This window comes from Roseibium sp. LAB1 (genome assembly GCF_054658235.1).
Genome location: NZ_BAAGIB010000002.1, coordinates 288,358 through 344,159, shown reverse-complemented (window position 1 = coordinate 344,159; position 55,802 = coordinate 288,358). Strand labels below are relative to the sequence as shown.

The 55,802-nt window shown below is 59.1% G+C and carries 56 protein-coding genes and 1 pseudogene (2 of these 57 only partly in view); 34 read left to right on the top strand and 23 right to left on the bottom strand.

From position 1 onward, the window contains the following. From ACYQ54_RS11590 to ACYQ54_RS11560, 7 genes are all read left to right on the top strand, one after another. Positions 1–259, top strand: the final stretch of a protein-coding gene (locus tag ACYQ54_RS11590; RefSeq protein ID WP_460082318.1) for an NUDIX domain-containing protein. It extends 326 nt beyond the left edge of the window; the window shows 259 of its 585 coding nt (coding positions 327–585); its start codon lies beyond the left edge, outside the window; the stop codon is at positions 257–259. A 115-nt stretch (positions 260–374) separates the two neighbouring features. After that, positions 375–2,252, top strand: a complete 1,878-nt coding sequence (locus tag ACYQ54_RS11585) for an adenylate/guanylate cyclase domain-containing protein (protein ID WP_460082316.1) — start codon at positions 375–377, stop codon at positions 2,250–2,252. 301 nt (positions 2,253–2,553) lie between these two features. Next, complete coding sequence (locus ACYQ54_RS11580) at positions 2,554–4,440, top strand: ABC transporter ATP-binding protein (protein ID WP_460082313.1); 1,887 nt, start codon at positions 2,554–2,556, stop codon at positions 4,438–4,440. Beyond that, positions 4,437–6,323 (top strand): ABC transporter substrate-binding protein, encoded by a 1,887-nt coding sequence (locus tag ACYQ54_RS11575; protein ID WP_460082311.1) that lies wholly within the window; start codon positions 4,437–4,439, stop codon positions 6,321–6,323. Before ACYQ54_RS11580 ends, ACYQ54_RS11575 begins: the two co-directional genes overlap by 4 nt. Positions 6,324–6,633: 310 nt before the next feature. Then, positions 6,634–7,659, top strand: coding sequence for an ABC transporter permease (locus ACYQ54_RS11570; protein WP_460082309.1), 1,026 nt, complete (start codon positions 6,634–6,636; stop codon positions 7,657–7,659). Continuing rightward, a complete protein-coding gene (locus ACYQ54_RS11565) occupies positions 7,656–8,834 on the top strand; it encodes an ABC transporter permease (RefSeq protein ID WP_460082306.1) in 1,179 nt (392 codons plus the stop codon). The genes ACYQ54_RS11570 and ACYQ54_RS11565 overlap by 4 nt, the downstream gene beginning before the upstream one ends. Before the next feature lie 62 nt (positions 8,835–8,896). Beyond that, positions 8,897–9,490 (top strand): class I SAM-dependent methyltransferase, encoded by a 594-nt coding sequence (locus ACYQ54_RS11560; RefSeq protein ID WP_460082303.1) that lies wholly within the window; start codon positions 8,897–8,899, stop codon positions 9,488–9,490. 174 nt (positions 9,491–9,664) lie between these two features. Here the strand turns inward: ACYQ54_RS11560 and ACYQ54_RS11555 are convergent, their stop codons facing one another. Next, entirely contained in the window at positions 9,665–9,952 is a 288-nt protein-coding gene (locus ACYQ54_RS11555) for a DUF1330 domain-containing protein (RefSeq protein WP_460082301.1), read from the bottom strand. 101 nt (positions 9,953–10,053) lie between these two features. Between ACYQ54_RS11555 and ACYQ54_RS11550 the strand changes: the two genes are divergently transcribed. Further along, a complete protein-coding gene (locus ACYQ54_RS11550) occupies positions 10,054–10,944 on the top strand; it encodes a LysR family transcriptional regulator (protein ID WP_460082300.1) in 891 nt (296 codons plus the stop codon). 15 nt (positions 10,945–10,959) lie between these two features. Here ACYQ54_RS11550 and ACYQ54_RS11545 read toward each other — a convergent pair whose 3' ends face one another. The 4 genes from ACYQ54_RS11545 to nthA are packed head-to-tail and all read right to left on the bottom strand — an operon-like array spanning position 10,960 to position 13,073. Continuing rightward, positions 10,960–11,412, bottom strand: a complete 453-nt coding sequence (locus tag ACYQ54_RS11545; protein WP_460082298.1) for a methyltransferase family protein — start codon at positions 11,410–11,412, stop codon at positions 10,960–10,962. Between the two features lie 8 nt (positions 11,413–11,420). Further along, positions 11,421–11,789: a nitrile hydratase accessory protein gene (locus ACYQ54_RS11540; RefSeq protein ID WP_460082296.1), complete on the bottom strand. Its 369-nt coding sequence runs from the start codon at positions 11,787–11,789 to the stop codon at positions 11,421–11,423. Further along, the gene (nthB, locus tag ACYQ54_RS11535) at positions 11,773–12,435 is read right to left on the bottom strand and encodes a nitrile hydratase subunit beta (protein ID WP_460082293.1); all 663 of its coding nucleotides are present in this window, start codon (positions 12,433–12,435) and stop codon (positions 11,773–11,775) included. Before nthB ends, ACYQ54_RS11540 begins: the two co-directional genes overlap by 17 nt. After that, positions 12,432–13,073 (bottom strand): nitrile hydratase subunit alpha, encoded by a 642-nt coding sequence (nthA, locus tag ACYQ54_RS11530; protein WP_460082291.1) that lies wholly within the window; start codon positions 13,071–13,073, stop codon positions 12,432–12,434. Before nthA ends, nthB begins: the two co-directional genes overlap by 4 nt. A gap of 245 nt (positions 13,074–13,318) precedes the next feature. Between nthA and ACYQ54_RS11525 the strand changes: the two genes are divergently transcribed. The 3 genes from ACYQ54_RS11525 to ACYQ54_RS11515 all read left to right on the top strand — a co-directional run bounded on the left by ACYQ54_RS11525 (position 13,319) and on the right by ACYQ54_RS11515 (position 15,765). After that, positions 13,319–13,861 carry a VOC family protein gene (locus tag ACYQ54_RS11525; protein WP_460082289.1) on the top strand — a complete coding sequence of 181 codons (543 nt, stop codon included), beginning with the start codon at positions 13,319–13,321 and terminating at the stop codon, positions 13,859–13,861. A 74-nt stretch (positions 13,862–13,935) separates the two neighbouring features. After that, entirely contained in the window at positions 13,936–15,546 is a 1,611-nt protein-coding gene (locus ACYQ54_RS11520) for an FAD-dependent oxidoreductase (protein WP_460082286.1), read from the top strand. 3 nt (positions 15,547–15,549) lie between these two features. After that, on the top strand, positions 15,550–15,765 hold the full coding sequence (locus ACYQ54_RS11515; RefSeq protein WP_460082283.1) for a DUF2783 domain-containing protein: 216 nt from the start codon (positions 15,550–15,552) through the stop codon (positions 15,763–15,765). Between the two features lie 194 nt (positions 15,766–15,959). Here the strand turns inward: ACYQ54_RS11515 and ACYQ54_RS11510 are convergent, their stop codons facing one another. Then, positions 15,960–16,508 (bottom strand): GNAT family N-acetyltransferase, encoded by a 549-nt coding sequence (locus ACYQ54_RS11510; protein WP_460082280.1) that lies wholly within the window; start codon positions 16,506–16,508, stop codon positions 15,960–15,962. A 290-nt stretch (positions 16,509–16,798) separates the two neighbouring features. Here ACYQ54_RS11510 and ACYQ54_RS11505 point away from each other — a divergent pair, with 290 nt between their 5' ends. Further along, positions 16,799–17,317, top strand: coding sequence for a peptide-methionine (S)-S-oxide reductase (locus tag ACYQ54_RS11505; RefSeq protein ID WP_460082277.1), 519 nt, complete (start codon positions 16,799–16,801; stop codon positions 17,315–17,317). Positions 17,318–17,350: 33 nt separating this feature from the next. Here the strand turns inward: ACYQ54_RS11505 and ACYQ54_RS11500 are convergent, their stop codons facing one another. From ACYQ54_RS11500 to ACYQ54_RS11475, 6 genes are read right to left on the bottom strand one after another with little or no spacing between them, the layout of a single operon-like run. Continuing rightward, on the bottom strand, positions 17,351–17,656 hold the full coding sequence (locus tag ACYQ54_RS11500) for a DUF3088 domain-containing protein (protein WP_460082274.1): 306 nt from the start codon (positions 17,654–17,656) through the stop codon (positions 17,351–17,353). Positions 17,657–17,694: 38 nt separating this feature from the next. Further along, a complete protein-coding gene (locus tag ACYQ54_RS11495; protein ID WP_460082272.1) occupies positions 17,695–18,477 on the bottom strand; it encodes a polysaccharide deacetylase family protein in 783 nt (260 codons plus the stop codon). Beyond that, positions 18,474–19,628 carry a glycosyltransferase family protein gene (locus tag ACYQ54_RS11490; RefSeq protein WP_460082270.1) on the bottom strand — a complete coding sequence of 385 codons (1,155 nt, stop codon included), beginning with the start codon at positions 19,626–19,628 and terminating at the stop codon, positions 18,474–18,476. Before ACYQ54_RS11490 ends, ACYQ54_RS11495 begins: the two co-directional genes overlap by 4 nt. After that, positions 19,625–20,752, bottom strand: coding sequence for a glycosyltransferase family 4 protein (locus ACYQ54_RS11485; RefSeq protein WP_460082268.1), 1,128 nt, complete (start codon positions 20,750–20,752; stop codon positions 19,625–19,627). Before ACYQ54_RS11485 ends, ACYQ54_RS11490 begins: the two co-directional genes overlap by 4 nt. Before the next feature lie 19 nt (positions 20,753–20,771). After that, the gene (locus ACYQ54_RS11480) at positions 20,772–21,992 is read right to left on the bottom strand and encodes a glycosyltransferase family 4 protein (protein WP_460082265.1); all 1,221 of its coding nucleotides are present in this window, start codon (positions 21,990–21,992) and stop codon (positions 20,772–20,774) included. 39 nt (positions 21,993–22,031) lie between these two features. Further along, positions 22,032–23,246, bottom strand: coding sequence for a glycosyltransferase family protein (locus ACYQ54_RS11475; RefSeq protein ID WP_460082262.1), 1,215 nt, complete (start codon positions 23,244–23,246; stop codon positions 22,032–22,034). A 231-nt stretch (positions 23,247–23,477) separates the two neighbouring features. Here ACYQ54_RS11475 and ACYQ54_RS11470 point away from each other — a divergent pair, with 231 nt between their 5' ends. From ACYQ54_RS11470 to ACYQ54_RS11435, 8 genes are all read left to right on the top strand, one after another. After that, positions 23,478–26,060, top strand: coding sequence for an ABC transporter transmembrane domain-containing protein (locus ACYQ54_RS11470; protein WP_460082259.1), 2,583 nt, complete (start codon positions 23,478–23,480; stop codon positions 26,058–26,060). A gap of 99 nt (positions 26,061–26,159) precedes the next feature. Further along, a complete protein-coding gene (locus tag ACYQ54_RS11465) occupies positions 26,160–26,618 on the top strand; it encodes a cyclic nucleotide-binding domain-containing protein (RefSeq protein WP_460082256.1) in 459 nt (152 codons plus the stop codon). Between the two features lie 10 nt (positions 26,619–26,628). Continuing rightward, the gene (locus tag ACYQ54_RS11460; RefSeq protein WP_460082254.1) at positions 26,629–27,453 is read left to right on the top strand and encodes an MBL fold metallo-hydrolase; all 825 of its coding nucleotides are present in this window, start codon (positions 26,629–26,631) and stop codon (positions 27,451–27,453) included. A 502-nt stretch (positions 27,454–27,955) separates the two neighbouring features. Further along, complete coding sequence (locus ACYQ54_RS11455; protein ID WP_460082252.1) at positions 27,956–29,107, top strand: helix-turn-helix transcriptional regulator; 1,152 nt, start codon at positions 27,956–27,958, stop codon at positions 29,105–29,107. A gap of 104 nt (positions 29,108–29,211) precedes the next feature. Beyond that, on the top strand, positions 29,212–30,567 hold the full coding sequence (locus tag ACYQ54_RS11450; protein ID WP_460082250.1) for an adenylate/guanylate cyclase domain-containing protein: 1,356 nt from the start codon (positions 29,212–29,214) through the stop codon (positions 30,565–30,567). 138 nt (positions 30,568–30,705) lie between these two features. Then, a complete protein-coding gene (locus ACYQ54_RS11445) occupies positions 30,706–31,500 on the top strand; it encodes an SDR family NAD(P)-dependent oxidoreductase (RefSeq protein WP_460082248.1) in 795 nt (264 codons plus the stop codon). Between the two features lie 191 nt (positions 31,501–31,691). Further along, the gene (locus ACYQ54_RS11440) at positions 31,692–32,198 is read left to right on the top strand and encodes a hypothetical protein (RefSeq protein WP_460082247.1); all 507 of its coding nucleotides are present in this window, start codon (positions 31,692–31,694) and stop codon (positions 32,196–32,198) included. Beyond that, positions 32,191–33,432 (top strand): HlyD family secretion protein, encoded by a 1,242-nt coding sequence (locus tag ACYQ54_RS11435; protein WP_460082246.1) that lies wholly within the window; start codon positions 32,191–32,193, stop codon positions 33,430–33,432. Before ACYQ54_RS11440 ends, ACYQ54_RS11435 begins: the two co-directional genes overlap by 8 nt. A gap of 50 nt (positions 33,433–33,482) precedes the next feature. Here the strand turns inward: ACYQ54_RS11435 and ACYQ54_RS11430 are convergent, their stop codons facing one another. Further along, positions 33,483–33,872, bottom strand: coding sequence for a VOC family protein (locus ACYQ54_RS11430; RefSeq protein WP_460082243.1), 390 nt, complete (start codon positions 33,870–33,872; stop codon positions 33,483–33,485). A 100-nt stretch (positions 33,873–33,972) separates the two neighbouring features. Here ACYQ54_RS11430 and soxR point away from each other — a divergent pair, with 100 nt between their 5' ends. After that, the gene (gene soxR, locus ACYQ54_RS11425; RefSeq protein ID WP_460084763.1) at positions 33,973–34,437 is read left to right on the top strand and encodes a redox-sensitive transcriptional activator SoxR; all 465 of its coding nucleotides are present in this window, start codon (positions 33,973–33,975) and stop codon (positions 34,435–34,437) included. Positions 34,438–34,496: 59 nt separating this feature from the next. Here soxR and ACYQ54_RS11420 read toward each other — a convergent pair whose 3' ends face one another. After that, positions 34,497–34,754 (bottom strand): YjhX family toxin, encoded by a 258-nt coding sequence (locus tag ACYQ54_RS11420; protein ID WP_460082241.1) that lies wholly within the window; start codon positions 34,752–34,754, stop codon positions 34,497–34,499. Positions 34,755–35,588: 834 nt separating this feature from the next. Between ACYQ54_RS11420 and ACYQ54_RS11415 the strand changes: the two genes are divergently transcribed. Next, positions 35,589–35,891 carry a phosphatidylglycerophosphatase gene (locus ACYQ54_RS11415; protein ID WP_460082239.1) on the top strand — a complete coding sequence of 101 codons (303 nt, stop codon included), beginning with the start codon at positions 35,589–35,591 and terminating at the stop codon, positions 35,889–35,891. Between the two features lie 18 nt (positions 35,892–35,909). On the opposite strand, the gene ACYQ54_RS11410 is transcribed toward ACYQ54_RS11415, so the two are convergent. Then, positions 35,910–36,152, bottom strand: coding sequence for a DUF6455 family protein (locus ACYQ54_RS11410; RefSeq protein WP_460084761.1), 243 nt, complete (start codon positions 36,150–36,152; stop codon positions 35,910–35,912). A gap of 980 nt (positions 36,153–37,132) precedes the next feature. Continuing rightward, positions 37,133–37,777, bottom strand: a complete 645-nt coding sequence (locus ACYQ54_RS11405; protein ID WP_460082236.1) for a hypothetical protein — start codon at positions 37,775–37,777, stop codon at positions 37,133–37,135. Positions 37,778–37,842: 65 nt separating this feature from the next. Here ACYQ54_RS11405 and fliK point away from each other — a divergent pair, with 65 nt between their 5' ends. From fliK to ACYQ54_RS11385, 4 genes are all read left to right on the top strand, one after another. Further along, the gene (gene fliK / locus ACYQ54_RS11400) at positions 37,843–38,931 is read left to right on the top strand and encodes a flagellar hook-length control protein FliK (protein ID WP_460082232.1); all 1,089 of its coding nucleotides are present in this window, start codon (positions 37,843–37,845) and stop codon (positions 38,929–38,931) included. A gap of 13 nt (positions 38,932–38,944) precedes the next feature. Further along, positions 38,945–39,229 carry an EscU/YscU/HrcU family type III secretion system export apparatus switch protein gene (locus ACYQ54_RS11395; protein ID WP_460082230.1) on the top strand — a complete coding sequence of 95 codons (285 nt, stop codon included), beginning with the start codon at positions 38,945–38,947 and terminating at the stop codon, positions 39,227–39,229. A gap of 275 nt (positions 39,230–39,504) precedes the next feature. Beyond that, the gene (gatB, locus tag ACYQ54_RS11390) at positions 39,505–40,986 is read left to right on the top strand and encodes an Asp-tRNA(Asn)/Glu-tRNA(Gln) amidotransferase subunit GatB (protein ID WP_460082228.1); all 1,482 of its coding nucleotides are present in this window, start codon (positions 39,505–39,507) and stop codon (positions 40,984–40,986) included. Positions 40,987–40,990: 4 nt separating this feature from the next. Then, positions 40,991–41,386 carry a GFA family protein gene (locus ACYQ54_RS11385; RefSeq protein WP_460082226.1) on the top strand — a complete coding sequence of 132 codons (396 nt, stop codon included), beginning with the start codon at positions 40,991–40,993 and terminating at the stop codon, positions 41,384–41,386. A gap of 575 nt (positions 41,387–41,961) precedes the next feature. On the opposite strand, the gene ACYQ54_RS11380 is transcribed toward ACYQ54_RS11385, so the two are convergent. The 3 genes from ACYQ54_RS11380 to ACYQ54_RS11370 all read right to left on the bottom strand — a co-directional run bounded on the left by ACYQ54_RS11380 (position 41,962) and on the right by ACYQ54_RS11370 (position 46,685). Beyond that, positions 41,962–44,274 (bottom strand): arylsulfatase, encoded by a 2,313-nt coding sequence (locus ACYQ54_RS11380; RefSeq protein ID WP_460082223.1) that lies wholly within the window; start codon positions 44,272–44,274, stop codon positions 41,962–41,964. A 507-nt stretch (positions 44,275–44,781) separates the two neighbouring features. Then, complete coding sequence (locus tag ACYQ54_RS11375) at positions 44,782–45,948, bottom strand: MFS transporter (protein WP_460082221.1); 1,167 nt, start codon at positions 45,946–45,948, stop codon at positions 44,782–44,784. After that, positions 45,948–46,685: an SDR family oxidoreductase gene (locus ACYQ54_RS11370; RefSeq protein ID WP_460082220.1), complete on the bottom strand. Its 738-nt coding sequence runs from the start codon at positions 46,683–46,685 to the stop codon at positions 45,948–45,950. The genes ACYQ54_RS11375 and ACYQ54_RS11370 overlap by 1 nt, the downstream gene beginning before the upstream one ends. Positions 46,686–46,785: 100 nt before the next feature. Between ACYQ54_RS11370 and ACYQ54_RS11365 the strand changes: the two genes are divergently transcribed. The 6 genes from ACYQ54_RS11365 (at position 46,786) to ACYQ54_RS11340 (ending at position 52,063) form a co-directional block, all read left to right on the top strand. Further along, positions 46,786–47,394, top strand: a complete 609-nt coding sequence (locus ACYQ54_RS11365) for a TetR/AcrR family transcriptional regulator (RefSeq protein WP_460082218.1) — start codon at positions 46,786–46,788, stop codon at positions 47,392–47,394. A gap of 287 nt (positions 47,395–47,681) precedes the next feature. Then, on the top strand, positions 47,682–48,362 hold the full coding sequence (locus ACYQ54_RS11360) for an amino acid ABC transporter permease (protein WP_460082215.1): 681 nt from the start codon (positions 47,682–47,684) through the stop codon (positions 48,360–48,362). Further along, the gene (locus ACYQ54_RS11355; protein WP_460082213.1) at positions 48,359–49,069 is read left to right on the top strand and encodes an amino acid ABC transporter permease; all 711 of its coding nucleotides are present in this window, start codon (positions 48,359–48,361) and stop codon (positions 49,067–49,069) included. Before ACYQ54_RS11360 ends, ACYQ54_RS11355 begins: the two co-directional genes overlap by 4 nt. A 39-nt stretch (positions 49,070–49,108) precedes the next feature. After that, positions 49,109–49,897 (top strand): transporter substrate-binding domain-containing protein, encoded by a 789-nt coding sequence (locus ACYQ54_RS11350; protein WP_460082212.1) that lies wholly within the window; start codon positions 49,109–49,111, stop codon positions 49,895–49,897. Between the two features lie 109 nt (positions 49,898–50,006). Further along, positions 50,007–51,551, top strand: a complete 1,545-nt coding sequence (locus ACYQ54_RS11345; RefSeq protein ID WP_460082210.1) for a glycosyltransferase family 39 protein — start codon at positions 50,007–50,009, stop codon at positions 51,549–51,551. Positions 51,552–51,586: 35 nt separating this feature from the next. Then, positions 51,587–52,063 carry an N-acetyltransferase family protein gene (locus tag ACYQ54_RS11340; RefSeq protein WP_460082209.1) on the top strand — a complete coding sequence of 159 codons (477 nt, stop codon included), beginning with the start codon at positions 51,587–51,589 and terminating at the stop codon, positions 52,061–52,063. A gap of 4 nt (positions 52,064–52,067) precedes the next feature. Here ACYQ54_RS11340 and ACYQ54_RS11335 read toward each other — a convergent pair. From ACYQ54_RS11335 to ACYQ54_RS11325, 3 genes and pseudogenes are all read right to left on the bottom strand, one after another. After that, positions 52,068–52,346: pseudogene (locus tag ACYQ54_RS11335) on the bottom strand (hypothetical protein); the annotation flags it as partial. A 150-nt stretch (positions 52,347–52,496) separates the two neighbouring features. Further along, positions 52,497–52,925 carry a DUF2147 domain-containing protein gene (locus ACYQ54_RS11330; RefSeq protein WP_460082207.1) on the bottom strand — a complete coding sequence of 143 codons (429 nt, stop codon included), beginning with the start codon at positions 52,923–52,925 and terminating at the stop codon, positions 52,497–52,499. 159 nt (positions 52,926–53,084) lie between these two features. After that, positions 53,085–53,507 (bottom strand): DUF2147 domain-containing protein, encoded by a 423-nt coding sequence (locus tag ACYQ54_RS11325; RefSeq protein ID WP_460082205.1) that lies wholly within the window; start codon positions 53,505–53,507, stop codon positions 53,085–53,087. A gap of 570 nt (positions 53,508–54,077) precedes the next feature. Here ACYQ54_RS11325 and ACYQ54_RS11320 point away from each other — a divergent pair. Continuing rightward, complete coding sequence (locus ACYQ54_RS11320) at positions 54,078–54,317, top strand: hypothetical protein (protein WP_460084759.1); 240 nt, start codon at positions 54,078–54,080, stop codon at positions 54,315–54,317. A 111-nt stretch (positions 54,318–54,428) separates the two neighbouring features. Here ACYQ54_RS11320 and ACYQ54_RS11315 read toward each other — a convergent pair whose 3' ends face one another. Then, positions 54,429–55,208: a DUF930 domain-containing protein gene (locus tag ACYQ54_RS11315; protein WP_460082202.1), complete on the bottom strand. Its 780-nt coding sequence runs from the start codon at positions 55,206–55,208 to the stop codon at positions 54,429–54,431. A 485-nt stretch (positions 55,209–55,693) separates the two neighbouring features. On the opposite strand from ACYQ54_RS11315, the gene ACYQ54_RS11310 reads away from it, so the two are divergent. Beyond that, a protein-coding gene (locus ACYQ54_RS11310) for a hypothetical protein (protein ID WP_460082200.1) crosses the window boundary here: on the top strand, positions 55,694–55,802 show its beginning. 146 nt of this gene lie beyond the right edge of the window; 109 of the gene's 255 nt are visible here — the first part of the coding sequence; the start codon lies at positions 55,694–55,696; its stop codon lies beyond the right edge, outside the window.

Sequence of the window (55,802 nt, the reverse complement as noted above, 5' to 3'; positions counted from 1 at the left end):
GGTCTCAAAACTTGAGTACTTGTTTGACGCTTTCATGAGCCCGGGCTCGGTCACCGAATATGTGGCATTTTTCACAGGGACCTACCATCTGAATGACAAGGTGGCCGCCGGTGGCGGCAAGGAAAGCGAAGGCGAGGATATCGAGGTGCTGCACGTGCCTCTCGATGAGGCGCTGGGTATGATCCGTTCGGGTGAGATTGCGGATGCCAAGACCATTATTCTGCTGCAGGAGCTAGCTCTGCGACGCTTGGCCGGCTAAAGGCAAAAAACATCGCAGCGGCAATCCTTTGCGGTGGAAAGTCGAAAGCCTGCCTTAATTTGACGGAAACCGTCATGCAGGTAAGCTGCCTGAGAGCAACAAGGGTTACCGCCCGATGAAAAAATCGAAACGCACCGGACGGCGCATCATGCTGCCCCTGACGACCATCGTCGGGCTCGGGTTCGGTGCGTTCGTTGCGGTCGCCATCGGGCTCGTGCTCGGCCTGTCTGTCTCTGCCAACTTCCGCAACACGTTTTCCCTGCTCAACGACAAGACAATCCTGAGCACCCAGGCGCTTGAAATGCAGTTGCGCACCCATTTTGTTTCGGTCGAAAATGCAATCATCGGCCTGAAACCCTACTTCGACGACGGCACGCTCGGCTTCGAGGACTCGGAAAGAACGCTGCAGGACCTGTCGATTGCTCTCAAATCCAATCACGACATCACCACACTGGTGGTGACGGCGAAGGATAGAAGCAAACTGGGGATCTACCGGGCGCCGAATGGCAAATTGTGGCGGATAGAAACCGACGCGCCGCCCCCCGGCATGAACATGCGTGACATGCCGCAACTGAGTGCGGACAGCCCGCCAACATGGGGGCCGCTCGTCAAGCACGAAGTGGGTCTCTTTGCGAATGTGTCAGTGCCGCTGGTGCGCGACGGCCAGGTTGCGGGCATGTTGACTGCCGCAACTTCGATGGAAGAACTCGCCCAGATCGTTTCCGCGCAGGACGAGGGAAGCGACAACACCGTCTTCATCATCGCGGATGGAGATCAGGTCATCCTGCATTCGGACGCAAACTGGCTTCAGACCGGCGGCAGTATCCAGGACAAGCTGCCGGGAACCTGGCAGACGATTGGCGATCCCGTGCTGGCGGCCATGGTGCATGAAGAGAAGCTGGACGAATTCAAGAAGGCTGCGGAACTTGGTATCGACGTCTCCATGGTCGACGCCAATGACGAAGAATACATTGTCATGAAGGCGCAGTTGGATGGGTTCAGCGACCGGCCCTGGACGGTCGGGCAATATTACTTGAGCGCCACGGTCTCACGCGAGCTTCGGCGTCTGGCAGGCTCCCTGTTCGTCGGTTTCGGTGCACTTGTGGTGTCGGTTCTGATTGCATTCTGGATGGGACGGCGGGTAGCCCGCCCGCTTCGGTATCTCGCGGTTCAGTCCAAGCGGATCGGAAGTCTGTCGCTCAACGAAGTCGAGCCCTTGCCGCGTAGCCGCGTTGCGGAGATCGATCAGGTGGCGCTGGCCTTCAATTCCATGGTCGAAGGCCTAAAGGCCATGAACACCTATGTGCCGCGATCACTGTTCATCAAGCTGATGCGGTTGGGAGGCGGCAATGCCGCGCAGGCACGCGGCGCGGAACTTACAATCCTCTTCACGGACATTGTCGGGTTTACCGCCCTGTCCGAACACCTGAGCGCGGAGGAAACCGCCAGCCTGCTCAACGATCATTTTGCCATCCTGGTCGAGGCCGTCGAAGGCGAAGGCGGCACGGTCGACAAGTTCCTAGGTGATGGCATGCTGGCCTTCTGGGGCGCTCCCGATGCGCGCCCGGACCATGCTGAAGCTGCTGTCAGAACCGCGCGCCGGATTGCGGCTGCCCTGCATCAGTCCAACCTGAAAGCGGTGTCCGAAGGTCGCCCGCCCATGGCCCTCAGGATCGGTATTCATACCGGACCGGCGGTTGTCGGAAATGTCGGCGCGCTCGATCGCTGGAACTACACTGTTGTTGGCGACACCGTGAATGCGGCCGAACGCCTGCAAACACTCGGTAAGGAAGTGCCTGAAAATCCGGAAGTCGTGATCCTGGCAAGTGCGGACACAGTTGCGCACCTGCCGGGTGAAACGCACCAGCGCCCGGTCGGAGCGCACCACCTGCGCGGCCGCAGCGGCCAAATGGAGGTCTATTGGCTCGATCCCTTCCCGCAAGCGGCGTCACTTCAAAGGCCCGCGGAACGGCCGGTGTCTGCTGCGGAGTGATTCCTTCACGTCATTCGCATGCCCGCCGCTTCATCGGCAAAGCTACCAGGTAGTCTTTTTCTCGTTCAGATAAACGCAGAAAAAGTGAATTCGAGCTCTCCCGACAAGTGCTGTTTAACATCCCAATGCTCCCGTTAATCGAACGTCGGGACCGGTCTGCTCTTGCAAACTGTGACGAACATCACAGTTTGGTTTCCTGAATCCTGCATTGCTATCCACTGGCGAATTTGGTTGTCTTTCAAATGCAATGAGGGCTTAGTAAGCCTCTGTCAGACAATCCTTGCCTGGGAGGAAATGCGCGGTGAATGTTCTCTCGATTGAGGGACTGACGGTTGATTTTAATACGGCGGAAGGTCAGGTCCGGGCGGTCGACGATGTGTCCTTTGTCGTGCCCGAAAACCGGACGGTTGCGCTGGTGGGCGAATCCGGGTCGGGCAAGACGGTCATATCGCAGACGATCATGGGTCTTCTGCCCCAGGCCGCATCCATTTCATCCGGGAAAGTGATCCTGGCAGATCCGACCGGCGCCGAGCCGCCTGTCGATATTGCGGCGCTGGAGCGCAAGGGACCGCAGATGCGGCACCTGCGCGGCAACAGGGTTGCGATCATCTTCCAGGAACCGATGACATCGCTCTCGCCGCTGCACACCATTGGCGATCAGATCGGCGAAGCCGCGCTTCTTCACCGCAACGTTTCGAGCTCCGAGGCCCGCGAACTCACCAAGACCATGCTGAGTCTGGTGCAGTTTCCCGATCCGGAGCGTGCGCTCGATACCTATCCGTTTGAGCTTTCCGGCGGTCTGCGCCAGCGTGCGATGATCGCCATGGCAATGATCTGCCGCCCCGCACTGCTGATCGCAGACGAACCGACCACCGCGCTGGACGTGACCATTCAGGCGGAAATCCTGAAACTCATTCGCGAAGTTCAGGCCGAGCTGCGCATGTCCGTTCTGATGATCACGCATGATTTCGGTGTGGTCGCCAACATGGCCGACGAAATCGCGGTGATCTATCACGGCCGCATCATGGAAAAGGGGACAGCGCAGCAGCTCTTCTCCGATCCCAGGCACGACTACCTGAAAGCGCTGCTCAACGCCGTTCCAAGCTTCCACATGGACCGTGACGAGCGGCTGGTGCCGATCCGACCCATCAAGGTTCGCTCGGAGCAACTGACGGCCAACCGGCCGCATTGCGACGTCAAGCCGGGTGACCCCTTGGTCGAAATGCGTAACGTCACCAAGCGGTTTACCCTGCGCAAGGGGTCTTTCCTTGGCGGCAAGGTCAAGACAATGACCGCGCTTGACGACATCAATCTGACAATCCGCCGTGGCGAGTGCCTCGGTCTCGTGGGAGAATCCGGTTCCGGCAAGACCACCGCCGCAAAGGCGATCCTGAGGGCAATCGGCATCGAGGGAGGGAGCGTCCTCTACAATCGCGGCAAGGGCCTTGAGGACATTTCCAAGCTCAAGGGTGCGGAGCTGATGGATTACCGTCGCCGTGTGCAGCTGATTTTCCAGGACCCGTTCTCGTCACTCAATCCACGCATGACCATCAACGACACGCTGATGGAGCCCCTGGAAGTGCACGGCATCGGCACACCCCAGGAGCGGGCGGAACGGGCACGCAATCTCATGAACTTGGTCGGGCTTGATCCGCGGTTTCTGCGCCGCTATCCGCATTCGTTTTCCGGTGGTCAGCGCCAGCGCATCGGAATTGCCAGGGCATTGGCCCTGAACCCGGAATTCCTTTTGTGCGACGAGCCGACCTCGGCGCTGGACGTCTCGGTGCAGGCGCAGATCCTGAACCTGCTTCAGGATCTCAAGCGCGACCTGAACCTGACCTATCTCTTTGTCAGTCATAACCTGGCTGTGGTCGACTATGTCGCCGACCGGATCGCGGTCATGTGCCGTGGTCGTCTGGTGGAGATGGGCGAAACGCGCACCGTCGTTGGAAATCCGCTCCACCCGTATACGAAAGCGCTGCTTTCGGCCGTACCCGAGCCGGATCTGTCAGCGCCGCTGGATTTTGCCGCCCTTGATGCCAACAGGGCATCGGAGCCGCAATCTTGGCCGGAACCTTTCCGATTGATCGATGGCCAGGAGCCGTTGCTGGTGGAAATGGAACCGGATCACTTTGTCTGCGCACCTGGCCTGAAGAATGCCGGGGCGCTTGAGGGGACTGCAGCATGAACTTTCTGAATTCAATGAGAGCCGGTCTTTTCCTGACCGCAGCTCTGGTGGCGGGGCCCCTGGCCGCGCTCGAGCTGAAGGAAACACCGGGCCTGGATCCATCTCTGCCACCGGTCGCCGAACGGGTCCCTTCCGAGCCGCTGATCGTGGACCTTGAAGCCATGGGCCGCACTGTCGGCACGCCAGGCGGCAAGATCGACACATTGATTGGCCGGGCCAAGGATGTCCGTCTGATCAACGTGTGGGGTTATGCCCGTCTTGTCGGCTACAACGAAAAACTGGAACTCGTTCCCGATATCCTGGCGAATGTCGATGTCGAGGACGGCCGCATTTTCACGCTTCACACGCGAGCCGGCCACAAATGGTCCGACGGTCATCCCTTCGGAGCCGAGGACTTCCGCTATTATTTCGAGGACATCGTCAGCAATGAAAGCCTGACTCCCTCCGGCCTGCCGCCCTTCCTGCTGGCCAACGGCAAGGGACCGAAGTTCGAGGTTCTGGACGAGACCACCGTCCGCTTTACCTGGGATTCCCCGAACCCGCTGTTCCTGCCGGAACTGGCAAAGTCCCGTCCGCCGTTCATCTATCGTCCGGCCCACTACCTGAAACAGTTCCACGAGAAATACGGCGATCCGGATGTCATCGCCAAGGAAGCTGAAAAGGTAAAGGCGCGGAATTGGGCGCCGCTGCACAACAAAAAAGACGACATGTACAACGCGCAGAATGTCGACATGCCGTCGCTGCAGCCCTGGGTGCGCCATCGGGACGACAGCGACCTGCGCTTTGTTCTGGAACGCAATCCCTACTATCACCGGGTGGACAGCACCGGTCAGCAGCTGCCTTATGTCGATGAAGTCATTATGACGGTTGCCGACGGCAAGCTGATCCCGGCCAAGGCACAGGCAGGCGAAAGCAACCTGCAGGCGCGCAACCTCAACTTTTCCGACATCACCGTTCTGAAGAAGGGCGAGAAGGACAACGGCTACGTGACCGCGCTCTGGTCCAACACGAAAGGGGCGGAAATCTCTATCCTGCCGAACCTGACAGTGAAGGACCCGGTCTGGCGCGAACTGATGCGCAACACGAAGTTCCGGCATGCGCTGTCGCTCGGGATCGACCGCAACCTGCTCAACCGGGTCCTGTTTTTTGGCCTGGGCACGCCGGGCAACGATACGGTTCTGGCGTCCAGCCCGCTTTACAAGGCCGAATTCACCACCAAATGGGCGGATTACGATCCGGACCAGGCAAACGCACTACTGGACGAAATCGGCCTGACCGAACGCAACGGGAAGGGAATCCGGTTGATGTCCGATGGCCGCCCGCTGGAAATCATTGTGGAGACCGCAGGTGAAGAACAGGTACAGGACGATGCCCTGGAACTGGTCAAGGAGATGTGGAAGGAGATCGGCGTCGATCTCTTTGCCAAGCCAAGCCAGCGCGACAACATGCGCGAACGCGCGATCACCGGTGACTTGCTGATGTCCGTCTGGTGGGGGTTCGAGAACGGTATCCCGACCTCCGAAATGCCGCCGGAAGACTATGCGCCGGTACGCGGCGACGCATTGGTCTGGCATAAATGGGGTGACTACTACGAAACCCAGGGTGAGGGCGGCGAGAAGCCCGACTGGGCGCCGGCCGAGCGCTTGATGGAACTCTATACCGCATGGTTGAGCTCCAGGACACCGGAAGAACGCACCGCTATCTGGGAAGAAATGCTCCAGATCCATGCCGATGAAACCATCCATATCGGTCTTGTTTCCGGGGTGCGGCAGCCGGTGGTGATCAAGGATGTCGAAAACGTACCGCTGGAAGGCATCTACGGTTGGGATCCGGGGGCTCATTTCGGAATTCACCGCATGGATGAATTCTACATCGCCAAATAAGCCCGACCGGCGTTCGGTCTTCCGGTCCGGCTGGTTCACAAAATCAGCCGGACCGGTTGATTTCATCAGTCAGGGCGTGATGTTGTCCGGAGCGGTCCAATGCCTGCCGGTCATCTCGGTCGGTCCGGGAAATCATCGGGACCGGACGCAACACAGGCGACGGGCCGATTTGATCCGGTCCGGTCCGCCAGACGTTTTCCCAGGGACTGACTCTTGCTTGAAAAACGTCATACTATCGAAATTGAAAATGACCTTAAGTGCAGAAATCAGGCCTGATCTGCGCAAAGTGCCGGGGCTGAGGGGAGTTTAGGTGCTCTATTATATTGTCCGACGAATTTTGATGATGGGTCCCACCTTGCTGGTGATCAGTTTGCTGACATTCTTCATCATCGAGCTGCCGTCCGGTGATTATATTTCCAACCAGATTGCTGCCCTGAAATCTTCCGGTGAAAGCTCGTCGGTCGCCAAGCTGGAGTTCCTGCGAAAGGAATTCTCCCTCGACAGACCTTTCATGGAACGCTACCTCGTCTGGGTCGGTCTCTGGCCGGGGCCTCACGGTTTTGACGGTCTGATCCAGGGGAACTGGGGGTGGTCATTCGAGTTCGACAAGCCGGTTGAGCAGGTCATTGGGCCGACACTGCCCCTGACCGTGGTTCTCAACTTCGCAACGATCCTGTTCGTTTACGTCGTTTCGTTCCCCATCGGCATTTTCTCCGCGACACGGCAATACTCCTGGGGGGACTACGGCTTCACCTTCCTGGGCTATTTCGGTCTGGCCACGCCCAATTTCCTGCTCGCGCTTATCCTGCTCTATTTCTTCAATCGCTGGTTCGGCCTGTCGGTCGGTGGCCTGATGGATCCGCAGTATATCGACCAGCCCTGGAGCTTCGACAAGGCGATGTCGGTGCTTGCGCATCTGATCGTGCCGACCATCGTGATCGGTACCTCCGGTACGGCGGCCATGATCAGGCGTCTGCGTGCCAACCTTCTTGACGAGCTGCACAAGCAATATGTCACCACCGGGCGGGCCAAGGGGCTAAAGGAAAACCAGCTTCTGGTGAAATATCCCCTGCGCATGGCCATCAACCCGTTTATCGCCGATATCGGAAACCTGATCCCCTCGCTCGTCTCCGGCTCGGTGATTGTGTCTGTCGTGATGAGCCTTCCGACTGTCGGCCCGGTTCTTGTGGCCGCGCTTCAATCCCAGGACCAGTTCCTCTCCGGATTCATTCTTCTCTTCGTTGCCGTTCTGACCCTGATCGGAATGCTGATCTCCGATCTTCTGCTGGCGGTGCTCGATCCGCGCATCCGCCTTGGCGGGAGGGCTTCCTCATGAGCATGGACGTGAAGAACACGCCGGTGCGCGAGGTTGAGCACTACGTCGATCCGACACCGTTCAACCCGGCTGTCACGGAGGAAATGACCGCCGAACAGGAACGTTTCTACCAGGCTTCCCAATGGAAGATCATGTGGTGGAAATTCAAGCGTCACAAGATCGCGGTCTGGTCGGGCGTGATCCTGATCCTGTTCTATATGTGCGTACCCTTTGCAGAGGTGATCGCACCTTATGGCGCCAACAATCGCGACAGCATGCATCTTTATGCACCGCCGCAGCCGATCCACCTGTTTCATGACGGCAAGTTGGTCGGCCCCTTCGTCTACGGCATGACCTCTGAAATCGACATGGAAACCCTGCAATGGGTGTTCAAGGACGATCCCAACAATGTCCAGCCACTCCGCTTCTTCTGCAGCGGTGCCAAGTATGAGTTCTGGGGGCTTTGGGAGGCATCCTTCCATCTTGTCTGTCCGGCGGAAGGCGGCACGATGTTCCTGTTCGGCACCGACCGTCTCGGCCGCGACCAGTTCTCGGGCCTTGTCTACGGGGCCCGGCTGTCGCTCACTGTCGGTCTGATCGGCGTCGCCATTTCGATCGTCCTCGGGCTCTTTTTCGGGGGTATTGCCGGTTATTTCGGTGGCTGGATCGACAGTATCATCCAGCGTGCCATCGAGATCCTGCGTTCGCTGCCCGAACTGCCGCTATGGATGGCGCTGTCCGCGGCGCTGCCTGTCACCTGGAGCCCGGTCTGGATCTATTTCGGCCTGACGATCATCCTGGGATTGCTCGACTGGCCGGGGCTTGCGCGCGCGGTGCGGTCCAAGCTGCTGTCCCTTCGGGAAGAGGAATATGCGAAGGCGGCCGTGCTGATGGGGGCCAAACCGCAGCGGGTGATCACGCGGCATCTGCTGCCCGGCTTCACCAGCCACATCATTGCCTCTGCAACCCTGTCGATTCCGTCCATGATACTTGGCGAAACGGCACTGTCCTACCTGAACCTCGGCCTGCGCCGGCCAGCCGTTTCCTGGGGTGTTCTTCTGAACGAGGCGCAGAATATTTCGGTGGTCACTGTCTACCCCTGGCTGATGGCTCCCGTGCTGCCGATCATCATCGTGGTATTGGCGTTCAATTTCCTGGGCGACGGTTTGCGCGACGCAGCAGATCCCTATAAGTGATGCATCTGAAATCTGAAGAACCGGCGGGCCGCACTGGCCCGCCTTGCTGTTAGGAAGTCACAATGTCGAAGAATGCCACCACCGCCGCAGGCTGGGACGAGGAATATGAAGCCGGTCGCTGGGCCTTCCTGCGCTCGCTGCCTGAAAGCGGCCGCTATGGCATCATCGGCATGTGGCTGAACCTGACCGGTTCGATGGACGAGGTTCTCGACATCGGCTGCGGCGAAGGCCTGCTTTATGAGCGCCTGCAACCCATGGGCGTAAAGCGCTACGTCGGCATGGATCTTTCCCCAGCCTCGCTGCAGATCGCCAATGTCGACCCGGCAATTGCCAGCCTGCGGGCAGGCGACATGCACACGTTCGAGGCACAGGACGGGGAAACTTTCTCGGCCATCGTCTTCAACGAGGTTCTGCACTTCGCTGAAGATCCGGCTGCTGTTGTTGCCCGCTACGTTCCGTTCCTGAAGGATAACGGTGTGATCGCGCTCTCCATGTATTCACCAAAAAAGCCGGAGTCGGGTGCCAACAAGCTGATCAACAAGCTCTGGGAAGCGACCGACGACGAGAGCAAGTGGGAAGTCCTCGACGACTACCGTCTCGTCTCCGACAAGAAAGGCGTCACCTGGCGCATGCGGCTGGTGAAGCCGGTACGGTAACGGCTGGCGACCCGGCAACCAACACGGAACATAACAAACGCACCCGCGCTTCCTCATCTTGAGGAAGCGCGGAGCGTTGTTTCGAAGGATAGGCCACTTGCTCCGGGAGCAGCTACCGATCCCTCGAGAATACCCGAAGATCCACCTCCGGAGGAGGGGGCTCCGAGGGGCGTTTCAACCCGGAAGCACGACAATCGTCGACTTGCCGCCCTTGTTCCGAAGCGCATGTACATCGGCAAGGTCCGGGTCGCGGTGCCAGGCTTTGGCAGCGTCCGGATTGGGGAACGACAGCAGGGCAATCATATTCGGTGCGTCGATGGCGGCTTCCAGAACCAGCGGTTCGGGATCCGCGGCAATGACGCTTCCGCCATGGCGGGCGAGAGCGTCTGCAGCTTTTTCGCGGTAGGCACCGAGTGCTTCCCGGTCTGTCACCGTTATCATGGCAAGGGCCTGAATGGACATCTCATAGTCTCCTTTGCTTGAGATGTCGAAACCCTATCGCAGCGTCGGGGTGCGAAAAATTCTTCAAATTTGGAATCAAACTGTGCAAAAATGCGCAGGCCATGTATAGCTGGGATGATCTCAAATTCGTGCTCGCCATCGCCAATGCCGGCAGCCTGACAAAGGCCGCCCGCAGCCTTGGTGTAACGCATTCCACAGTGTCGCGGAGGCTGTCGGCTCTGGAAGAGGAGATCGGCACCCGTCTGTTCGACCGTCTTCCCGAAGGGTTCACGCCGACCACGGCCGGTGAAGAGGCCGTGGAGGCAGCACGCCGGATGGAAATGGAGGTGCTTGCGCTGGATATGCGCATTGCCTCCAAGGATGCGGAGCTGGAAGGCCCGCTGCGCGTAACGGCGGCGCAACTCATTTTCCAGGTGCAGCTGGCGGAAATCGTCGCCCGTTTCAAGGAACGGCACCCGGGCATCGACGTCACCATGAATGCGGCCAACGAAATCCTGAGCCTGCACCGGCGCGAAGCCGATATCGCGGTGCGTGTCACCGACAAGCCCGATGAAAGCCTGTTCGGTCGTCTTGCCACCGGACAGAACCGCTGTTTTTACGTTTCACGAGACTTTGCCCGCCGGTTTCGGGAAGCCGCGCTCGAAACGGCGACATCGCAGGCTGTGCCGTTCATCGCCTTCAAATGGTGGGGCAACAAGGTGCCGAAAGAAATGCGCGACCGCTACCCCAATGGCGAGGTCGCAACCGTCACCGACGACATGATCACCATGCACGCGGCTGTCCGGGCCGGCATGGGCATAGGCCGTTTGCCCTGCTTCCTGGGAGATCCGGACCCGGAGCTGATCCGCCTGCCGGGTGTAGAGCCGACCCGTTACTTCGATATCTGGATCCTGACCCATCCGGACCTGAAGAACGTCGCCAGGGTAAGGACGTTCCTTCGCTTCGCCGCCGATGCCTTCAAGGAAAAAAGCGGCCTTTATCTCGGCAATTGAGCCTGGTCAGCAGGATCAGATCCAGCGGTGAACGCGCGCCTGATAGTCGAGGTACTCCTGCCCGAACAGACGGGTCAGATGCTCCTCCTCCGGCTTGATCTGGAATTCGGTGAGGAACCAGACGAAGCCCGGCACGACGGCGAAGATCGAGGCTGTGCCGAGATAGATACCGAACGCAAGCAGCAGCAGAACGTCTGCGACATACATCGGATTGCGCGAAACCCTATAAAAACCGCTGGTGACCAGCCTGTTGGCTTTTTGCGGTGTCGTCGGATTGAAAGTTGTCTTCGCTTTGACGAACCGAAACAGCGCATGTCCACCAATCGTCAGTCCGGCAATCAGCAACAGCACAGCGAGCGCAGCCTGTCCGGGAAAGGTGACGGACAGTGCCGGAACCTGTTTGGCTCCTGCATAGAGCAGCAGAAGCCCGATACCGACGACGACCGGCGGTGGCAGCAACAGGCGCATGATTCCTCTCAGGAATTCTGAAGAACGATTGGCTCGCCGTGCGGGGTGGCCCTGGCGGCGGCGTCCCAGGCCTTGCGCAGGTCTGCAAGCTGTCCGACAGTGGCAACGTTCTTGGCTGTAAGCAGTCTTTCGAAGGCCGCCAGCCAGCGGTCGTAATAGCTTTCCGTCTCGCCGCTGCCGTCGCCGTCCCCGTCCCCGTCCCTGGCAAGCTCGGCTCCCAGGGTCTCAGCCCATTCGCTCCAGGTAAACACACCGGCTTCATGCGCTTTCACCGTCATTGCGAATATCCTGGCTTCCCAGGGAGCACTGAATACCGGTCCGCCGTCCTTGTCGAGCGGCAGGCGCGGCGTGGACAGAAACTTATCGGGCAAGGTCAAGATAGGGCTCCCAGAGATCGATGCGCAGGGAAAGCTTGGGATCGCTGTCCGGTCCCCAGATGTCAGTGCCCTTGAAAAGGACGCCGTAAAGCCAGGCAGGCTGTTCGCCTTTGCCATGGGCGTTGGTATCCGGAAACACATGAACACCGTGAATGGCTTCGATAGTGCCCTCGGCATCGCGCGCATAGCGGGGCAAGCGCGTGTGACGCTCAGGGTTCATGCGCCGAGTGTGAACCCGGTCTCCGATGCGAAAACGGGCCGGCTGATGCTCCTCACGGTCGACCGGGGCTCCCTTGGCCAGGACCCCGGCAACGGCATCCGCCAAGAGCACGCGCTTGACCGGCTTGGCGGCTTCAAGCATCCGGCCTTCCTTCAGTTCCTCTTCCGTGACCAGGCCGTTGGAGAGCACAAGTTTTTCAAGCCCCCTGGTCCAGATCTCGTAATAGCTGGAGGTCAGGTAGGTAACTTGCGGCAAGGATTCGCGGGCAAAGCGCGAGGCATCCAGTGTCCAGGAGCCGGTTGCGCCCATGGCCAAAGTCACGGCAAAGGCGCGCTCTTCCCATTTGGCATGGAAGTTGGGTTCGTTTTCTTCCAGTTCGATGGGGCCGAAGCCCATCTGTCCGCCAAGGTCCTGGGCGCCATTCATGCTGCGTCCTCCAGATCGGAAGGATCGCGCGCGAGCCCGGTGCCGATCATGCTGTTGCGGGTAACGAGATCGGCCAAACGTTCCTCGCTCCACCCCTGCGTTCCTGCGGGGCGTTGGGGGATCACGAGATAGCGGATTTCGGCTGTCGAGTCCCAGACGCGGATTTCGGTGCCTTCGGGCAGTTTCACGCCGAACTCATCCAGAACACCGCGGGGGTCGCGCACGGCTCTGGAACGATAGGGTGCGGATTTGTACCACACAGGCGGCAGGCCCAGCACTGTCCACGGGTAACAGGAGCATAGCGTGCAGACCACCATGTTGTGGATCTGATCGGTGTTCTCGACCGCCACCATGTGCTCGCCCTGCCGGCCGGTGAAACCGAATTCGGCAATCGCGGCCGTCGCATCTTTAAGCAATCGTTCCCGGTAGTCCGGGTCGGTCCAGGCCCTGGCAACCACGCAGGCCCCGTTCTTCGGGCCGATCTTGGTTTCGTAGGTCTCGATCAGTTCGTCCAGGGCAGGGGGATCGACATAGCCCTTTTCCGTCAACAGTGTTTCCAGCGCGCGCACACGCAGCTCGATCTCGCTCAGTTCGGAATGGTCGTGATCGTGGGAATGATCGTGGTCGTGAGCGGACATGAACAGCTCCTGATGTCGCGGGTGTCTCATATGAGAACGCGCCCTGCGCACTGTCAATTCAAACACGGATTGGTGGGCTGGAATTCTGGATCACCTGTGAATTCGAAGCCCTGCCTCCCGCACAAGGACCACGACTTCCGGAAAGCTGAAATTAGTTACGAATGTAACCAATTTGACTTAGATCAAGGCGCGTTGGTTGGGCGTCTATATGGTTACATATGTAACTAATTTGGAGGAGCGGTCCCATGAAGATCGAGCAGATGCATCACGTCGCCTATCGTTGTAAGGACGCCAAGGAAACCGTGGAATGGTACGGCAAGATGCTGAACATGGATTTTGTTCTGGCAATCGCCGAAGATCATGTGCCCTCCACCCACGATCCCGACCCCTACATGCATGTCTTCCTGGATGCAGGAAACGGCAACGTTCTGGCGTTTTTCGAACTGCCGACCAAGCCCGAAATGGGTTTTGACCCGAACACGCCGCGCTGGGTGCAGCATATCGCCTTCAAGGTGAAGGACCGGGATGAGCTGATCGCCTTCAGGGACCACCTGGAAAAGAATGGCGTCGAGGTTCTGGGCGTCACCGACCATTCGATCTTTCATTCGATCTATTTCTTCGACCCGAATGGCCACCGCGTCGAGCTGGCCTGTCCGGATCCGGAAGAAGACCAGCTTCTGGCCCGTCTGGACGAGGTCAAGTGGCAGATGCTCGAGGAATGGTCGAAGACCAAACGCGCACCGAAACACGCCGAATGGCTGCACGCAAAAGAGCTGGCCCATGTGTGAGGAAGACACATGCCGCCACTGCGGAAAATGCCGTTCGATTGATGCCGCATTGGCGGATCTGGGAGGAGAGCCCGATGTTTCAGACCTATCAATATCCGCAATACAGCTACCGGCAATCGGAGGAGCAGCAGGCCGGTACGGTCAAGCGCCACAAGGTAGTGGTGATCGGAGCTGGTCCGATCGGGCTGACAGCCGCGCTTGATTTTGCCCAGCGGGGCATTCCGACCGTCGTTCTGGACGACAACAACACCGTTTCCATCGGCTCCCGCGCGGTCTGTTATGCCAAGCGCCCGCTGGAGATCTGGGACAGGCTCGGCTGCGCCACGCGCATGATCGACAAGGGCATCGAGTGGAAGATCGGCAAGGTCTTCTTCCGCGACGACCTTGCCTACACCTTCGACCTTCTGCCCGAAGACGGACACAAGATCCCGGCCTTCATCAACCTCCAGCAATATTACCTGGAGGAATACATGGTGGAAGAGGCGGAGAAATCGAACCTCATTGACCTGCGCTGGAAGCACAAGCTCCTGAACCTGCAACAGGGTGACGACCACGCGGTTCTAACCGTCGAGACACCGGACGGTGTCTTCAAGATGGAAGCCGACTGGGTGGTTGCCTGCGACGGAGCCAACTCCGACACGCGCAAGATGGTCGGTGCCGGTTTTTCCGGCCAGTTCTTCCAGGACCGGTTCCTGATTGCCGATATCATCATGAAGGCGGATTTCCCGACCGAACGCTGGTTCTGGTTCGATCCACCGTTCCACCGCGGCCAGTCGGCCCTTCTGCACAAGCAGTGCGATGATGTCTGGCGGCTGGATTTCCAGCTCGGCTGGGAGGCGGATCCGGAAGAGGAGAAGAAGCCGGAAAACATCATTCCGCGCGTCAAGGCCATGCTCGGCGAAGACAAGGAGTTCGAGCTCGAATGGGCCTCGGTCTATCAGTTTGCTTGCCGCCGGATCGACAAGTTCCGCTATGGCCGGGTGCTGTTTGCAGGCGATGCCGCCCATCAGGTGTCACCCTTTGGTGCGCGCGGTGCAAATACCGGTGTGCAGGACATCGACAATCTGGGCTGGAAGCTGAAACTGGTGCTGGACGGCAACGCACCCGAAAGCCTGATTGACAGCTACCACACGGAGCGAGCCTTTGCGGCAGACGACAATCTCTTGAATTCGACCCGGTCCACCGACTTCATCACACCGAAAAGCGAAGCCTCCCGGAGGTTCCGCGATGCCGTCCTGGATCTGTCCGAAGTCACCGATTTTGCCAAGCCGTTGGTGAATTCCGGACGTCTGTCGGCCCCGACACCTTATGTGGAAAGCCCGCTCAATACGGCGGACGAATCCAGTTTCGCCGGAAAAATGACCCCAGGTACCTGTTGTGCCGACGCACCGGTAAGTGTGAACGGTGAGGCAGCCTGGTTCCTCAACCAGATCGGCGACGGGTTCACCCTGCTTGTCTTCGGCGATGAAGCTGCGACGGATGTAACTGCCGGCAACGTCAAGGCCCGTGTGCTGCGTGTCGGCAAGGACATTCAGGACAAGGACGGCACACTTTCCGCCCGTTATGACGCTGCCCCCGGCACGGTTTACCTGATCCGCCCGGATCAGCATGTTGCCGCCCGCTGGCGCTATTTCAACGACAACAAGGTGGAAACCGCCTTGAAAACCGCGATGGGAGGCGCATGAGCCATGCCCTTGAACCTGACACGCAATCTGCCGGATCCGGACGGTTTTTATGAGTATCTGGTTTCCAGCCAGCGCCATATGAGCGATGAGGACGCCAACTGCATGAATGCCCGGCTGATCCTGATCCTTGCGAACCAGATCGGTGATCTTAAGGTCCTGAAGGCTGCCATCGACTTCGCGGCCAATCCGAAGGCGGCGGAGAAAAAGGACGCGGCCTAAGATGGCGGGATGAACCGCTTGGTTCGCTCCGACTTCAAGCGTAGTAGCTTGTCATCCCAGCGCAGGCCGGGATCCCGTCACCTGCTGAGCTCGCCGCGAATTTCGGACGAGGATTGCGAATACCGGGTCCCGGTCTTGCCGCTTGTGCGGCAAACCGGGACGACAAGGAAAAGACCCGAAGCAATTGCCTCTCATCAAACCCTGAGCCGCGCCATCGCGTAAGCATCGACAAATGCTCCGGACCGGAAGGCAAAGTCTCGCAGGGTGCCCTCTATTTCGAAACCCAGCTTCTGATAGAGCCAGACTGCTGGGGCGTTGTCGGCGAAGACCGTCAGTTCCAGCCGGCGGATGTTCATCCAGTTGTCGGCAATCTCGATCAGTTCACCCAGCATCGCCCGGCCGATCCCGCGTCCGGTATAGTCGTCATGGACCCCCATACCCAGACTGGCTGCATGGCCGCGCCGGCCGGCAAAACGGGCAATCCCCGCACTTGCGACCAGGTTCCCATCAAGGATGCCGACGAGTGAAACCTTGTCCGGTGAGGACTGGCTCACCCGCGCCTCGACGTCCTTGCGCCGTGGATAGGGCAGGCGCAAGGTGCCCGCCCGAAACTTCGGCAGGCCCTGAAGGATGGTCAATCCGTCCACATCCTCCGGTCTTTCGGCACGAATGATCAGGCCTTCTGGCCAGTTGTCGGCCATGGATACCGGCACAAACTCTGGTGGGATGTCTGAATTGCTCATGTTGCTCTCATTGATGCGATCGAGAGAGCAGGCATCTGGCAAAACCCTGCTTCTCGAAGCAGGGTTGCGATGTGATCCGGCTAGAATTCAGCCAATAGCGATCCCTTCGCGTCCCCTGCGGGAACGACGATATGCACCATGGTTAGATGTAGGGTCGCGCGATAGATCATGCCTCACAATCTTCTGTTGTGCGTCTCCTGTCAATTGACGGCATAAGATCTCGTCTGGGGGAATCTCCGCCAAGCCATTTTGCAATCGAAACGCCTGACGGCACACTGGGAGCATCGATCATGACATTGGAGGCCGAGGTGAAAATCGGACTGGGCGGTGGATGCCATTGGTGCACCGAAGCCGTCTTTCAGGCAATTGCGGGCATTTCGAACGTGGAACAGGGCTTCATCCGCTCCGATCCGCCTGAAGACGCCTGGTCCGAGGCGGTGGTTGTCACCTTTGATCCGGTGGCACTGCCGCCGGACGTCCTGCTCGAGATCCATCTGCGCACCCATTCCAGCACGTCGCGCCACAAGATGCGCGGCAAGTACCGCAGTGCGGTCTATGTCTATGACGCAGGGACGGGAGTGAAGGTCGGTCGCATTCTGCGCGCCCTGCAGCACGAATTCGACGAACCGCTTGTCACCAGTGTGATGACGCTTGCCGAATTCAAGCCGTCGGATGAGCAGTTCCGGAACTATTACGCCAAGGGCCCGGAGCGTCCGTTTTGCAAGACCTATATCGACCCGAAACTCGCGCTGTTGCGCAAGCAATATGCCGCCGTCCTGAAGCCTGAAAGACTGGAAGCTGCGGAATAGACGAAGACGGTAAATTGGTCTGATGTTTGCCTGTCAGGGATGAGGATGGGGAAAGCCGTGGCGCTCGGTAAGGGCGGTGAGGATCGCGTCCTTGTCGTTGATGAAGCCGCCTTCGGCGAGCACCAGCACAGGCAGGGATTGATTGTCTTCCCCCAGCAAGTCTGCAACTTCCCTGCGCGGTTTCGGCCAGGCAATGCGGCGAACGTCAAGCCGGTGTGCAAGCTCCGGAAACGAGGCAAGTACGCCTTCCATCAGCGCACAATGCCAGCAGTAGAAGGACTTGCCCGGATAGGCGGGATCCTCGAAGCCGGGGGAAAGAATGTAGAGCGTGTCTTTCATGCCTTGATCGCATTGCTTTCGGAGGAACACGTGAAGTCTTATCCGAACGGCCAGCAGCCGTTCTCGGCGAAAAGGCTCTTCACCTCCGGCCATTCCGCGCCGTCGTGATGGGCGGCAATTTCCAGAAACACCTCAAGAAACTCGAAGCAACCGTCGTCGTGGACCAGATGGTGCGTCAGGAGACCAACCGGCTCGGCGCCGGTGTTGCGCCTTCGGGCCAGCTGCAGGTCGAAGCGCAGGCGCGCGCTTTCCCAGCCGATGAAGCGCACCTGCTTTTTCCATTTCAGGATGTCAACGTGCGACTGGAGCTGATGCGCCCGCGGGAAATTGTGCCAGGTGAATGTTGAAAGACCCGACAGGCCGATGCCGGGCAGGCGGCGCGAGATTTCAGGATCGATCCGGTTCCAGGGCGGTACCATGGCCTTCACGAACTTTTCGCCGAAGAGCTCCTGAAGCCGGTCATGTCCCTCACTGAGCTCAGCCATCAATTGGTCCGGATCCCGTCGGGAGCCAAGCTCGGCCGCCTTTTCACCGAGATCCTTTCTCTGGAAGTTCTTGTGCTGCCAGCCATGCTGCAGCACCAGCGCATGAGGTTCGTCTGCCATCCGGTTGGCAAGGGCTTTCGTTGCGTTCTTCGGAATGACCGCGAAAGCCAGATCGACCTTGTGGTCGTTGGCAAGAGACAGCATACGCTCAAGGGCAGGCGTCGGCTCGATGGCGTCGTCGTCACGCCACCAGAACCTCACCTTGCGGCCGCGCTCGGCAAACCAGTCGAGATGATCTTTGAGCTCTTGCCGGAAGCGCTGCGGATCAGTGGTCATGTCATCCGGTCTTTCAGGTCTTGAAGCAGGATGCGTGCGCTTTCCTCAGCACCGCCAAGGCGGACAGTGTGCTTGCTGCGGGGAAGGGCGAGCGCATCGTCTATGGCGGCGGCAAGCCGCTCAGGCGTCAGATTTGCTTCTGGCGTGACAATCGCCCGTCCATGTCCGGCAAGCGCTTCCGCACGTTGTGTTTGCTCGGTCTCATTGATCTGGGCAAAGGGCACGAAGACGGCTGGTACACCGGCCTGGAGAATGTCGAGCACGGTATTGTATCCCGCCTGGCTGACGGAAAGGCGCGCCCGTTTCAGAAGGTCCGGAAAGTCCCGCCGGGCCCGCTCCACGATCACCCCGTCCACGGCGCTTTGCCGGTAAATGGCAAAGGCATCGTCGGAAATGTCGTGGCCGATCAGCACCCGCCACTGCGTGTCCTCCGCACGGCGCGACAGCGGCTTTGCTTCCAGGGCTGCCGACAGCAGGCTTTCGGCCACGGCGCCGCCGCCACAGGAAATGACCACCTCGTCCTCGCCGTCGGAGCCTTCCACGACAGGCCGGGGATCTCCGCCGACGTAGCCGGTGTAGCGAACCAGATGGTCGACCTCTTCGGCAAAGGGAAAACTGTCTGCAAGGCGGATGAAGTCCGGATCTGAGTGGATCAGGATCCTGTCGTAATATTTCAGCGCCTGGTCCGCCATCCAGCGCTCCTTCCAGAGCTGCTTCTTGCGCACCAGGATGTCGCGAATGGAAGTGGCGACCAGAGGCGCCCTGGACCGTGCCTTGGCGGCGTCGAGTAGGGGGGACAGTTCGAAGTCAAGCTGGCGGCGGCCGAATGGATATGTCTCTGTCAGAAGCAGGTCGTATTCGTCGGCTTCAAGAACTTGAATCGATGCTTTAACGCGTTCGATTTTCCATGCATCGTCAATAACTTCATTGTCCAAAGTCACAAGGCGCTTGAAGGTGGCATCCGGGCTTTTGCAGGCTGGCAGTTCCACGACCTTCAGCGGTCCGGTGTCGAGCGTCGGGGGGATGCTGTTGCCGCTGGCAAGCGTCACGTCGACGCCATCAGCGGCCAGTGCCTTGCCGATGGCCGCGGCGCGCACGACGTGACCTGTCCCAAGCAGATGCTGCACATGGATGAGGGCCTTGAAGCTCATGCGTCTCTCGTTTCCCGGCGGCTCCGATGGTTCCGCACGGCTTTTTCAGCAAGGGCTTCCAACCGGGCCGCACCTGCCGGAAGGGTATGAAAATGCTGGATGTGATGGCGGGCCGCCAGGCCCAGCCTGTCCACAAGAGCCGGTTCCTGCATCGTGCGGCGCAGGTTGGCGGCGAGGGCAGACGCATCTCCCTCAGGCGACAGCAATCCGGTTTCACCATCACGGACAATATCGGGAACCCCGAAGGTGTCACCGGCGATTACCCCGACGCCGGCCGCCTGAGCTTCCAGCAAAACGAGGCCGAAGGCTTCTCGGATCGCGGGCCACACGAGCAGATCGTGCCGCGCGTATTGCGCTGGCAGATCGTCTCCTGCAAGGGCTCCGAGCCAGGTAATCCGCTCGGCTGGAAAAGGTCCGAGCACATGATCGCGCATCGGGCCGTCGCCGACGATCGTCAGTTGCCAGGGCAGGTCTCGAAGGCCTGCCAGTGCTTCGGCAAGCACTTCGAAGGAGCGCTGCTTGTCGCCCTCGCGCATCATGCCGACGGCGAGCAGTTTCAGCGGTGGCGCAGCCAGAGGCTTGGCGTGGGTCGCGGCGGCAAGGAAGGGGTCGGCATCCAGAAACGGCAGGAGCACCGACAGGCAGCGATGGGGAACGACCTTCGCAAGGCATTCGGCATCGGCGTTGTGGATCGCGGCAACGGCGTCGGCACGCATCAAGGCGTCGTCTGCGGCGGCAAAGCCGAATGACCAGTTGCCCAGTTGCCGTTTCGGCGCGCGGCTGGCTTCGACAATGGCATAGGGGAGGTCGAACCGGTCGGCGAGGGCAGGGCCGATCCAGTCAGGTGCCTTGTGATAGAGATGATAGGTCAGGAACAGATCCGGCTGGTAACCCGATTGCTGCCAGGCTGCGGCAATCCGGTCGGCTTCCGCCAGCGCTTCACCGCGCACCTGGGACTGGATTTCCTTGCTGCCATCCTTGCGCCAGGACCGGAACTGGCTGGCAATCGTCACCTCATGCCCCAGACTTTCCAGAGCCTTCACGATTAGCCGTCCCATGGTCCGGTCACCGGAGGGCACCGGATGATCCAGCGGTTTCATCGGGGCTGTGAAGGCTATTTTCATGATCTTCCTGGAGTACGGCCTAAAGGACCTTGCGGAACTTGTCCGCAAGGCGATCGAGGCCAGGGTCTGTCGAGAACGTCGATCTGACTCGCTTGGCCGCGGCAAGGCCGAGACCGTGACGTGTCTCGGGGGCGGTAATAAGGCGCTGCATCGCCAAGGCCAAGTCCTCAGGCGCACCGGGGGAAACCAGGACACCGGTTTCCCCATCCACGATCAGCTCAGGAATCGCTGAGACCTTGGTGGAAAGGCAGCAGATGCCCATGGACTGCGCTTCCATCAGGACATTGGGAAGGCCGTCGCGGTCGCCGGATTTGGCAAGTTTGGACGGCAGCACGAAGAGATCCGCCCCGCGGCAGGTGGCAATCACTTCTTCACGCGGTTGGGCGCCGCGCCAGGTGATCCTGTCCGACAGCCCCAGAGCATCCGCCTGTGACTTCAGAACATCGGAGAGATCGCCACCCCCGATATGCGTGAATTGCCAGTTGAGAGATGCAGGAAGGTGCGCCAGGGCGTTCAGAAGGTCGTCATAACCTTTCTTCTCCACCGCACGGCCGACGGAAACGAGGCGCACCGGGTCACCGCTGCCGTCACGCGTCGTGCCCTTCTGCCTCGGCTCGGGAAATCCGGAAAAATCGAGACCATGGTAAAGCAGTTCGATCTTGTCCGGATCGTCGGCAAGGCCTTTCAGATGGTCGGCGTTGACAGCCGTGCAGGTGACGCCCCAGGCGGCGTCATTGATCTTTGTCTTCAGGTCCCAGTCTGGGCTGGTCCAGATGTCCTTGGCATGCGCGGAGAAGGACCATTTCCGGCCGGACAGATGCGCCGCGTAGCGCGACGCCGAGCAGGGCGTATGCAGATAGTGGGTATAGATCCACGTCACGTCTTCCGGCAATTCATGTGCGAAGACGCAGCCCTGGGCCCAGCGGCGTTGCCGGTCGGCATTGGGCTGCTGCGCGAAGTCGGCATCGAAGAGGGCCTTGGTGGCCTCGAAAGTTGGCTGATTCTCCGCCCAGCGTTTTGCGCGTGCAACCCGCGCCGGGTCGTCTTTCACGTACTCTGGCAGATACATCACTTCGGCGGAAATCTGCCGGTGCAGATCGTGGATGTAGGGATCATACGGCTTGCGCAGGGCAACGATCAGGATCTCGATGCCCCGCCGCTCCAGCCCAAGCATTTCCTGCGCAATAAAGGTTTCGGACAGGCGGGGATAGCCTTTGACCACAACGGCGATACGGGACATCGGTCGGCTCTTGAAAGAATTCGAACTGCGGGGCGAAGGTCAGAAGTTGACCAGTTTCCGGTTGGCTGCCAATTGTTCGTCGAAGATTTCGCCGACACGGGTCGATATGACATCCAGACCGCCAAGCAGATTGTCGACGCCAGCCGCCGACGGAGATGGCATGTCGGGGAGTTCGGACAAGGCCGTTGCCATCAGATCCGGATCAGGATACCTGTCGATCGGCAAAACCTTCAAAAGGCCGCTTTGCTCAGCTCGTTCGGCCCGGATTGCCTGTTCCCGGCGGGGAATGACGCGCGGTACCATCAGGGTGGGTTTGTCGAAGGACAGGATCTCGCAGAAGGTATTGTATCCACCCATGCCGACGATCGCCGTGGCATTGGCAAGATAGGGTTCTATCTGCGGCGTGAAGCGGATGATCTCGACATCGCGAAGATGCTCGGCGCGTTCGCTGAACTGGGTTGCCGCCGCAGCCGGCATGAAGGGGCCGAGCACCATCAGGGCCGGAAACAGCGGGCGCTGCCGGGCTTCGTAAGCGCGCATGACCCAATCGACCATCTCGACGCCGTCACCGCCGCCACCGGGTGTCACCAGGATGTAGGGTTCTTCGTCAAACGGGGTCGGGCCAGGCGTTTCCAGGGCGGATTTCGGCAGGTGCCGGCGCAGGTAACCAGTGTAGCGCAGCTTGTCGCGCACGGACTGCGGCAGGTCGATTCCTTCCAGCGGATCGCAGATATCTTCCGGACCGTAGATCCAGATCTCGTCGTAGAGGTCTCGCAGGGCCGGATAGACGTTCTTGCGGTCCCATTCTTCCTTCAGCACCTTTGGATCGTCCATGACGTCGCGCAGGCCGAGCACCAGTTGAGTGTCGGTTTCCTTCAGGGCTTCCAGCGTGCGCAGCACTTCGCCGCGCAACCCGAGCGGTTCCTTGTCGACAATGAAGATATCCGGATCGAAAACCTTGGCGGTGTGTTCGATGATCGAAGATCTGATCGCGAGTGTCTGGTCGATATTGATGTGCAGCGACAGCGGCGTGTATTCGCCGTTGCGAAGCTTGATAACACCGGGAATGCGGACGAAATCGACCCGCGAACGAAACTCGAAACTGCCGATGATCGGGGAGCCGGACAGGATCAGCACGGACAAGGTGTCGAAGTCGCCGACCAGGGATTGCGCGATTGCCCGGCAGCGTCTGAGATGGCCCAATCCGAAGGAATCGTGGCTGTAGATGAGGATCTTCGGCGTCTTGGAACTCATACTGCCCCTAAATTTGTAAAACTGGCCCGAAAGGCTTATGTCTCAATTGATTGGCCCTTGTCACGTGCGGATATCTCTTGACAGGGGACTTTCGACAAGGAACGGTCTGCGGACCCTTTTAAAGCGGTTGTGGCAAATGTTAATCCCGGCTGGCGCAACTAACTCGGATTGCTAATATACCAAATATGATCTGCTTGCACATATTTGATCCTTGTCTGTTTGGATGAGCTAATGGAAAAGAGCCTTTTTGGTTTTATTTGGAAGTATAGCGCCAGACAGCAGATCTTCATTCTTATGGTCACCGTGCTCACGTATCCGGTGGTCTATGTCCTACTCGAACTGCCAAAACTGATTGTCAACGATGCTGTCCAGGGCGACAATTTTCCCCGGACGATCCTCGGCACCGATTTCGATCAGACGCCTTATCTTCTTCTCCTGTGTTTTACCTTCCTGTTTCTGGTCGTCGTCTCGAACGGGCTGAAGTTCTACCTCAACGTCTACAAGGGCCGCCTCGGCGAGCGCATGTTGCGGCGTCTGCGTTTCGAGCTGTTTCAGCGGGTCCTGCGATTCCGCCTGCCGCACTTCAGGAAGGTCAGTTCGGGCGAAATCATTCCGATGATCACATCGGAAGTGGAGGACGTCGGCGGTTACATCGGTGAAGCCTTTGCGCTGCCAGCCTACCAGGGCGGCATGCTGATCGTGCAGATCGGCTTCATCTTCATGCAGGATCCTCTTCTGGGGCTGGCAGCCATCAGTTCCTATCCCATTCAGGGCTACGTGATCCCGCTTCTGCAGCGCAAGGTCGTGCTGCTGTCCCGTCAGCGGGTGCGCAACATCCGTGTCATCGCGGACAAGGTCGGCGAAAGCATCACGGGCGTGGCCGAGATCCATGCCAACGATGCGGCAGCCTGGCATTCGGCGGATATTTCCGACCGGCTCTACGAGAACTTCAAGATCCGGTATGACATCTTCAACCGGAAATTCCTGATCAAGTTCCTGAACAACTTCATGAACCAGCTGACGCCGTTCTTCTTCTATCTGATCGGCGGTTATCTGGTCATCCAGGGCAATCTGAGCATCGGTGCCCTGTTGGCGGTCATCGCCGCCTACAAGGATCTTGCCGGCCCGTGGAAAGAACTGCTCTCTTTCTACCAGATGACGGCAGACGTCAGCGTCAAGTACCAGACCGTCGTCGAGAACTTCGATCCGTCGGACATCTATGGCAGGGAACGCCTGACCTCGGACGATACGGTGGACCTGACTGGCGACGTCAAGCTGGAGAACGTCAACTTCTCCGGTGGTGCTGCGGGACAGGAAGTTGTCGACGTATCGCTGACGGTCCCTGCGGGAAGCGCCTGCGCGATCGTCGGTCCGGACGGATCCGGACGATCGGAGGTGCTCCAGCTTGCCGCGGGGCTTGTCGCGGCCGCTTCCGGTAAGGTCTGCATCGGAAGTCATGATCTCGACAAGCTGACCGACGCCACGCTAGGCCGGCAGATTGCCTATGTCGGCGGAGCGGTGCATGTCTGGACCGGAACGATCCGGGACAATCTCTATTACGGCCTGCGTCACCGTCCGCTGATCCCGCCTCAGCGGGAAGGGGAGAGCTTGAAGAATTACAAGCGGCGCCTGTCCGAAGCCAAGGAAACGCGCAACCCCACATATGATCTTGCCGCTGAGTGGGACGATTTTGATGCCGCCGGCGTCGCTAATGAGGACGAGCTCGACACCAAGGCATTGGAGCTGCTTGAAATCGTCAAGATCGACAAGGACATCTACCGGCTCGGCCTGCAGTCGCGGTTCGATCCGTCCATGGACGACAGCTTTGCCGACAAGATCCTGAACGTTCGCAAGGCACTTGCCGACCGCATTGCCCACGAGCCGGATCTCGGTGGTCTTGTCGAACTGTGGCACCGCGACCGCTTCAATGCCAGCGCCAGCCTGGCCGACAACCTGTTCTTTGCCGTGCCGGATGATCCGGAAATCACCATGGATCAGGTGCCGGATCTCGATGAGGTCAAGGCGTTCCTGGCCGAGACCGGGTTCGACCAGAAGCTCCAGCAGATCGGTCTCAAGATCGCTGAAACCATGCTGGAACTGTTCTCCAACGTTTCCGGGGACAGCGGCCTTCTTGGCGCTTACTCCTTCATCACGCTGGACGAGATTCCGGATTTCGAGCGCATCGTCCGCATTGCCAAGTCCGACCAGCCACGTCCGGGCCTGACCGACGCCGACCGCTCCCGTCTGACCGGACTGGCCTTCAAGCTGGTTCCCGCCCGGCATCGTCTGGGTGTGATGACCGACGAATTGAAGAACGAGATCATCAGTGCACGTCAGAAGTTCCTGGAAGGCGTCGTCAAGAACAGCGACAACTTTGTCGCCTTCGATCCTGACGTCTATCTGCCGCCGCTGACCATCGAGGACAATCTCCTTTTCGGGCGCGCCCGCGTTGACCGCAGGGATGCCCGGCGCCGGATAGACGATGTCATCCGCACCATTGTCGAGGAAACCGGACTGCGGCGCCCCATCATCTACGCGGGCTTCGGCTATCATGTCGGTGTGTCCGGTTCGCGGCTGTCCGCAGGGCAGCGCCGCAAGATCGCACTGGTCCGCGGTCTTCTGAAAAACGCGAAAATCACCATATTGGACGATATCGCCACCGGCATGACAGACGAGGACAAGTCTCTTCGCGACGGCTTGAGGCAAATCCTGTCCGGAAAAACATTCCTGTTCGGCACGTCCAACGCCGAAATAGCAGCTGAATTCGATCAGCGCTTCATTCTGGATCAAGGACGGCTTTCAGAAAAAGGGTAAGACGGTGGGTGTAACGATAGCTGGGCAGCCGGTCTGCGGGAATCAACCGGATGGTTCAGGCCAGGCGGAACGGCATAACAAAGGGCGCGGGAGAAGAAGATGACACTTGAAACCGAAGTCGAGGCGCTCCGCAAAGTGCCGCTTTTCCGCGGGATCGACGAGACCAAGCTGAGGCTGCTGGCCTTCATCAGCGACCGGACGGAGTATCCTGCCGGCGAGCGTCTCTGCTCACAGGGAGAAGAAGGCGATTGCGCCTTTATCATTCTGTCCGGCGACGCCGACGTTCTGGTCGATACCCCCGAAGGCGAAAAAAAGGTTGCGCAGGTTTCGGAAAATTCAATTGTTGGCGAAATCGCTATTCTGTGCGACGTACCAAGAACCGCGACACTCGTCGCAGCGAATGACATGGATGTTCTGACTGTTTCGAAAGACGATTTCTTGAAACTATTGAAAGAATTTCCGGATATCTCGCTGGAGGTGATGCGGACACTGGCGCTGCGGCTTGAACGGACCACCCGGGATCTGGCCGATGCACGTCGAGGGGCTGCCGGCGGTTAGGGAGTAACACGTGGCTGAGGAATTTTCGCTTCGTTGCTGGGGCGTCAGAGGGTCCACCCCGACGCCGGGGTCGAGCACACTCCGCTATGGCGGCGAAACGTCGTGTTTTGAAATCCGGGCCGGCGATGCGCTGGTACTGGTCGATTGCGGTTCCGGCGCCCGAAACCTGGGTGTCGAGATTTGCAAGTGCAAGACACGTTCCTTCGATCTTCTCTTCACTCATACGCATCTCGATCACATTTGCGGTCTTCCCTTTTTCAAGCCGGCCTACGATCCGAGTTTTTCCGTAACGGCCTGGGCCGGACATTTTCAGGACGACACCAGCCTCGTTGATATCGTCAGCCGGATCATGTCTCCGCCGATCTTTCCAGTGGCAGCGAAAACCTTGAAGGCGGTCGAATTCAAGTCCTTCACCGCCGGTGACCAGATCCCGCGATCAGACGACCTTGTTATCCGCACGACCCGGCTCAACCACCCGGGCGGAGCCTGCGGATATCGCTTCGAGTTTCAGGGCAAATCGATTTGCATCATTACCGATCACGAGCATGGTGATCCGGAAATTGATGCGGCTCTACCGGATTTCGTCCGAAACACCGACGTCATGATCTATGACGCCATGTTCACCGATGACGAATACGCCACCTACAAGGGCTGGGGGCACTCCACCTGGCAGAAGGCAGTCGAGCTGGCAAAGGCCGGCAACGTAAAGACACCTGTCCTCTTCCATCATGACCCGCGCAGGTCCGACGACGAACTCGATGAAATCGGGATGGCGGCGCAAAACGCCTATCCTGGAACACTGGTCGCCAGCGAAGGCATGATTCTTAAGCCTTGAAGGGCGGTTAGCCGGGCCGAGCGTCTCACGAGTATAAAAAAAGGGCGGCTCAAATAGCCGCCCAAAAAAATACCAAGACTAAAAAATTGATCAATCGCCGACCGCTGGAATGCGGGAACCCCAAATTGCGGCCGAAAAACAAACCCATGTAACTTGAAATACGGTTACACGCGTTTGCCGAATTCGATCACTAGTTGTTTACAGGGTGTATGCATTACTTGCATGGTCCATTTGGACTAATTGTATATATTTTCCGCAGCTGGGGAAGGGGAGAGGTTGGCAAGTATAGAAAGTGCAGCGAGGTCTCCAGTAGCAAGCCTCATGCCGAATTGGCCTGAAATTGATCGATATTAAAGAACTGCCGCCAACTTTTGCTTATGTCCGTACGTCGGACGCCTCAGAAACTGCTTTCCCGCCCAGTCGTTGAGCGGTCTGAGCGTAGTGAAGTGTTCCGTCCGGTTTCAATGACTGGCGTGATGCTGCGGGAACTCCGGGGGTAGAGTTGGCTGTAACAGCGGAAGAATTGATACGGTTGTCGAACCTGGCGGTGTCAGCGGCGCTGGATCCGGGACGGTGGCAGGTGTTTCTCGACGCACTGAGCGGGAGCCTTGGCACACGTGTGTGCACCCAATTGATCGGCTATGACGACCTGACCAAAGCCACGCCGCTCACATTCTCGTCCGGATACGACCCCTATATTCTGCAGCTCTACGAAGAGCACTACGCAGACAAGAATCCGTTTGCCGCCAATTTTTCCAAATGCAAGGTGGGCGACGTCATATCCACCCACCAGCTGTGCACGCCGGAATCTCTGAAGAAGACCCAGTTCTACGCCGATCTGCTGCTGCCTCTTGAGGACATCATCGGAGGCGGTGGTTCCATGCTGGCGCTGGATGGCGACAGAATGTTTCTGCTCGGCGGCAACATGCGGGCGAAGGATCGCGACAAATACGAAGGCGACTGGTTGCAACTCTGCGCGCATCTGGCACCGGTCATCCGTCAGTCACTGGAGATCAACCGGACAATTTCCGGCCTGACATTCGAAAAATGGGCGGCCGAACAGCATCTTCTGGGAACAGGTTCGGCGATATTCGTGATCGATACCGCAATGCGGATCCATTACGCATGTGCAGAGGGCCAGAAACTGCTGGCAGCCGGGTCCCTGGTCGGCAGCGATTTCGACCGGCGGCTTCAGTTTCGCTCCGAAGCGGACCAGGGCCGGTTTTCAGCATTCGTGCAACTTCAGTCCGCGGGTGGGGGGGATGTGTTCCGGAACTGGCAGGCAATCGATGGACGAGGCCGGAGCTGGACATGCCGATCGGTCGGATTGCAACTGGGAGACCTGGACAGAACGCCTTTCGGCGTCTTCATGAACAAGGCAGTCTCCGCTGTTATGCTGGCGGTCAGGCCGGATGCGAGCAGCGCGACGTTCCTGGCCCAAATTCAGAAAAAACTCGGACTGAGCCCGGCAGAAGCAGCGACGGTCCTGAAGCTGGCCGATGGCCGGACGCCCGCTGAAATCGCCGAGGAGCGCCAGGTCAGCGTTTTTACCGTCCGGAACCAGATCAAGGCTTCGTTGTCCAAGACCGGTTGCCGCCGCCAGGCTGACCTCGTGCGCATGATCGAGCAACTGCGGTTGCAGGGCAGCCTGTAAGGGCGCACCTCGCTCACGTCCACTCACTTTCCCGCGGGGTCGCTTGCGCAATTCTCATCGCCGGTGGAAACTCCGCGCATGAGCAACGTCTCACCGGCGGCAAGATGACTTCCAAATCCCAGACACTGCGTTACATCCTGCGTGGCGGACCACCTGACGCCGGTTTACCTGACCGGGTCCGGAAAGAAATCCGTTCCCGAGAAGCGTCCTCGGAGCGCCTGATCGGCTGGGTCCAGCTGGGTCTCGTACTGTTCTTCTCGTTGCTGTATGCCATCGCACCGAGGGCGGAAGGGTCTGCCGGCTTCAATTTCGTGCCAATAGCGCTTGCAGCCTATTTCCTGTTCACCGTGCTGCGGCTCATCCTGTCATACAGGTTCGAGTTACCGCGCTGGTATCTGCTGGTGTCGATCTGTGTCGACATGGCGCTCCTGGTCGGGCTGATCTTTTCCTTCCACATCCAGTATGGCCAGCACCCGACATTTTATCTGAAGACGCCCACCTTGATGTATGTCTTCATCTTCATTGGTCTGAGGGCACTGCGGTTCGATCCGCGCTTTGTGCTGACGACCGGCATCGTGGCGGTGACCGGCTGGCTGGGGCTGGTGTTTTATGCTGCGTTTGCCGACATGGACCACATGCGTGTGACCCGCAATTACGTCGAATACCTGACCGGCAACACCATTCTGATCGGCGCTGAGCTGGACAAGACCATGGTAATCCTGGCGGTAACCGTGATCCTGTCCGTTGCCCTTTACCGGGGGCGATCGATGCTGTTCGAAGCTTCGAAAGACCATGCGGCAGCCATGGATCTGAGCCGTTTCTTTTCGCCGGAGGTCGCTGCCTCGATCACCGGAGCGAATGCCGAGTTGCAAGCCGGTGAGGGCAGCCTGCGCGATGCCGCCATTCTCTATGCCGATATCCGGTCCTTCACCGCGACGTCCGCTGCATTGCCCCCGGAAACAGTACTGGCAGTCCTGGCCGAATATCAGAACCTGGCGGTCGATGTGATCGTCGAGGAAGGAGGCAGGGTCGACAAGTTTCTGGGCGACGGCATCCTGGCAACGTTTGGGGCGGTCCACCCGTCCAAGACCTATGCGGCCGACGCACTGCGTGCCGCAAGGCGTCTTGTGGCAACTGCAGAGCGGGAACAGCAGCGGTTTCTGGATGCGGGCTGGCCGGGTCACTTGCGCATCGGAACGGCAGTTGCGGCAGGACCGGTCACGGTGGGTGTGATCGGTTCAAAGCAGCGCCTGGAATTCACGGTCATCGGCGATGCCGTCAACCGCGCTGCAAAACTGGAAGATGCAAACAAGATCCAGGACTCCACTGCGCTGACGGACAAAGGCACATTCGATCTTGCCATCGCACAAGGCCTCGAGCTGCCGCTGATCGAAACTCGGCCGGAGGCAGTGGTGGCTGGAATCAAGCTCCCGGTCGACCTGGTCGTTCTGGCAAGATAGGCCGGAAAGACCGGAAGCGGTCCGAAGACTTGCCTGTTTGGCCGATGTGGAAGCACTTGACCGGAAGGTCAATCTGGGTCACCTTGCCTCCAAAATTGACCTTATCGTCAATTGAGTAGATTAAATTCATTGATTTCAATGAATTGCATCCGTTTGGAGGTTGCCGTGAAACTGGACTCAACACTTTCCGCCATTGTAACGGGCGGTGCATCCGGGCTGGGTGCTGCAACCGCGCGCATGCTTGCAGCCGAAGGCGTCAAGGTGACGCTGTTCGATCGCAATGCAGGCCAGGGCGAAGCGGTTGCCGCCGAAATCGGCGGTGTCTTTGCCGATGTCGATGTTACCGATCAGGCAAGCGTCGAAGCCGGCTTTGAAAAGGCTCGCTCTGCCCACGGTCAGGAACGGATCCTGGTCAACTGCGCAGGCATCGCTCCGGTGGCAAAAACCACGTCCCGCGGCGAAGCCCACCCGATGGACATGTTCGAGAAGGTGATTGCAGTCAATCTGATCGGGTCCTTCCGCTGTCTTTCCATCGCTGCGACCGGCATGGCCACCCTGGAACCCGTCACTGTCGACGGCGGCCGCGGTGTGATCGTCTCGACGGCTTCGGTCGCCGCCTTCGACGGCCAGATCGGCCAGGTTGCCTATGCTGCCTCCAAGGCGGGAGTTGCCGGCATGACGCTGCCTGTCGCGCGTGATCTTTCGAAGTCGGGCATTCGCGTCATGACGATCGCACCAGGCATCTTCGAAACGCCGATGCTGCTCGGGTTGTCGCAGGAAGTACAGGATTCCCTCGGCCAGCAAGTTCCGTTCCCCTCGCGTCTCGGCAAGGCTGTCGAATATGCCCAGCTGGTCAAATCAATTTGCGAAAACGACATGCTGAACGGCGAAACCATCCGTCTGGACGGCGCCATTCGCATGGCGCCCCGGTAACCTGTCCGGCGGCCATACTGACGTGAACGGCATAACCCATCCGGCTGGTGTCCGAAAGACATTTGACCGGATAGGTTGTGTCAAAGTTCTCGAAAGTCATACTTTTTCTTACGCATGACAGGATTTCCCTTTTAAGGTTGGGCAACGTGTCCGCCGAATTGGGCGGTGCTGACGTGTAAGGGGGAAGTCCAATGGCTGATAACGCGCATGAGCTTGCGCCGCATCACCTGCCGCCTTTCATACCGACTGTGGACGGTGGTGATTGGCTCTTCAGTGTGATGCTGGTCGTCCTGATTATAGGGGCGATCCTTGTTGGGGTGTTATATCTGCACCTCCATTCAATTCCCGAACGGCTTGCCCACAAGCATGGGCGCGCTCAGTTCGAGCTTGTTGCTGTCCTGGCCCTTCTGGCGCTGTTTACACACAACAACATTTTCTGGGTCGCAGCGCTTCTGCTCGCCTTCATTCAACTTCCCGATTTCTGGACACCGCTGGAATCAATGGCGCATTCCCTGAGCCGCCTTGCCGGAACCGGCGGGGTAGCTTCCGAAACATTGGTCGAGAACGACTTGGAGTTGGAAGAGCGTGCTCTGGACGCCGGTACGAAGTTGCCCGAAGGGGGGGCGAACCAGCCTCCTGCAGAGCCGAGCGGTCAACTGCCATCATCTGCAGGGGAACAGGAGAGCAAACATGTTTGAACTTCTGTTCTGTTCCATGCTCACGGTTTTACCAGACTATCTGATCCGCAGATATGTTCAGGGAAAGCGTATCGGCCATGAAATCACCCTTTATTCGGTCTGGTTCGAGCTGCGCTACGGCATCGTGCTCTGTCTGATGCTGACTGTTTCCCTGATCACGCTGATCTTCTACTTCCACCCGACAGCAACAACGGCCGTCTCGACCTTCCGCACGATCCCGGTTCTGCCGGAAAGTTCCGGTAGGGTCATCGAAACCTTCGTGCCGCTGGAACTGGAGGTCGAAGTGAAGGCGGGCGATCCGATCTTCAAGCTCGACAGCACACGCCAGGAAGCGGATGTTGTGACAGCGCAGCAGCAGGTGGTCGAAATCGAGGGCGAGCTTGCGCTGGCTCAGAGCGAACTGTCCGTTGCCAATGCCCAGGTCGATCAGGCTCAGGCTTCGCTGAAGCAGGCCCAGGACGAGCTTGATACGAGACAGGAGCTTTTCAACCGCAATGCAAATGTTGTCAGCGAGCGGGACATCGAAAAGCTTCAGAACACCGTGGATGCACGGGCAGGGGCGCTGCGTGCGGCACAGTCCAATCAGGAGCTTGTCCAGACCAAAATCACGGTTTTTCTGCCCGCTCGCCTGAAAAGCGCGGAAGCCAGACTGCGCGAGGCGCAGGTGGAACTGGAGAAGATGACCGTCTATGCCGGCGTGGATGGAATGATGAGCCAGTTCATCCTGCGTCCGGGCGACATCGTCAACCCGATGATGCGGCCGGCTGGCCTGCTTATTCCCAAGGACGCACAAAGGGAACGGATCGTCGCGGGCTTCGGTCAGATCGAGGCCCAGGTTCTGAAGGAAGGAATGGTGGCGGAAGCTTTTTGCGGGGCCGTACCTTTCACGATCATTCCCTTGGTCGTGACCGAGGTTCAGTCGCAGATCGCCTCCGGTCAGGTTTCGATGTCGGGTCAGCTTCTCGAGACGACGCAGAGCGTGAAACCGGCGACGATCACAACAATGCTGGAACCGCTTTACAAGGGCGGCCTTGATAAGCTTCCTCCGGGGGCAATCTGCACGGTCAACGCCTATACCAGCAATCATGACCGCCTGGCCTCCGGCGAACCAATCGGAACGGGAGAGTTCATATTCCTGCATGTGGTCGACACGGTCGGTCTGGTCCATGCAATGATCATTCGGGTTCAGGCGTTGCTGTTCCCGATCCAGGCACTTGTTCTTACAGGCCATTAATCCAATCAAAGTCCGGCGGGACGAAACCGTCCCGCCGTACTTTGGGCCTTTCACTTGGTGTAGCTCACCACTTCAAACTCGATGCCGTCATCGTCGTCGAAATAGAACCTGCGGCCCGGCTCGTAGTCGCCGTGGTTATGGGTATGGTAGCCATCGGCCTTGATGAGGGCTTCGGTTGCGTCGATATCGTCGACCACGACCGCAATATGGTTGAGCCCGCCGTGTTGACCGTAGCTGTCTCCGGCCACCTTGGTTGTTGTGCCCGGCGGTGAATAGGCCGCCACATAGCTGGTTTCGTTGCCGATATGGTATGTCGTGCCGCCGCCAAGACTTGCACCCTTCCAGCGAACTTTCCAGCCAAACCATGTTTCCAGACGTTTGGCGGTTGCTTCGGGATCGCTGACCGTGACGTTCACATGTTCCAGGAATGCGCTGCTCATCCAGGTGTCCTTTCAAGGTTTGACCTTTGGTGGACACCAGAGATAATTCCTCAACCTTAGTTGAGGTCAAGAGAGGCGAGGCGATATTTTGAAGAAAGCCATCAAAGGCTCCGATCTGCTGACCATCGGAGACCTGTCCGAGCGAACGGGGTTGTCCGTATCGGCCATTCGATTTTACGAAGAAAAGGGACTGGTGCACCCAAGCCGGAATGCCGGGGGGCAGCGGCGTTTTCTCAGGGCCGACATTCGACGCTTGTCCTTCGTGCTGGTTGCTCAGGAATTCGGGTTTTCAATTGCTGAAATCGCGGAGCAACTGCATCGGCTGCCGGAGGGCCGGACGCCGACGAAAGCGGACTGGACCAGGATCAGCAGAGATTTCCGATCTCATCTCGACCGGAAAATCGAACGGATGATTGCCCTGCGTGACAAGCTTGACGGCTGCATCGGCTGCGGTTGCCTGTCAATGAAGTCCTGCCAGCTCTACAACGCCGGAGATGCGGCGGCCAGCAAAGGACGCGGTCCCCGCTATGTGCTGGGGGATCGCCCGGATTTCGGGGGAGACTGAACCGGTGCCCGGATGGGCTAAGCCGCCGGGATGCCGAAAGGCGGGCCCGGCGGTTCATCTCACCTGTTGTCCAGTTGTGCCCTCACGCGTTTCAGCCCCAGCGGAGTGATCCGGTAGGGGCCGCTGTTCCTGGAAGCAATCAGCCGTTTGTACTTCAGCTTGTGGAACAGTTGCGGCGAACATCCGCCCCAATACCAGCCTTCGCGTGTGACGGTTTCATGTTTGACGACACGGCCATCCTCATCCTTTTCCAGAAGGATATAGCCGCCTTGAGCCAGCAGGTGCAGGACCCGTTGCTCGGCTTTGGAAATGTCCATTGATTTGAAGTTGCCTGAAAGTAAGCACAGTACTGCAGCCACTGCAGCAAATCGCATGCAGCGCTGTTGTGACTGGCCCCGGCTGATGTCAGCCGGGGTTTACCGGGACTGTTGCAATCCGCGCATAAAACCTCTCAGTTGGCAAAACGCCATTAGCACGCACTGCCGAATGCGACAACGCGTCGAGGTTCTCAGGATGGACAAGGCAAGGTGTTTGGCAGGACGTGTTGCAAATCTGCAGCGATTTGAGGCAGCTGGTCCGCCTTTTCAGAACTTGAAGGTGCGGAAAACCTTCAACTGTGTTCTGCAGGCCAGTAGCCGTTGTCGGGGTTGCGGGAAACGGCAACGGCCTCGACATCCGGAGATCCGCATGTGGCGCAAGTAAGCGTTTCACTTAACGCAGAGACCTTTTGATCTCCGGTGAACCGAGCGAAGTTCATGTAACGGAACCGGCCGCAATGGTTGCACAATATGGCGAGGCGTCGATCTGTTTTGTAGAGGGTGTCGACTGTCGGATCGTCCGTTTCAATAGAAGAGAGCAAAGTCATGGTTTTAAAAACTTGTTCCAAGGAATAAGGGCTGCAAGCGGCAATGCATGTCAAATACTTGCGATTTTTAAGGATAGCATAGAGTTTTGCTGTGCAAAACCATTTAAATTCGGGTGAATAGGTGTTCAGTAGCCGCTCTGATCGACAAAGTGGGCTCGGTTCTTGGAATTACATAGCCTTACGGTTAATTGTTGAGACGGAGCCTGCTGCAATTTGCCGCCGATTTGCGGTTCTCCTAACCCGAAACCGGCTCGCATTTTAGCCCGCGCAAGGGTATGAGAGTGCCATGATGACGTTTTCCGAAACCTGGTACGACCTTTTCGGCCTTGCAGGCCTGCTCAACCCGTTTGCGCTGCTGATCGGCGGGTATCTGGGGTGGCGCGCCGACCGGCCGCAAAAACTTTGGATCGCGGGGTTTGCAGCGGCGGCACTCACGCTCATTCTGGACGTGGCAATAGGGGCACTGCCCGTGCCTCAACCGTTTGCGCATGATGCCGGCGCATTGGCCGTCTTTCCGTTCCGCTTTGTCGGCGGCCTGATTGCCTCTGCGGTGACCTATTGGCTCGGCCGCCGCGCCAAGCGCGTCTGAGGCAACTGCTACCGAAAATCAGCGTTCGATCCAGCTGTTGAACAAGGGCGCATTGGGGCAGTTCGGCAGCGCCTTGTCAGCGCCGTCCGGATGGCTTTCCAGCCAGGCACGGCAGGCTTCTGTCTCACGACAGTTGATGCACCGATAGGCAGCTGACCTCATGGCTGCATCCGTGTGCAGCCCGGTCGGGACATGGTTCATGGCACCAATCGTGTCCAGCATCCTGCCCATCAGTTCCGCACGTTCGTTGAGGCGATCCATCCAGTTCAAGCTGTCTCTCCTTCCGACGGGACATGTGCAGCCGGGTGTCTGCCATGGCCTTCTGACTTGTGGTGCCGCTCTGGGTTTCGGCATCGGTTCACAATGTTACATTGCCGCGGAAACACCTGCGTTACCTTGATCAGGGTCAACTCTGGGCAAGCTTTACGAAACCGGCCATACTGCAGGTTCATGATTCTGCGACTCTGCCAGGCAGCCTCCTGCACTTCGGAGCGCCGCAACACCTGGAGACGGTGTGATGGTTGAAACGGTGAGCGCGTCGCCGCTGCCCCAGGCATCCGGCAACGGCGCAGTGGCCCAGGGACTTGAGCCGGGAACGGAACTCAAGGCCAAGGTGGAGGCCAACCTGCCGGGCGGCGTGGTGCGTCTTGCAACGGCCGATGCGAAGCTGGAATTGCGCGTTCCCACACCTCTTCCCGAAGGTGGCGAAGTCACTGTCACCGTATCCGGCACAAAACAGCAGCCTGCGATCCTGATAACCGTTGGCAAGGATCAGGCGCAGCCGCAACAGCAGCCCACGCCGGCACCTTCCTCTCAAGGTCAGGCGTCGCAGGGTCAAGCTGCCCAGGGTCAAACTACAAATGGGCAGGCTTCAAATGGGCAGGCGGTCCAGCCGCCCTCCCAATCAGACGCGGGTGCGTCCCTGCAGCCCCAATCCTCTACGGCGACGGCATATCCGAGGCCGTCACCCGTTCTGGCGCATCTGGTCCAGGTTCTTTCAGTCAATGCTGCGCCGGGCCAGGCGGTCAGCACTTCCCCACCTCTGCAGCAGGCGCCTGCCCCGGGAGCTCAAACTCCAAATGGCGTGCCTTCAAGTGCCGGGGGCGCGCAGCAAGGGGCCGCGGGCAGCGCGGCGCCGGCCCAGTCTGCGGCACCCACGGGAACTGGGACCCAGACTGCCGGCAATGCGGCGCCGCCGGCAGGATCTGTCTCGCAAACCTCATCGCTTGTGCAAACTGCCACTATCCAGCCTCAAGGTGCCGCATCGGCCCCGAACGGAGCAGGTCCCGTGGCAGGTCAGCCGCAGGCAGGAGCCGCTCCGCCAACGGCCGCGCAACCCTCCGGAGCTCCGGCGACGGCACAGCCTGCGTCACCGGCAACGTCCGCTGCCGGACCTGTGCAGCCTGGCGGAAATATCCCGGTCCCTGCCAGTCCCGGTCAGGCCGCGACATCCCCCAGTCCCCCGCAACCCGGCCAATCGGTTGCGCAGCCCGCTGCGGCATCCAGTTCAACTGGGTCTGCCATACCCACTCAACCCGCTCCCGTGGCGACTGCGCCGCCAGCCGCGCAGGCCGGAACGTCTCTGCAGGGGTCTCCTTCATCGTTTGCGGCAGGCAGGGCAGGTCCTTCAGGACAGCCTTCTGCACAAGGCAGTACACCGGCAACAGCCCAAACTGGTGGGGGCGCCACGACCGGCACCATTCCGGCACCTGCAGGCGCTGTCCCCGGCGCGCAGACTTCAGCCGCAGGGCAGGCAACGGCACAGATTCCGGCGCAGGGGCCAGCCAGTGCCCCGGTTTCAAACCCGTCGCAGGGCATTGTCCTGCCGGCAGGGCAGTCGATCCCAAGTCCTGCCTCGGGTTCGCAAGCTGTCCCATCTTCGGCATCGACTGTTGCCAATACACCTTCTGCTTTGGCTGCAAGCCAGATCGGCACCGGAACTTCAAATCAAGTGACCGGCCAGCCGGGTGGCGCCCTCTTGTCTGCAGGGGCTCAGCCCGCCACCCTGACGCGTACCGCCACGTCCCAGCCTTATCCTGCAGCTGCAGGCGTATCCGTTTCGCTGACCGCTGCCGCGCAGGGGCAAGCAGCAGTCCAGCAACCGGCCAATCAGATCGCGCAGATGCTGAAGCAGCCACTCAGTGAACAGCAGGCAGGGCTTGGCAGTCTCTTCGCCCAGATTGGCAGCCTCATGTCGGCACAGGGCAACGGAAACGTTTCCCTGCCGGATCCTGTGGTCAAGGCAATGCAGCAGATCCTCGGCCTGCGCTTGTCGTCCGCTCAGGCTCCGACCGCTCAGGATCTGCAGCAGGCGGTGCGCTTGTCCGGACAGTTCCGCGAGGCGCAGTTGTCGATGCCGTCCGCAGGGCAGGGACAGGCAGCCTTACCGGATTTGAAGTCGGCCCTGTTGTCGTTCAAGGCGCTTCTGCAGCAGCTCGGAGCCCGGTCGGAAATTTCCCATCCTGCGGGGCAGCCCCCGGCTCCGTCCCGGCACGGGGCGCCTCAGGGGCAGGCCCAGCAGAACAGCAGCGGGTTCTGGGCCGGGGCTGCCGTGCAGAACCTGCAGGCACTCCTGAAGGAAACCGATTCAGCCCTCGCACGGCTGCGGCTCACCCAACTCGCCAATACGAAGCTGTCGCGAGACGACGGACCACGTGCGGCGTCCCGCCCCATGGATCTCGTGGTTGAACTGCCGCTTGCGTTTGGCCAGGAAACGGCAGTCATGCAAATGCAGGTCGGCCGGGATGGTGCTGGAAACAAGGGCGAGGAAGAAGGCGACCCTGCCTGGCGCCTGCGGTTTGCGCTCGATCTGACTGCGACGGGACCGCTGGAGGCTGCTATCAGCCTGCGCGGTGGCGGCACTTATGCCAGCCTGTGGGTTGATCGCAAGGAAACATTCGACAGTTTGAGCGCGCTTCGCGAAACAATGGAAGCCGCTTTTGCCGATGCGGGGCTGGATCTTCAGGAACTGCGATTGATCCGAGGGCTGCCGCCCAGAACTGCCGCAAAATTCGGCGCGCTGATCGACAGGCAATCGTGAGACGGAACCGGCCATGAGCGACCAGGACAAAAACGGCAAGAAGCTTGCAGTCGCGCTGCAATACGAAAACGAGGGCGCTCCCGTTGTCACGGCCAAGGGAGCCGGTTCCATGGCTGAGCAGATCGAGCGGCTTGCGCGGGAAGCCGGTGTACCCATTGAACAGAACCCGATGATGGCGGAGGCCCTTTCGCAGATCGAGGTCGATCAGGAAATCCCTATCGAGCTCTATCAGGCGGTCGCCGTGCTGATCGGTTTCATCATGCGCACGGGGCAGGCAAAGCATCCACCGCAAGACTGAGTCTCTCGGGGTGAACCTTTACCCAGGAGACGCGCTGCAACAGGCAATTTCCCGGTCAGATGTCTGTCTGGATGCTGCGCAGTGAACAATTGTCAGGCCATTCAGAAGGTCATGGGCGTCCTGCTGTGCGAAAGCTGGCGCTTCAGGCAAGGAAAACCTTGCAGCCAGGGCAATTCCCGACTAGGTCATCAAACGGCTACAAATTCGCGCCGCAGCATGTCTTTCCAGCTGGTTGATCAGGCGTGAAATCAAAACGAACAGGATTTTTGACGACTATGACGATTGTCGACGTACGCACACCCGATCCGAAGAAATTCATCAAGGGCGCGACGGGCGATTGGGAAATCGTGATCGGCATGGAAGTCCATGCCCAGGTCACGTCCGAAGCCAAGCTCTTTTCCGGCGCCTCCACGGAATTCGGCAAGGACCCCAACGATAACGTCAGTCTTGTCGACGCGGCCATGCCGGGCATGCTGCCGGTGATTAACGAGGAATGCGTGCGTCAGGCGGTTCGCACCGGTCTCGGTCTCAAGGCTGAAATCAATCTGAAGTCCGTGTTCGACCGCAAGAACTATTTCTATCCGGACCTGCCGCAAGGCTACCAGATCTCCCAGTTCAAGCAGCCGATTGTCGGCGAAGGCAAGATCCTTCTGGACATGCCGGACGAACAGGTCGAGATCGGTGTCGAGCGTCTTCACCTGGAACAGGACGCGGGCAAGTCGCTTCACGATCAGCATCCGACCATGTCGTTCGTCGATCTGAACCGCTCAGGCGTGGCGCTGATGGAAATCGTCTCCAAGCCGGATCTGCGGTCGTCCGACGAAGCAAAAGCCTATCTGACCAAGTTGCGCACCATCCTGCGCTATCTGGGCACTTGCGACGGTAACATGGACCAGGGCTCGATGCGCGCAGATGTCAACGTGTCCGTTCGCCGCCCGGGCGGTGAATTCGGCACCCGCTGCGAGATCAAGAACGTCAACTCGATCCGCTTCGTCGGCCAGGCCATCGAATATGAAGCCCGTCGTCAGGTCGCCATTCTGGAAGACGGCGGTTCGATCGATCAGGAAACCCGTCTGTTCGACGCCGTAAAGGGTGAAACGCGATCCATGCGCTCCAAGGAAGAGGCGCATGACTACCGCTATTTCCCGGATCCGGATCTGCTGCCGCTGGAGTTCACGCAGGAATTCGTCGACGAACTGGCACAGCACCTGCCGGAATTGCCGGACGACAAGAGGAACCGCTTCATGGGCGACTACGGCCTGACAGCCTATGACGCCGAGATCCTGATTGCCGAAAAAGCCTCGGCCGACTTCTTCGAGGAAGTGGCCAAGGGGCGCGATGCCAAGCTGGCTGCCAACTGGGTGATCAATGAACTCTTCGGCCGTCTGAACAAGGAAGGCAAGGATCTTTCTACCAGCCCGGTTTCCGCCGCGCAGCTCGGCGGGATCGTCGATCTCATCAAGGACGGCGTCATTTCCGGCAAGATCGCCAAGGACCTGTTCGAGATCGTATGGACCGAAGGCGGTGACCCGGCGAAGATCGTCGAAGACCGCGGCATGAAGCAGGTGACTGACCTCGGTGCCATTGAAGCCATCGTTGACGAGATCATTGCCGCCAATCCGGACAAGGTTCAGCAGGCCATCGCCAAGCCGGGCCTGCTCGGCTGGTTCGTGGGCCAGGTGATGAAACAGTCTCAGGGCAAGGCCAACCCGCAGGCCGTCAGCGACATGCTGAAGCAGAAGATCGGTCTGGAATAAGACCATGACCGGTGAAGGGAAAGCGCCGCAAGTCGAGCTGCCCATCACCGGTTCCTGCCATTGCGGGGCGGTATCGTTCGAAATGAAGACACCGCCCCGCCATGCCGTCGAATGCAATTGCTCGATCTGCCGCCGCCTCGGTACCATCTGGGGACACGGCGACGCACGGGATATAGCGATCAAGGCGGCGCCAGAAGCAACGTTCAGCTACGCCTGGGGTGACAAGGGGCTGGCTTTCCACACCTGCCGGACCTGCGGTTGCACCACGCATTGGCAAAGCCTGTCCGCAGAGTTGCCCGACCGGATGGCTGTCAACCTTCGGCTTGCCGCTCCCGGCACCATCGAAGCCATTGGCATCCGGCATTTCGACGGTGCGGACACCTGGACCTTTCTGGACTGAGTGGGCGGGCCGTGGTCTGAACCCGGCACGGCTTGCGTTCCATCCGTACTGCACGTTCCACGTCACGCCGACATCATGGTCATGGCTGAATACGGCGGAGTTTCTTCGCCAAGCTCACTCTCCGACACCTGAAGTACGACGCTTTTTACCAGGTCATCGCTCTGCTGACGGCAATCAATCTCTTCATTGCCGAGCGCAACGCTGACGAGGCAAAGCCGTCTGTCCGGCGCGCAAAACCGGACGTCATCATCGCCAACTGTAATCGAGGCTGCAAGGTGCTGGAGGCAACCGCGGTTGAGGGGGGCGCCGCTCTTATCGGGCCGGCCGACGGGACGCTTTTAAGCGCAGCTTCGAGCCCAAATTTGCCGTTGGTGTGAAGGCTTTCCCCCGAAGATTTTCTGTGGCGCGGCAGAGAAGCCGTTTGCACAGTCAAACTTGGGCTGTGGCAGTGCTGAACTACCTAGGCCTCCGGGCTGAGGCTGAATTTCCCCCTCGCACCGCGTCCATCGTTACGGCAGTCGTAGGCTGGGCCGCGGCAGGGCATTTGCTCTTTTTGCCGCGGCCCGAAATTGACGCTACTGCAATTCCACGCTCACCTGCTTGATCGTGCCTGTGAACGCAAATGGCGCTTCATCCCTGTAGACAGGAGTGACCGTTGCTCCGAGGTCCATTCCAATGTCCAGCGTCTCGGTTGCAGAGTAGCGGGACGGAACGACTTTCTCGATATCACCGCTTGCAACCTCGATCCCGTCCACGAGGAGCGTCGCCGTGCCGCCTGTGATCTCCTTCCCGGGCTCGAAAGGAAGTTGTTCATAGACCATCGTCACCGTGTGCTCACCCGGCTCCAGCGGTTCCTCTCCTGCGACCCGATAGAGGTCCTTGCCGAAGAAATTGAACTCATACACCGGAACCCCGTTTTCGAGATACAACGTGTATCCGGCCGACGACCCGCCATTCGCGATGAGTACGCCGCTTGCGCCTCCTTCAGGAACCTCGATCTCGGCTGTGATCGTATGAGAGCGCTGATAGGCTGGAGCCGCGCTGCCTTCCGGTATGCGTGTCGTTCCCGGCGCATAGGTGAACACGTCTCGACCGCGGGTCACTGACGGGCGTTCGGGGTTTCTGGCACGATCAGAGAAGCGGTCGTCGAGGGGGTAGACCTGGAACTTTTTGGCCTCTTCGTCGAACATCGCCTGAAGCTCGGCGAGCTTCTCGGGGTTCTCGGCAGCGACGTCATGTGCTTGCGAGAAATCTTCCTCGATGTTGTAGAGCTCCCAGGTGTTGTCGTCGAAACCGACTGAGCCAGTCAGCTCCCAGGGTGCGCCATGGAACGACGCGGCGACCCAGCCGTCATGATAGAGCGCGCGATGCCCTCCGGTCTCGAAATACTGTGTGTGCCGTGTCCCGGGAGCATCGGCATCGGCAAAACTGTACTCCATGCTGACGCCTGCCATGGGCGTCTGCTTGGTGCCGTTGACCACTTCGGGCTCTGGAACGCCGACGGCCTCGAGGATCGTCGGGGCAATGTCCACGGCGTGATGGAACTGTGTTCGGATGCCCCCACCGTCGGTGATCTTCGCCGGCCAGCTGACAACCATGCCATTCCGGGTTCCACCAAAATGCGAAGGCACGCGCTTCATCCACTGGAACGGCGCCGAGCCCGCCCACGCCCAGCCGACAGGGTAGTGGTTCTCATGCAGCGGGCCGCCTATCTCGTCCATCACGGGAAGCTGCGCTTCGACCGTGTCCGGAACGCCGTTCTGGGTCATCATGTTGTTCAGCGTACCGGTGACGCTGCCCTCGGCGCTGGGGCCGTTGTCCCCTGCCACCAGGATGATCAGCGTATTGTCTGCCCCGGGCAAAGCATGGACCTTGTCGATAAGGCGTCCGATTTCATAATCTGTCTGGGCCAGGAAGCCGGCAAACACTTCCTGATGTCTACTGTAAAGCCGCTGCGCGTCGGCGTCGAGCGTGTCCCAAGCCTCGATTTCTTCCGGTCGCGACGTCAGGTCTGTATTTTCGGGGACAACACCGAGCTCCTTCTGCCGGGCGAGCGTCTCTTCGCGGACCGCGTCCCAGCCCTGGTCGAACTGACCAGAGAATTTGTCGATCCATTCTTCACTGACATGCAGCGGGGCATGAACTGCGCCCGGAGCGAAATACATGAAATAGGGCTTGTCAGGCGCGATGGATTGCTGGCGATCGAGCCAGGCGATGGCGTCGTCCACCAGGTCGACGTTGAGGTTGTAGCCTTCCTCCGGGCTAAGCTCCGGCTCTACCGGGATCGTGTTCCGAAACAGCTGTGGATCCCATTGGCTGGTCTCACCGCCCTGGAAGCCGTACCAGTATTCAAAGCCAAGGCCGGTCGGCCAGTGATCGAATGGCCCCAACGGAGAGGTTTCCCAATCGGGCGTGTTGTGCCATTTGCCGAACGCGGCGGTCGAGTAGCCGTGATCCTTGAGGATCTCTGCGATTGTGGCTGTCGAGCGCGGCCAGATGCTGTCGTAGCCCGGATAGCCGGTGGACAGCTCGGTAATCGTGCCAAAGCCACTTTGGTGGTGGTTGCGCCCGGTGAGCAGGGCGGCCCGCGTCGGCGAACAGATTGCGGTGGTGTGAAACCGCGTGAAACGCAGGCCCTCTTCTGCAAGGGCATCCATGGCCGGGGTTGGAACCGGCCCGCCGAATGTGCCGGGCTGCCCGAAGCCGAGGTCGTCGATTAGGACGACCAGGACGTTGGGAGCCCCCTCAGGTGGCGTTACGGGTTGTGGGTAATCCTGTGTTGAACCTTCAAAGGTTTCCGTAATGACCCCACTGAAAGGTGCTGGTGGCAGTGGCAACACACTGCCGTCCCGCGGCGTATCTTGTGCGCTGGCCGCTGATGCTGACATGATGAGCGCAAGGACAGCAGCCCCTTGAGTAGCACGTCTGAAATGGAATGGCTGGGTCATAGTCTTGCCTTTGCAGTCATCGAGCAAAATCCTGACGCAGGGTAAGATGCAATCAATGCGTGTGGAAATACGTTTCTAGTCATTGTTCCTTCAAGCGGAACTGTGCTCGTCTGGCTGGCAGTATTGTCGTGGGTTACCAATGCGAGGCACACTGGCTCAATTCTGCGCCCATTCCATCGCCGTGGTGCAGGTGCAGCGAACGGAAGGAAGGTCCGCACTACGGTCATACGCACTGTGCCAGGTGTGGCCAGACGGTGCGAGTTTGAAGCGCCGGAATGAGACCCCTGGGTGTCTTCTTCTCATTCGCAGCTTGCAAGGTTGTCACTTGCAGGCCTGCGTGGCAGGACCTTGGTCCCGACAGCCAACTGAGGCTGATCAGGACGTGTCCACAGGAGTTCAGCGGACACGTCCTTGAGGTTGCACCTGGTGTCCGCTGTCTCGCATGTATCAGAGACGGTCCGCAACCTCGTGCGCTGTCGAGCGGAACCGCTTGGGCAGCGCCGCGAGTATCATGACCGTCGCGATGCAGGGTATTGCAAACAGAGCTGTGGTTGCGCTCATCGATGCTACGCCACCCGTCTCAAGCATCCATCCGCCCACGAATGTGCCGAGCGCAATGCCGACATTGGCGGCTGCAATGTTCATGGAGGCTGCAAAACTCTTGTGATCAGGCCCAGCCGTCATCACGCGCACCTGCGACAGTACGAAGCCGGCGGCGTGGGCCATCCCCCAGGCGGTCAGAACAACAATCAGAATCGGAGCAGGAGCATTCGCCAGAAAGCCAAAGACCATGGCGCCGCCAGCAACAAACAACGGCACGGCAATCGCACCAGCCAACGCATGGTTGGCTGTCCGTCCTCCGATCCAGTTTCCGGCAAGACCGGCGGCACCGAACACCAGCAAGGCGATGGACATCTGGTCTCCTTCAAGCCCGGCATTGGCCAACAGGCTCGTGAGATACGCATAGCCGGCGAACATTGCTGAAAAGACGCAGACAGACAGAAAGAGCTGACACAGAAACGACGGACGGCGCAGCAGGGAAAGCGCGCTGACTGTCTTTGCCTGGAGTGGTGGCAGACGAAGCCTCAGGTTGGCAACCAGAAGGACCACTGACAACAATCCAAGGCCTGCGACAGGGGCTTGCCAGCCAAACCTTTCTGCAAAGAATGTTCCGCAGGAAGGTGCCAGAACGACGCCAAGTGTAACGCCGATATACACTTTCGCGACACCTTTGCCGGGGCCATGCACTTGGGAAAGATGGGAGCTGGCGAAGCTGATATAGACCGGCAATGCCGCTCCCTGAGCGACCCGGAGAGCGGAGGCAAGCTCGAAATTCGGCAATACGATCAATATCAGGTTGGCGGAATTGGGCAGCAGCATCCAGCCGAGGACCTTCGCCGGAGATGTTTCTGACAGATAAGCAGAAAGAAACGGCGCGGCGAGGGCGGAGCCGATAGCAAACCACGTCACCAGCCAGCCGGACTGCGAGGGTGTCATGTCCAACTGGGCCGACATCGCCGGGGCAAGACCGATGACGACGAACTCCGTCGCCACCAGCACCAGTGCCGACAGCCCTATTGTCAGGGTTGTGGCGTTGGAGGAACTTTTTACCATCAGGCGTTGGCACCATTATCGATCAACCAGTCTGCTCCAGTAACAGACTGCGCTGCGTCTGAGGCAAGAAAAGCCACGACATTGGCGATTTCTTCAGGCTGTGCATAGGCTTGTCGTGCCATGAGGGCCCGTTGCCCGTCGGCAAACGGGCCGTCGGCGGGGTTCATGTCCGTATCGGTGGAGCCAGGGTGCACAGCGTTCACCGTTATCCGCCGGGAGCCAAGATCTCGTGCAAGCGCATGCGTCAGTCCGGAAACGCCGGCCTTGGTTGAGCTGTAGGCCACCAGCCCGGGCATGGGGGCCTGGGCCGCAAGATTACTGCCGATCGAGATCACCCTGCCACCGTCTGGCATATGTGCGACTGCGGCTTTGGAAGCTACGAACACAGCACGTAGATTGACCGCCACCGATGTGTCGAAGTCTTCCAGCGACATCTGATCGACCGCCCCGACAAGAAACACGCCGGCATTGTTCACAAGGATGTCGATCTTTCCAAAGGTGTCTGCCGCCTTGTTGATGGCGCCCCGCAGATCATCGGCCCTGCTGTTGTCGGCACGAATGGCCAAGCCCTTGCGACCAGCCTTTTCGATAGCGGCGACCGTGCGCGCAGCTGCGTCTTCATTTGACGCATAGCTGATTGCGACATCTGCCCCATCCTCGGCCAATTTGCGCGCGATTGCAGCGCCGATTCCCCGGCTACCGCCTGTCACAAAGGCTGTTTTTCCGTTCAGTGTCATGGCTGAGACCTATTTTGTAGTGATTGATACAAAATTAGATGGACTGCTTGTGTTCACGGGTCAAGTAATTTATTTATCGATCGATACAGAAAGGGTTTGAATGGCAACGAGAGGCCGTCCGAGAAAATTTGACCGGGAAGAGGCTCTTGAGCGGGCGATGCGTGTTTTCTGGTCGAAGACCTACGAGGGAACATCGCTAAGCGATCTGACATCGGCCATGGGAATTAACACGCCCAGCCTTTACGCTGCTTTCGGCAGCAAGCAAGAGCTTTTCCGCGAAGCCCTGGCTCACTACGTCGAGAACTATCACAACGGTATCTGGACCGGTTTGGACGAAACTCCCTCAATTTTCGATGCGGTCCGGACCTTCCTGACGCGCTCTGCAGAAGCCTATTGCATGACCGGACAACCACCTGGCTGCATGGTCGTACTGGGAGCTCAACACAGTTTGACCGAGGACCAGTCCGTTCCGGCGGGCTTAAGTAAGATGCGGAAGAACAATCTTCTCCAACTGCAGGCACGCATCGAGCAGGCAAAGGAGGAAGGTGAACTTCCCGGTGACTTCGATACCGCAGCCGCGGCAACGATGCTCTTCTCGATGCAAACCGGAATGTCGGTTCTGGCCCGTGATGGCGTGTGTGAGGAAGCCTTGCTTGCAGCCGCCGATCAATGTGTCGAGGCCTTCAGGGCCATGGCAACCCGGACCTGATCCGCGCAGCCCACGGCGCCAGCCTGTGCCTTGCAATCGAATGCTGCAGACCGCACAGCAATTGGTCGCTTACCTGTATTGCCGTGTTGCAAGGTTGCTTTGCCCTGTAATTTTGCCCAATACCGAGGCAAATGCCTCCATTGTTCGCTTATAGTTATAGTGTTGTGGCGAGCTCTCCGCGAAGACCTGCAATTCTCTCCTTTGGCACAAGCCTTGCTCTTCAGATGCTGGTTTGAACCATTGGAAGTTTTTCATGAAGCGCGGCCTTGTTTCTCTGGTTGGTATCAATGTCCAACCTTAGATTTTTCGAGATCTACCGGAATCCGGAATATTTGTGGCTTCTCGCCAAGGGCGCACTGATCAGCGCTGTACTGACAATCGGCGGCGGTATCCTCGGATTTCTGCTGGCCGTGCTACTTGCTGCTGTCCGCCATTACAGGGTTCCGGTTCTTGCCCAACTGGCGGCGGCCTATGTGGAATTCATCCGCAACACACCGCTGATCGTGCAGATGTTCTTCGTTGCCTTCGGGCTGCCTCTGCTTCTTGGCTATCAGTGGCCCTTCTGGGCCCACGCGCTGCTGGCGCTTTCGATCAACTTTTCCGCTTATTTCGCCGAGATCCTGCGTGCGGGGCTGTCTTCACTCGGTGCCGGACAGACGGAAGCCGCCGATGCGCTCGGTCTGCCGCGCTGGCTCAGTTTCGTGAAGGTGTGTCTGCCTCAGGCGGTTGCCGCCATGTATCCCTCGCTCAACAGCCAGTTCATCTTCCTCTTCCTGACGACCGGCATCATTTCGGAAATCGGCGTCACCGACCTGACCTGGGCAGGCCTGTTCATCGACAGCCGGAATTTCCGCTCGTTCGAGATCTTCTTCACGCTCACGATCATCTATCTGCTGATGTCGCTGGGTTTCAAAACCCTGCTGGCGCTGCTGCATGACCGGCTGTTCAAATGGAAGGTGGTTCGATGAAAGAGGTCTTCATCGCCATCCTCGGCAAACCATTTGGAATTGTCCTGTTCCAGCTTCTGGAAGCGACCCAATACACAGTCTATCTGTCGCTGATCGCATTCATCGGTGGTGGTCTCATCGGTGTGTGTGTCACCGCAGCGCGGGTTTCGCCGGTCAAGACACTGCGCCGGATCTTCACCGCTTACACATGGCTGTTTCAGTCCGTCCCCTTGTTGATGCTGCTGTTTCTGCTCGGGCTGGGCATTCCGCATCTGTTCGAGATTCAGGTCGATCCATGGCGCGCAGCCGGCATTGCGCTGACGCTCTATACCAGCGCCTACCTGGCCGAAGTCTGGCGCGGTGCTCTGACAGCGATACCGTCAGGCCAGCACGAAGGCGGCAAGGCGCTGGGCCTGACCTTCGCCCAGATCATGCTTCTGATCATTCTGCCGCAGGCGTTTCGCCTGGCCATTGCACCCACGGTCGGCTTCATGGTGCAAATCATCAAGGGCACGTCGCTTGCCTATATCATCGGTTTTCATGACTTGATGACTGTCGGCAAGCGCTGGGCGAATGCGCCCGTGCCGGGTACTCAGCCCTTTGTCATCTATCCGCTGATGGCGATGATCTATTTCTCACTCTGTTTTCCACTGTCTGTGTGGTCGCGGCGTCTGGAAAGACGCCTGGGGTCCGCATCGTCCAAAGGTGGGGCTGCGGCCGCCGCCTGACAAATCGCGCTTGAAGAACAACCGAAGGAGGGTCGCGTAATGTTGAAGAGATTTCTGGGGCTGACTGGCTTGGCGGTCTCTGCCGCCTTGATGATTGCAAGTCCTGCATCTGCAGAGCTGAAGGACATTCTGGAAGCCGGTAAAATCAAGATCGCTACACCGGAGAACTTTCCGCCTTTCGGCGCCCTTGGCAGCGAAGGCGAATATGAAGGCTACGACATCGATGTCGCCAAGATGATCGCGGAAGACCTCGGCGTCGAGCTGGAGCTGGTGCCCGTCACTTCCAAGCAGCGCATTCCGTTTCTGGAAACCGACAAGGCCGATCTGGTGATTGCAACGCTGGGCGCCAACCCGGAGCGCGCAAAGTCGATCTGGTTCTCTCACGCCTATGCCCCGTTCTTTTCCGGAGCCTTTGCCAAGCCTGACGTCGCAGTGTCGACCATCGACGATTTTTCCGGCAAGAAAATTGCCGTGACCAGCGGCACGCTTGAAGATCTGGCAATCACGGCCGATGCGCCGGAAGATGCCGAAATCATCCGGTTTGGCGACAACGCTGCCACTATTGCGGCCTATGTTTCAGGCCAGGCCGACGTCATCGTGACGGGCAACATGGTTGCCCTCGGAATTTCCAACGACAATCCGGACTTCAATCTGGAAAACAAGTTCATCATCGCCAACTCGCCGTCCTTCATCGGCGTGAAGACGGGCAACATCGACCTGCTGCAATGGGTCAATGTCTTCGTTCTGCACAAGAAGCTGAACGGCAAGCTGGACGAGTTGTCGAAGAAATGGCTGAAGACACCGCTCCCACCGCTTCCCGCACTCTGAGGATTGCCGGCCAGGGAATGGAAACGCGCGGTACCAAGCCGCGCGTTTTTTGTTTTCACGAGGGAAAATGCGAGGTTACAGGTATCTGAAAATCTAGTATCCCCCTGCCATGATGTTTCGCAGTTCGACCGCCGGGACAGGGCCGGCTCCGTTTTACGCAACGCCCGTTGGAGTCTGGGCCATTGTCGCCTTCTGGGGACTCGCGCATATCCTGCTCAGGGCTCTGAACACACCCGTGCTCGGCACGGACGACATGTTCGAAAACGTTCTGGTGCAGACACTGGAGCCCGGCTACATGCTGCGGCAGCCTCCGCTTTATGAGTGGCTGCTCTGGTCTTCGCAGCAAGTGTTCGGCCCCACGATCTGGGCAGCGCTTTTCGTCAAATACACCCTGATCTCGATTGCCGCGCTGTTTCTGTTTCTGATCGCGCGCAAGGCGATTCACGACACCCGCCTTGCTGCCCTGTGTGTCTTTTCCTATTCGCTCTTCTACCAGTTCGGCTGGAACCTTCATGAAGGCGTCACCCACACGGTGGTGCTGACCGCCGCCTGCGCCATGAGTGCCTTCTTCTTTCTGAAGGCACTGGAGACAGGGCGGCTCGGCTACTATGTGCTGTTCGGCATGGCGGCCGGGGCAGGGTTGCTTGGCAAGCACTCTTACCCGATTTTCGTGCTGGCGCTGATCCTGGCCGCAGCCAGCGACCCGGCCTTGCGCGGCCGGCTGCGCCTGTCCGGCCTGGTTCTGGTGCCGTTTGCAGCAGCGCTGATCTATAGTCCCTATGCCTATTGGATCCTCAACGAAGGATTGAAGCTGCTGGCATCCGTTTCCGACACAATGGGTGTCAGTGCTGAAACCTCACATCTGATGCGTGCCGGCGAGGGGCTTGGAAAACTTGCCTTCGGCCTCGTCGGCTTTTCCGTTCCGCTGGTTCCACTGTTGCTGCTGCTTTTCTGGCCGCGTTATCTTGGTCGCAAGCAGCCTGAAACACCTGCCGTCAGCGACGCGGCCTGCCTGTGCGGGCGCACGGTTTTCGTGATGGTCCTGCTAACCGCCCTGATGATCGCGATCACTGGTGCAACCTACGTCAAGGAGCGGCACATGCATCCGCTGCTTCTGCTGTTGCCGGTGTGGCTGTTCGCCGATCTGGAGCGCTTCGGTTTCGAAAAACAGTGGCGCTGGCTGACGGCCGTGGTTCTGGCAGTTGTCGCGATTGCCTTTCTTGCCCGGGGGCCTGGATTGGTCGCGCCTGACAAGATCTGGTGCGGCGGCAAATGCCGCCACATGAAGCCCTATGCGGATCTGACGGAACCGCTCACAGAACTGGGGGCCGCGGACGCGACGCTGATTGCAGACGATGGTTACACCGGCGGCAACCTGCGGGTTCTGTTCCCCGGCGCGCGGCTGGTCACCAAGGCCATTCCGGCCAGAACCCCACCGCGCCAGAGCTGCTTCTTCATCTGGGAGGAGGGGGACAAGGAACCTGAAACAGCCGCGGCAGACCGCTTCAGGCAGGTGGCATTCTGGGATGCTGCCGAACCGCTTGAGGCAACCTATCTCACTGGCGCTTGGCCGCATATGTGGAAAGCGCCCGGCTGGCGAATGACCTGGTGGGGCGTTGCAAAACTCCCGCCGGAGGCCGCCATCTGCCGCTGACCATTTCCTTTATCGAACAAAGATGCGAACCAAACATGTCGGATAAAGTGTCTCCTTCCGTCTCGATCGAAAAAGCCCGCCCGGAGCACCTGCGCGAGATTGTCGCCATCATCAATGCGGGCGCGACCAGTGTTCGCAAGGACAGGGAATTTGACGACTGGCAGGACTACCGCCCGGCATTTGATGCACTTGTCGCCGCACCCGAGTGCGATATCTACGTCGCGCTTGCAAAAAGCGGAGAAGTGGTCGGCACCTTCCAAATCCATTTCATGAAGGGCCTCGCCTTTCAGGGGCGCCCCAGGGTGGAACTGGAAAGCGTTCACGTGCGGGCAGACCAGCGCGGCACCGGTGTCGGGCGGCTGATGATGGCAAGGGCTGAAGACCTGGCACGGCAGGGCAACGCCTGCATGGTGCAACTGACGTCGAACAGGGAACGCGAAGGCTCTCATCACTTCTACAAGCGCCTTGGCTATGACCAGAGCCATTTCGGCTACAAGAAGATGTTCGTCTGAGCCTTCAGGTATCAGTCGGTGTCTGGATCGGCGTGCCCTGATGGAATCTCAGTTGCCAGGCACCGTTGCGCATGCTCCAGATCGAACTGCGGTTCGCCCGTTCAACCTCACCGCTCTCGCGGCGGATTTCGCTGACATAGGTCACGAGGACCGAATGTGTGTCGATCACGGTGAACGTCAGCCGGGGCAGGGGCAGGCGCACATCAATCGGCCGCGCGGCACTTGTGGGCAGGATCAGGTCTTCACGTGGGTAGACACGGCCGGATCGGCCAAACTCGAAAAAGTCATCCGCAAAATCCGGTCCATCAGAACCGGGTCATAACGCGTGTCCGCCCGCCAAAGGCTTTCCTCCAGCCTGGTCAGTGTTTTGACATCTTCTGGCGAGAGGCTGGTGTCAGGCATGGCTTCGGGCGAACCTTGTGAACTGGTGATGTCAGTCGACCCGTCGCCAGGTTTCCTTCTCGCACATGTTGAAAACAACACGAACGCAACCCTGGACCTCCAGTGCGGAAGCGTTTTTCCGGCGCACGGTTGCATCAGCGCTGAAACCGCGCCGCGGGTCGTAGACCCGGCCTTTCCAGCTGTCCTTCTGCGGGGCAAGTCGCCAGAGCACAGTCAGGCCGAGCACCTTCCGCTTGCGCTTGCTCTCATCCTTGTTGTTGAGGTCCGGCGTGGTTTCCATTGAATGGCCCTTGGGCGCCGGAAACCGGACGATCTTGCCACAGGGCACCTTGCCGCATTTTTCAATCTGGATGACGGCACCGGCCGGTGTTTTCCACTTGCCATTGATGTCTGGCGCAGCAGCAGCCTGGCCACTCGCACCTGCGAGCAGGAGCGCAAACAGACCGGCTCTGGAAAACAATTTGCTGACCGGAAAAGCAGAAACAAAGAAAGAAACAGGAACCACGATTATCCCCCGCCACAATGCTGGTGCCGACTGCGCCACAATCTCTGACCGGCAATTGCGACGGAGGAAAGGCCAAATCGACTGATTTGGCGATTTCAGGCTTTGTTCAGCCGACTATTGCACCCGTTTCCAGGTTTCGCCCTTGCAGATGAGGCCTCCCATCACGCAGCCTTCCAGCTTCAGGGCGTTGGCGGAGGTCAGCTCGATGAAACCGGTGTATGTCTTGCCGTCCTCGGCGTTATAGACCTTGCCCTTCCACTGATTCTCCTTTTCGGTCGGCTTCATGGCCTGAACGATCTGAACACCCAGTAGCGGACGGTCCCGCTTGGCGGCCTCCGGGTTCTTGGTGTCGTTGCGCGGTTCCCGCAGCCAGATCAGCTTGCCGCACAGGGAGCTGCCGCAGGAGCTGATCCGGATCTTGGAAGCCCCGTTCGGGCGCTCCCAGTCGCCTTTCGCGTCGCCCGCGAAAGACACCGTTGCCGATGTCGTGATGAGGGCGCCCGCCAGAAGCGCGGACGACAGAATGGTCTTGAGCATATGTTCCTCCCAAAGCGGAATGCCTTCCGTTTACGGAAAGGGAATGTACAGACCAGGAAACGTGCTGAAAAGCCGTCACCCAACGTCAGGTGAGCCCATTTTCGTTGTTTCGCGGAAAAGAGGCACCTGCGCGCAACCGGCGTTGCCCGTGGCAAGACAAAGTCAGGCAAAGAGATGTGGAAACGAATCCATGGTGAACAGAAGGTTGATCCGCCTCGTCAAATTTTCGGAGAATATGATTGATTGAAAAGGGAAAATCGCAACCATATGCTTACCGCGATATGAATTTCAGACTTATTTAAAATTTTGTTCGCATTACGTTAAACCTGAATTTTAACGCCCCTTTTAACTGCTGCTGATGAAGTAGAGATCAAGAAGCAACGGGGAAAGCTTCACGAAAGCTTGTGTTTCTTAGATCGGTCCGTGGCCAGCACGTGTGCCCAGAAGCGGGACCGGTTGGCAGTAGGGAACAGGAACGGTGGATCCAGAAGGATCAGGTCCGTTCCGCAGACGTCAGACAGACGACGAAAGGGGAGTGTTATGGCTCGTTTTGAAATGCACTCGGCCGATATGGCCATCATGGGCGAAAAGCCGGTTACCGCGGACATCCTGTTCCAGATGGGTCTGGACAGCGCTTGCGGCCGTCACGGCATGACCGACCTTGTCACCGCGCACAAGTGGTTCAACATTGCCGCTCTCAAAGGCAACAGGGATGCAGCGCGTTACCGCAAGGAAATCTCCGGTGAAATGTCGACTTCCGAGATTGCCGAAGCTCAGCGCTCGGCTCGTGAATGGCTGTCGATGCATTGAACCGGGTGAGGTCTGCCGGCCGAACGGCACCTGAACCGGAATTCACAACCTGACGCGGCAGCTCAGTTTTCTGCCGCGTCCAGTTCCCGACCCTTGCCGCGACCGATCCGGTCAATGGATAGGTGCCAGACCGTATTCGTCCCAGAGCGACCGGTCGATTGGTGCACCAAGGGCATATTCGAACCCGCTGACGATCTTGCCGCTGGCGTCCAGCCGGCACCGATAGGCGATTTCGTACCAGACCCGGTTGCTTCTGAGCGCACCGGCGGGCACGACAATCATATCTTCCTTTTGAAACGAATTGCGAAACGCATGCGGCGCAAGCCGTGTCGGTTTGAACCCCGGCCGTGCATGGCGTACCTGCTCCATCGCCTCAAGCGCGCAAATCTGCTCGCGCCCGTCTTCACTGGTCAATGTCGGAAGAAACTCGCGTGCCTGTGCGGAACGTGGGTCGTTCAGGACGTCATTCGCAAAATATGCATTGGCGGTAACCCATTCCTGTTCGGGCTCTGCTGCCGAAGAGGGAGGCGCTGTGAGCGCCGGCAAGCTGGCACTTGAAGAGGAAGGCTGGGCTGGGGCGGCTGTCGAACCGGAAGCCGGACCGGACAAATTTGGCTGCGGAACCGCCGCCGTTTGCGGCTGGTTTTCTCCGATTTCATCCACAAACGGTTCCGGCATGGATGACGGCAGAAATTCCGGAATAATTTCGACCGAGACAGGCTCGGGTGGTTCCGGCAGGACACTCCGCCATAGGGCCGCATCGTTCAACACGGCATAGAGTGCAAGGTGCAGCCAGAGCGCACAGATCCACGGAAACCGTTCCGCGACAAACCGTGTCAGATGCGTCGGAGAGGCGAGCTCGGCTATGGCACTTCTCCGATACCCGGGCAAGTTGAAGAGTGCCTATCGCACCAGAGGACTGCGGCTGAATTATGAAGGGGAAGGCGGGAACTCGATCTGTTACCACGGAGAACTGCGGGCCAGGCAATCATCATGCGAGAAGGGGTTGAAACTTTCTGGTAGTGCGATGAACAGTCTCGGGAAAAACGTTCCCTAACCCAACAGCCGGGCAGAAGCCGCAGCACAGGAGTTGGAACACTATGTTTCGACCGTTGGGGATGGCTACACTTTGCAGCCTGATCTTTTTGAGCGGTTGCGAACGGCCGCCGCATTGTCGGCACAGGTAGAAGCATCCAGGGAGTTGCCGGGCTATCCGGACGACTGCCGGCGGATAGAAGCGTCTGGCGTACAGATCGGGGAACCGTTGGACGTGGCCTTGATCCGGACAGACCAGGCACTTGGCCGCGCTAATGCCCGCGTGATGCGCTGCGGCCGGTGGAACGACGAAATCAAAGAGGGCTACGCAGGGGCGTGCAGTGAACAAAGATCAGATACGGGAAGTCACCCGCGAAGGTGGCAAAAAAGGCCGCCGGGAAGCTGCTCAAGAAGTGCTGAAGGCGCTCGGCGTCGATATCGAGAACACCA

Coding starts and splice junctions, on each gene's coding strand:
- ACYQ54_RS11585 (WP_460082316.1), top strand. CDS start 375: ATGAAAAAATCGAAACGCACCGGACGGCGCATCATGCTGCCCCTGACG.
- ACYQ54_RS11575 (WP_460082311.1), top strand. CDS start 4,437: ATGAACTTTCTGAATTCAATGAGAGCCGGTCTTTTCCTGACCGCAGCT.
- ACYQ54_RS11565 (WP_460082306.1), top strand. CDS start 7,656: ATGAGCATGGACGTGAAGAACACGCCGGTGCGCGAGGTTGAGCACTAC.
- ACYQ54_RS11560 (WP_460082303.1), top strand. CDS start 8,897: ATGTCGAAGAATGCCACCACCGCCGCAGGCTGGGACGAGGAATATGAA.
- ACYQ54_RS11555 (WP_460082301.1), bottom strand. CDS start 9,952: ATGTCCATTCAGGCCCTTGCCATGATAACGGTGACAGACCGGGAAGCA.
- ACYQ54_RS11550 (WP_460082300.1), top strand. CDS start 10,054: ATGTATAGCTGGGATGATCTCAAATTCGTGCTCGCCATCGCCAATGCC.
- ACYQ54_RS11545 (WP_460082298.1), bottom strand. CDS start 11,412: ATGCGCCTGTTGCTGCCACCGCCGGTCGTCGTCGGTATCGGGCTTCTG.
- nthB (WP_460082293.1), bottom strand. CDS start 12,435: ATGAATGGCGCCCAGGACCTTGGCGGACAGATGGGCTTCGGCCCCATC.
- nthA (WP_460082291.1), bottom strand. CDS start 13,073: ATGTCCGCTCACGACCACGATCATTCCCACGATCACGACCATTCCGAA.
- ACYQ54_RS11525 (WP_460082289.1), top strand. CDS start 13,319: ATGAAGATCGAGCAGATGCATCACGTCGCCTATCGTTGTAAGGACGCC.
- ACYQ54_RS11520 (WP_460082286.1), top strand. CDS start 13,936: ATGTTTCAGACCTATCAATATCCGCAATACAGCTACCGGCAATCGGAG.
- ACYQ54_RS11515 (WP_460082283.1), top strand. CDS start 15,550: ATGCCCTTGAACCTGACACGCAATCTGCCGGATCCGGACGGTTTTTAT.
- ACYQ54_RS11510 (WP_460082280.1), bottom strand. CDS start 16,508: ATGAGCAATTCAGACATCCCACCAGAGTTTGTGCCGGTATCCATGGCC.
- ACYQ54_RS11505 (WP_460082277.1), top strand. CDS start 16,799: ATGACATTGGAGGCCGAGGTGAAAATCGGACTGGGCGGTGGATGCCAT.
- ACYQ54_RS11500 (WP_460082274.1), bottom strand. CDS start 17,656: ATGAAAGACACGCTCTACATTCTTTCCCCCGGCTTCGAGGATCCCGCC.
- ACYQ54_RS11495 (WP_460082272.1), bottom strand. CDS start 18,477: ATGACCACTGATCCGCAGCGCTTCCGGCAAGAGCTCAAAGATCATCTC.
- ACYQ54_RS11490 (WP_460082270.1), bottom strand. CDS start 19,628: ATGAGCTTCAAGGCCCTCATCCATGTGCAGCATCTGCTTGGGACAGGT.
- ACYQ54_RS11485 (WP_460082268.1), bottom strand. CDS start 20,752: ATGAAAATAGCCTTCACAGCCCCGATGAAACCGCTGGATCATCCGGTG.
- ACYQ54_RS11480 (WP_460082265.1), bottom strand. CDS start 21,992: ATGTCCCGTATCGCCGTTGTGGTCAAAGGCTATCCCCGCCTGTCCGAA.
- ACYQ54_RS11475 (WP_460082262.1), bottom strand. CDS start 23,246: ATGAGTTCCAAGACGCCGAAGATCCTCATCTACAGCCACGATTCCTTC.
- ACYQ54_RS11470 (WP_460082259.1), top strand. CDS start 23,478: ATGGAAAAGAGCCTTTTTGGTTTTATTTGGAAGTATAGCGCCAGACAG.
- ACYQ54_RS11465 (WP_460082256.1), top strand. CDS start 26,160: ATGACACTTGAAACCGAAGTCGAGGCGCTCCGCAAAGTGCCGCTTTTC.
- ACYQ54_RS11450 (WP_460082250.1), top strand. CDS start 29,212: ATGACTTCCAAATCCCAGACACTGCGTTACATCCTGCGTGGCGGACCA.
- ACYQ54_RS11445 (WP_460082248.1), top strand. CDS start 30,706: ATGAATTGCATCCGTTTGGAGGTTGCCGTGAAACTGGACTCAACACTT.
- ACYQ54_RS11440 (WP_460082247.1), top strand. CDS start 31,692: ATGGCTGATAACGCGCATGAGCTTGCGCCGCATCACCTGCCGCCTTTC.
- ACYQ54_RS11435 (WP_460082246.1), top strand. CDS start 32,191: ATGTTTGAACTTCTGTTCTGTTCCATGCTCACGGTTTTACCAGACTAT.
- ACYQ54_RS11430 (WP_460082243.1), bottom strand. CDS start 33,872: ATGAGCAGCGCATTCCTGGAACATGTGAACGTCACGGTCAGCGATCCC.
- ACYQ54_RS11420 (WP_460082241.1), bottom strand. CDS start 34,754: ATGGACATTTCCAAAGCCGAGCAACGGGTCCTGCACCTGCTGGCTCAA.
- ACYQ54_RS11415 (WP_460082239.1), top strand. CDS start 35,589: ATGATGACGTTTTCCGAAACCTGGTACGACCTTTTCGGCCTTGCAGGC.
- ACYQ54_RS11410 (WP_460084761.1), bottom strand. CDS start 36,152: ATGGATCGCCTCAACGAACGTGCGGAACTGATGGGCAGGATGCTGGAC.
- ACYQ54_RS11405 (WP_460082236.1), bottom strand. CDS start 37,777: ATGCCGAAGATGGGACAGCTTGCGAACCCGAGGCAGGACTTGGGATCG.
- ACYQ54_RS11395 (WP_460082230.1), top strand. CDS start 38,945: ATGAGCGACCAGGACAAAAACGGCAAGAAGCTTGCAGTCGCGCTGCAA.
- gatB (WP_460082228.1), top strand. CDS start 39,505: ATGACGATTGTCGACGTACGCACACCCGATCCGAAGAAATTCATCAAG.
- ACYQ54_RS11385 (WP_460082226.1), top strand. CDS start 40,991: ATGACCGGTGAAGGGAAAGCGCCGCAAGTCGAGCTGCCCATCACCGGT.
- ACYQ54_RS11380 (WP_460082223.1), bottom strand. CDS start 44,274: ATGTCAGCATCAGCGGCCAGCGCACAAGATACGCCGCGGGACGGCAGT.
- ACYQ54_RS11375 (WP_460082221.1), bottom strand. CDS start 45,948: ATGGTAAAAAGTTCCTCCAACGCCACAACCCTGACAATAGGGCTGTCG.
- ACYQ54_RS11370 (WP_460082220.1), bottom strand. CDS start 46,685: ATGACACTGAACGGAAAAACAGCCTTTGTGACAGGCGGTAGCCGGGGA.
- ACYQ54_RS11365 (WP_460082218.1), top strand. CDS start 46,786: ATGGCAACGAGAGGCCGTCCGAGAAAATTTGACCGGGAAGAGGCTCTT.
- ACYQ54_RS11360 (WP_460082215.1), top strand. CDS start 47,682: ATGTCCAACCTTAGATTTTTCGAGATCTACCGGAATCCGGAATATTTG.
- ACYQ54_RS11355 (WP_460082213.1), top strand. CDS start 48,359: ATGAAAGAGGTCTTCATCGCCATCCTCGGCAAACCATTTGGAATTGTC.
- ACYQ54_RS11350 (WP_460082212.1), top strand. CDS start 49,109: ATGTTGAAGAGATTTCTGGGGCTGACTGGCTTGGCGGTCTCTGCCGCC.
- ACYQ54_RS11345 (WP_460082210.1), top strand. CDS start 50,007: ATGATGTTTCGCAGTTCGACCGCCGGGACAGGGCCGGCTCCGTTTTAC.
- ACYQ54_RS11340 (WP_460082209.1), top strand. CDS start 51,587: ATGTCGGATAAAGTGTCTCCTTCCGTCTCGATCGAAAAAGCCCGCCCG.
- ACYQ54_RS11325 (WP_460082205.1), bottom strand. CDS start 53,507: ATGCTCAAGACCATTCTGTCGTCCGCGCTTCTGGCGGGCGCCCTCATC.
- ACYQ54_RS11320 (WP_460084759.1), top strand. CDS start 54,078: ATGGCCATCATGGGCGAAAAGCCGGTTACCGCGGACATCCTGTTCCAG.